Below are 55,952 nucleotides of genomic sequence, written 5' to 3' on the forward strand. Positions count from 1 at the left end.
CTCAACCCCCAGATATCACGGGTGAAGATATCGGCGCGAAACGCCACCGCAGCAATGACGATGAACATCACCAGCGGCACGATCTTGGCCACGGTGGTCACCTGGTTGATGAACGCTGCCTCCTTGATTCCGCGCAGCACCAGAAAGTGCACGGCCCACAGCAGCAACGATGCGCAGGCAATGGCGATCGGCGTGTTGCCCTCGCCGAACACCGGAAAATAAAAGCCCAGGGTGCTGAACAGTAGGACGAAGTAACCGACGTTGCCCAGCCAGGCACTGATCCAGTAGCCCCAGGCGGACGAAAAACCCATGTAGTCGCCGAAGCCGGCCTTGGCGTAGGCATACACCCCCGAGTCGAGCTCCGGCTTGCGATTGGCCAGGGTCTGGAACACGAAGGCCAGGGCCAGCATGCCCACCGCCGTGATTCCCCAGCCGATCAGCACTGCACCCACGTCGGCACGAGCAGCCATGTTCTGCGGCAAGGAGAAAATCCCGCCACCGATCATCGAACCGACCACCAGGGCGATCAACGCCCCCAGGCGCAGTTTTTGTCCAGGTTCGGACATGAAATTCCCCTTTCTGTCTTGTCTTTGTAACCTCAGAGGCACACCCTGAGTTAAATATATGCACAGTCTAGGCGTTTATAGATATTCCGTCTTTAAAACTATAGCCATCATAACTATGGCGTCTATGCCAGACATACTAAATGGTGAGTTTTGTGCACTATTCCCGCCCCCACAAGTAAATAAGAGAAAATCTCGTCAAAAATTTGCGAAAGCTGTGAAACGGGCTAGCTTCATATCTCGCAGGCTGTCTGAGCGAATGCTCTAAACACCATGGAGGTGCCTGTGCACGAGGCTTGTAGCATTGCCATCGGCATACTCCGGGGGAGCTCTTTCAGTCAAGGACAGCAACGGATTGCCCTATTAACTGACCTGAATCAGCTTATGAATACGTCGCTGGATTTACTCTAGCGCCATCTCTTCTCCTGATACGGAGTTATTCGATGTCAGACGCTCCCGGAAAACTACGACTTGGTGCCCTTGTCGCACTTGTAGTCGGCTCTATGATCGGCGGCGGGATCTTTTCGCTGCCACAAAACATGGCTGCCAGTGCTGATGTAGGCGCTGTTCTGATCGGTTGGGGAATCACCGCCATCGGCATGCTGACCCTGGCCTTTGTGTTCCAGACCCTGGCCAACCGAAAGCCGGATCTGGACGGCGGGGTGTACGCCTACGCCAAGGCCGGATTCGGCGATTACATGGGCTTCTCATCGGCCTGGGGGTACTGGATCAGTGCCTGGCTGGGCAACGTCGGTTACTTCGTCCTGCTGTTCAGTACCCTGGGCTACTTCTTCCCGATCTTTGGCGAGGGCAACACCCCGGCAGCCATCATCGGCGCCTCGGTATTGCTCTGGGCCGTGCACTTTCTGGTGCTGCGCGGGATCAAGGAAGCGGCCTTCATCAACCTGGTCACCACCGTGGCCAAGGTCGTGCCACTGGCGCTGTTCATCCTGATCGCCGTGTTCGCCTTCAAGCTGGACATCTTCACCGCTGACATCTGGGGCACCATGAACCCGGACCTGGGCAGCGTGATGAACCAGGTGCGCAACATGATGCTGGTGACCGTCTGGGTATTCATCGGTATCGAGGGCGCGAGCATCTTCTCGGCCCGGGCGGAAAAGCGTTCGGACGTGGGTAAGGCCACCGTCATCGGCTTCATCACCGTGCTGCTGTTCCTGGTCCTGGTCAACGTGCTGTCGCTGGGCATCATGACTCAACCTGAGCTGGCCAAACTGCAGAACCCGTCGATGGCCGCCGTGCTTGAGCACGTCGTCGGTCACTGGGGCGCGGTGCTGATCAGCGTCGGCCTGATCATCTCGCTGCTCGGTGCCCTGCTCTCCTGGGTACTGCTGTGCGCCGAGATCATGTTCGCCGCCGCCAAAGACCACACCATGCCGGAGTTCCTGCGCCGCGAGAACGCCAACCATGTACCGGCCAATGCCCTGTGGCTGACCAACGCCATGGTGCAGATCTTCCTGGTCATCACCCTGTTCTCGGCCAGTACCTACCTGTCACTGATCTACCTCGCCACTTCAATGATCCTGGTGCCTTACCTGTGGTCGGCGGCCTATGCCTTCCTGCTGGCATGGCGTAGCGAGACCTACGAACAAGCCCTGGCCGAACGCAAGAAAGACCTGATCATCGGCGGTATCGCCCTGGTCTATGCGATCTGGCTGCTGTACGCCGGTGGCGTCAAATACCTGCTGCTCTCGGCCCTGCTCTATGCCCCTGGCGTGATCCTGTTCGCCAAGGCCAAGCGCGAGGTCGGCCAACCGATTTTTACCAACGTGGAGAAGCTGCTTTTCGCCGCCGTGGTTATTGGCGCCCTGGTGGCTGCCTATGGCCTCTACGACGGCTTCCTGACTCTGTAACCCCCGTATTCGCAACTTGGAGGAAATAACCATGTCCACGGAAAAAGTTAAGTACGGCGTACATTCCGAAGCCGGCAAACTGCGCAAAGTGATGGTCTGTTCCCCTGGCCTGGCGCACCAGCGCCTGACGCCGAGCAACTGCGACGAGCTGCTGTTCGACGACGTCATCTGGGTCAATCAGGCCAAGCGCGACCACTTCGATTTCGTCACCAAAATGCGTGAACGCGGCATCGAAGTGCTGGAAATGCACAATCTGCTGACCGATATCGTCGCAAACCCTGAAGCGTTGAAATGGATTCTCGACCGCAAGATCACCCCGGATACCGTCGGTATCGGCCTGCAAAACGAAGTGCGCAGCTGGCTCGAAGGTCTTGAACCACGCCATCTGGCCGAGTTCCTGATCGGTGGTGTCGCCGGTGAAGACATGCCAGAAAGCGAAGGCTCCGGCGTCATCAAGATGTACCGCGACTACCTGGGTCACTCCAGCTTCCTGCTCGACCCGCTGCCCAACACCCAGTTCACCCGTGACACCACCTGCTGGATCTACGGCGGCGTGACGCTGAACCCGATGTACTGGCCAGCGCGACGTCAGGAAACCCTGCTGACCACCGCTATCTACAAGTTCCACCCTGAGTTCACCGGTGCCGACTTTGAAGTCTGGTACGGCGACCCGGATGTAGAACACGGCAAAGCCACCCTCGAAGGCGGCGACGTCATGCCAATCGGCAACGGCGTAGTACTGATCGGTATGGGTGAGCGCACTTCGCGCCAGGCCATTGGCCAACTGGCGCAAGCGCTGTTCGCCAAAGGCGCAGTGGAGAAAGTCGTAGTCGCCGGTCTGCCGAAATCCCGTGCCGCGATGCACCTGGACACCGTGTTCAGCTTCTGCGATCGCGACCTGGTCACGGTCTTCCCGGAAGTGGTCAAGGAAATCGTGCCGTTCGTCATTCGTCCAGACAGCAGCAAGCCGTATGGCATGGACGTGCGCCGCGAGAACAAGACCTTCATCGAAGTGGTCGCCGACTCTCTCAACCTGAAGAAACTGCGCGTCGTCGAAACCGGCGGCAACAGCTTCGCCGCCGAACGCGAGCAGTGGGATGACGGCAACAACGTGGTGGCCGTGGAGCCTGGTGTGGTCATCGGTTATGACCGCAACACCTACACCAACACCCTGCTGCGCAAGGCTGGTGTCGAAGTTATCACCATCAGCGCCGGCGAACTGGGCCGTGGTCGCGGCGGCGGTCACTGCATGACCTGCCCAATCGTTCGCGACCCTATCGACTACTAAAACGACCATCAACCCGGCCGCGCTTACAAGGCGCCGGCCGGGCCGATCACCGCATCCAAGGAGAATCATCATGGCGTTCAACATCCACAACCGTAACCTGCTGAGCCTGGAACACCACACCCCTCGCGAGTTGCGCTACCTGCTGGACCTGTCCCGCGACCTGAAACGTGCCAAGTACACCGGCACCGAGCAGCAGCACCTCAAAGGCAACAACATTGCGCTGATTTTCGAGAAAACCTCGACCCGCACCCGTTGCGCTTTTGAAGTAGCCGCCTACGACCAGGGCGCCAACGTCACCTACATCGACCCTAACTCCTCGCAGATCGGCCACAAAGAAAGCATGAAGGACACCGCACGGGTCCTCGGCCGTATGTATGACGCCATCGAGTACCGTGGCTTCAAACAGGAAATCGTCGAAGAACTGGCCAAGTTCGCCGGTGTACCGGTGTTCAACGGCCTGACCGATGAATACCACCCGACCCAGATGATCGCCGACGTACTGACCATGCGTGAGCACGCCGACAAGCCGATCCACGAGATCAGCTACGCCTACCTGGGCGACGCGCGCAACAACATGGGCAACTCGCTGCTGCTGGTCGGCTCCAAGCTCGGTATGGACGTGCGTATCTGCGCGCCGAAAGCGCTGTGGCCACACGACGACCTGGTTGCCCGCTGCAAGGGTTACGCTGAAGAAAGCGGTGCCCGCATCACCCTGACCGAAGACCCTAAAGCAGCGGTCAAGGGCGTTGATTTCATCCACACCGACGTCTGGGTGTCGATGGGCGAACCGGTTGAAGCCTGGGCCGAACGTATCCAGCAACTGCTGCCGTACCAGGTCAACGCCGAGCTGATGAAAGCCACCGGCAACCCACGGACCAAGTTCATGCACTGCCTGCCAGCGTTCCACAACTCCGACACCAAGGTCGGCAAGCAGATCGCTGAACAGTATCCACACCTGAAAAACGGCATCGAAGTCACCGACGACGTGTTCGAATCACCAGCCTGCATCGCCTTCGAGCAAGCGGAAAACCGCATGCACACCATCAAGGCAATCCTGGTTTCGACCCTGGCTGACCTGTAAGGCCTCTGTAGGAGCGGGCTTGCCCCGCGATTCGGTGTAACTGATATACCGCACTCGCGGGACAAGCCCACCCCCACAAGGTGGCTTCTCTCTTTCCTAGAAGGACACTCATCATGCGTATCGTTGTTGCATTGGGCGGTAACGCCCTGCTGCGCCGTGGCGAACCCATGACTGCGGACAATCAGCGCGCCAATATCCGCATCGCCACCGAGCAGATCGCCAAGATCCATCCGGGCAACGAACTGGTCATCGCGCACGGCAATGGCCCGCAAGTCGGCCTGCTGTCGCTGCAGGCGCAATCCTACAAGCCGGACGAAGCCTATCCGCTGGACGTCCTCGGGGCTGAAACCGAAGGCATGATCGGCTACATCATCGAGCAAGAGCTGGGTAACCTGCTGGCCTTCGAAGTGCCGTTCGCCACCCTGCTGACCCAGGTTGAAGTCGATGGCAAAGACCCGGCTTTCCAGAAGCCGAGCAAGCCGATCGGGCCGGTCTACTCCAAAGAAGATGCCGAGCGTCTGGCCGCAGAAAAAGGCTGGGCCATTGCCCCGGACGGAGACAAGTTCCGTCGCGTGGTGGCCAGCCCTCGACCAAAGCGGATTTTCGAAATCCGTCCGATCAAATGGTTGCTGGAAAAAGGCACCGTGGTGATCTGTGCCGGTGGCGGTGGCATTCCGACCATCTACGACCAGAGCGGCAAGGTCCTCAGTGGCGTAGAGGCGGTGATCGACAAGGACCTGTGCTCGTCCCTGCTCGCTCAGCAGCTGGAGGCAGACCTGCTGGTCATTGCCACTGACGTCGACGGCGCTTACATCGACTGGGGCAAACCCACCCAGAAAGCCGTCGCCGAAGCGCATCCTGACGAACTTGAACGCCTCGGTTTCGCCGCCGGCTCCATGGGACCGAAAGTTCAGGCCGCGTGCGAATTTGCCCGTGAAACCGGCAAGGTCGCGGTCATCGGTTCACTGGCCGATATCGAAGGAATCGTCCAAGGCACCAAAGGTACCCGTGTCACTACGGCCAAGCCTGGAATAAGCTACCGTTGATGCAGTTGGGCGGACGTCAGGTCCGCCCTTTTCAACCCCCCAGAGGAGCCCGTCATGGCCCAGTTCGAACCCGGTCATCTACACATTGAGCGCCATGCACTGACAAAGGACGACGTCAGTTACAACCTCCATATCGATTACGAAGTCGCCACGGACCCGAAAAAAGGCAAAGGCATTCAGTTCACGATGCATGGCTCGATTCAAGGCAAAGACTTGAAGGAGCCCTTCTTCCTGCCCAAGGAGGAAGCTTATAACTTCGCCAGCAACGTAACAAAAATCGCTGAGAAGTACGGTATTCCCAAACACCTGAGCAACATCGGCTCCGTGCACAAGCACTACGACCTGATGTTCGAAGATATCCGCACACAGCTGAACATGAAATCCGGCGACCCCATCAAGCCAGAACATTTCGAGTAACCACTCGGACCTCATCGCCGGCAAAGCCGGCTCCTACAGGTTCTGCAGGTACCGCCCTTGTGGGAGCCGGCCTTGCCGGCGATTCGACCGCAAAGCGGTCGCAAGGCATACTTGCCGTCTTCGGCAGCCTTGAATACCTCTCCCCATGCGCATCCACGTCAGCTTCATCGACCGCGTCGGTATCACCCAGGAAGTACTGGCCCTGCTCGGTGCCCGCAACCTCAACCTGGACGCCGTGGAGATGGTCCCGCCCAACGTTTACATCGACGCCCCGACCCTCAGCCCAGCCGTGCTCGAAGAACTGCACGACGCGCTGTTCGAAGTGCGTGGCGTGCAGTCGGTGGACGTGGTCGACATCCTCCCCGGCCAGCGCCGCCACTTGCAGCTCGATGCCCTGCTGGCCGCCATGAGCGACCCGGTTCTGGCCGTGGACAGTGCCGGCCAGGTGCTGCTGGCCAACCCCGCGCTGATCGCCCTGTGCGGCCGTGAGTCGGCCGGGCGTTCGCTAGGCGAGCTGTTCAATGACTCCGCCCTGCTGCAGGCCCTGCTGGACAACAACTTCCATCTGCCGATGCGCGAAATGCAGCTCAACGGCCAGAGCCTGCTGCTCGATGCCACCCCTATCACCAATGCTGGCGGCCTGCTGACCCTCTACCCGCCCAACCGCATGGGCGAACGCCTGTCGGCCCTGCACCACGAGCATGCCGAAAGCTTCGATGCACTTCTCGGTGAGTCCCCGGCGATCCGCACCCTCAAAGTCCGTGCCCTGCGTGTCGCGGCCCTCGACGCGCCACTGCTGGTGCATGGCGAGACAGGCACCGGCAAGGAGCTGGTAGCCCGCGCCTGCCATGCCACCAGCAGCCGCCACTCGGCGCCATTCCTCGCCCTCAACTGCGCCGCGCTGCCCGAGAGCCTGGCCGAGAGCGAACTGTTCGGCTACGCACCCGGCGCGTTCACCGGCGCGCAGCGTGGTGGCAAACCCGGGCTGATGGAACTGGCCAACCAGGGCACGGTGTTTCTCGACGAGATTGGCGAGATGTCACCTTACCTGCAGGCCAAACTGCTGCGTTTTCTCAGTGACGGCAGCTTCCGCCGCGTGGGAGGCGACCGTGAGGTGAAAGTCGATGTGCGCATCATCAGCGCCACCCACCGCGACCTGGAGCGCATGGTCGCCGAAGGCACCTTCCGTGAAGACCTGTTCTACCGCCTCAATGTGCTCAACCTGCAGGTGCCGCCACTGCGTGAGCGTGGCCAGGACATCCTCATGCTCGCACACTATTTCATGCAGCAAGCCTGCACGCAGATCCAGCGCCCGGCCTGCCGCCTGACACCGGCCACCCACTCGGCACTGCTGGCCAACCCCTGGCCGGGCAACGTACGCCAGCTGCAAAACGTGATATTCCGCGCTGCGGCCATCTGTGAAAGCAACCTGGTGGACATCGGCGACCTGGACATCGCCGGAACCTCGGTAGCACGCGGCCAGGATGGTGAGGTGGCGAGCCTGGAACAGGCCGTGGGTGATTTCGAGCGCGAGCTGCTGCAGCGTCTGTATGCCAGCTACCCGTCCACCCGGCAGTTGGCGGTGAGGTTGCAGACATCGCACACCGCCATTGCCCAGCGGTTGCGCAAATATGGCATTCCAGACAAGGCCTGAATTGTTTGACGCACGCCTTTTTACTTACAGGGCGAAATCACAAGGTTATTCAGAATTTTCCTAGCCGTAGAGCGCTGACATTGCCCATAAACTCGCCCATCCCGAAGGCGTCCCCAGGCAATGTTCGCCTCTAATCAGAGCAAAGAGTAACCTGAATGCTTGCACTCGATTTCTACGGCACACTTGTGGCCGCTTCCCTGGTGCTTTTACTGGGGCGCGGGCTTGTTACACGCGTTGGTTTCTTGCGCACTTACAATATTCCCGAACCGGTAGCCGGGGGGCTGCTAGTTGCCCTGCTGCTTCTGGGGCTGCGCGCCATGGAGCTGCAAGTCCAGTTTGATACTTCACTGCAGACGCCCTTGATGCTGGCTTTTTTTGCCACCATCGGTTTGAGTGCCGATATCGCCAGTTTGAAGAAAGGCGGACGCATAGTCGGCATTTTCCTGCTGGCCGTCACCGGACTGCTGCTGGTCCAGAATGCCATGGGTATCGCCCTGGCCAAGGCACTGGGGCTCGATCCCCTGATGGGTTTGCTGTCCGGCTCGATTTCCTTGTCGGGCGGCCACGGCACGGGCGCTGCATGGGGCGCGACCTTCAGTGAGAAATACGGCCTGGCGTCCGCCAGTGAGCTGGCACTGGCCGCGGCCACGTTTGGCCTGGTGCTGGGCGGACTGATTGGCGGGCCTGTTGCCCGCCTGCTCATCAAGCGTGTCCAGACACCCGGCATGGAACAAGAAATGCCCCGCGTGCCCAAAGGCTTTGAACAGCCAAACAAAGAGCGCTTGATTACGCCATCCACAATGATCGAAACGCTCGCGCTGATTGCAGTCAGTCTGATGGCAGGCACCCTCTTGAATAACCTGCTCCACGGCACCGCTTTCGAATTGCCGACATTTGTTTGCGTCTTGTTTGTGGGTGTCCTGCTGCGCAACGGCCTTTCAATATTGGGTGTGTATCAAGTATTCGAACGCGAAGTTTCAGTATTGGGCAATGTCAGCTTGTCGCTATTTCTGGCGATCGCACTGATGTCGCTCAAACTATGGGATCTGGCTGCACTGGCAGTGCCATTCTTCATTCTTCTGGCTGCACAGACAGTCGTCATGGCGCTGTTTGCGATATTCGTGACGTTCCGAATCATGGGCAGCAATTACGATGCGGCAGTATTGGCAGCAGGACATTGCGGGTTCGGTCTTGGTGCAACGCCAACGGCCATCGCCAACATGCAAGCCGTGACACAACGCTTCGGGCCGTCGCAAATAGCCTTCCTGGCGGTACCGATGGTCGGCGCATTCTTCATCGACATCATCAATGTCATCGTGATCAAGTTGTACTTGGCGTTGCCATTCTTCGTTGCCGTTTGAAAGCCTGGGTTCGGCGTTCAGAGCCTTTCGCGAAGAATTCCGCGCAAGGCCCGTAACGAAAACGCTACACCGTAGCGAATTTGTTACACACCCATCCAGGTCCCCATATGCAAGGGGTTGATCCTCCGAATCTTTTCGCCACCTTCCTATCTGTAGCGTTTTCATTCCATCAGATTGAACCAATTTCCATAGAAATCTTTCAAGATACTGATTTGTAAGCTTTTTTTGATACTGGCCGCATTTTTGCTAAGGAAATCTCAACCCAAGAGCGCGGACGCACCGCGCCCAACGCCCTGCTTCCCGAGGATTCCCCATGAGCGAGTTGCGTTTCACCGAAGATCACGAATGGCTGCGCGTCGAAGCCGATGGCAGTGTCACCGTGGGCATCACCGCCTACGCCCAGAACGCCCTCGGCGATGTGGTCTACGTGCAACTGCCGGAGCTGCAGAGCTACGACCAGGGCGCCGAAGCGTCGACCGTTGAATCGGTAAAAGCTGCCAGCGGTGTGTACATGCCGCTGACCGGCGAAGTGGTCGCGGTCAACGACAAACTCGAAGGCAACCCTGAACTGGTCAACGAAGATCCGCTGGGCGAAGGCTGGTTCTTCCGCTTCATCCCGGCCGATGCAGGTGCAGTTGCGCAACTGCTCGACCAGGATGCCTACGACCGCCTGATCAAAGCCAACGCTGACGCCTGAGGACTCACCATGACCATCAACCTCGGCACTGCCAACGAATTCATCGCCCGTCATATCGGCCCGCGCCAGACTGACGAGCAGCAAATGCTTGCCACCCTGGGTTTCGACTCCCTGGAAGCCATGAGCGCCGCCGTCATCCCTGACAGCATCAAGGGCACCAGCGTGCTGGAACTGGGCGAAGGGCAAAGCGAAGCCGACGCCCTGGCGTCGCTCAAGGCCATCGCCGGCAACAACCAGCTGTTCAAGAGCTTCATCGGCCAGGGTTACTACAACTGCCATACCCCGGCGCCGATCCTGCGCAACCTGCTGGAAAACCCGGCCTGGTACACCGCCTACACCCCGTATCAGCCAGAGATTTCCCAGGGCCGCCTGGAAGCACTGCTCAATTTCCAGACCCTGATCAGCGACCTCACCGGTCTGCCGATCGCCAACGCCTCGCTGCTCGACGAAGCCACCGCCGCCGCTGAAGCGATGACCTTCTGCAAACGCCTGAGCAAGAACAAGAGCAGCCACGCCTTCTTCGCCTCCGTGCATTGCCACCCGCAAACCCTCGACGTCCTGCGTACCCGTGCCGAGCCGCTGGGTATCGAAGTGGTGGTCGGTGACGAGCGCGAACTCGATGATGTCAGCGCCTTCTTTGGCGCCCTGCTGCAATACCCGGCCAGCAATGGTGAAGTGTTCGACTACAGCGAACTGGTCGCACGCTTGCATGCTGCCAACGCCCTGGTCGCAGTTGCCGCCGATCTGCTGGCCCTGACCCTGCTGACCCCGCCCGGCGAGTTCGGTGCCGACGTCGCCATCGGTAGCGCCCAGCGCTTCGGTGTACCGCTGGGCTTCGGTGGCCCGCACGCGGCCTACTTCTCCACCCGTGATGCGTTCAAGCGTGACATGCCTGGCCGCCTGGTCGGCGTGTCTATCGACCGCTTCGGCAAGACCGCCCTGCGCCTGGCCATGCAGACCCGCGAGCAACATATCCGTCGCGAGAAAGCCACCAGCAACATCTGCACCGCCCAGGTACTGCTGGCCAACATCGCCAGCATGTACGCTGTCTATCACGGCCCGCAGGGCCTGAAGCAGATCGCCCAGCGCACCCACGCCCTGACCGCGATTCTAGCCGCTGGCCTCAAGCAACTCGGCGTCAGCGTCGAAAACGCAGCGTTCTTCGACACCCTGACCCTGGCCACCGGCGACGCAACCGCCAGCCTGCACGACAAGGCCCGGGCCCAGCGCCTGAACCTGCGTCAGATCGACGCCCAGCGCCTGGGTCTGTCGCTGGATGAAACCAGCACCCAGGCTGACGTCGAAGCGCTGTGGCAGCTGTTTGCCGATGGTAAAGCCGTGCCTGCATTCAGCACCCTGGCTGCCAGCGTTCAGGCCCAGTTGCCTTCCGCCCTGCTGCGCCAGTCGGCGATCCTCGAGCACCCGGTGTTCAACCGCTACCACAGCGAAACCGAGCTGATGCGCTACCTGCGCCGCCTGGCCGACAAAGACCTGGCGCTGGACCGCACCATGATCCCGCTGGGTTCGTGCACCATGAAGCTCAACGCCGCCAGCGAAATGATTCCGGTGACCTGGGCCGAATTCGGCAACCTGCACCCGTTCGCGCCTGCCGCACAGAGCCAGGGCTACCAGCAACTGACCGACGAGCTGGAGGCCATGCTCTGCGCCGCCACCGGCTATGACGCCGTGTCGCTGCAGCCCAATGCCGGTTCCCAGGGCGAATACGCAGGTCTCCTGGCCATCCGCGCCTACCACCAGAGCCGTGGCGACGCTCGTCGCGACATCTGCCTGATCCCGTCCTCGGCCCACGGCACCAACCCGGCCACCGCCCATATGGCCGGTATGCGCGTGGTGGTGACCGCCTGTGACGCCCGTGGCAACGTCGATATCGACGACCTGCGCGCCAAGGCCATCGAGCACCGCGAACACCTCGCGGCGCTGATGATCACCTACCCGTCGACCCATGGCGTGTTCGAAGAAGCCATCGGCGAAATCTGCGCGATCATCCACGATAACGGCGGCCAGGTGTACATCGACGGCGCCAACATGAACGCCATGGTCGGCCTCTGCGCCCCAGGCAAGTTCGGCGGTGACGTCTCGCACCTGAACCTGCACAAGACCTTCTGCATTCCACACGGCGGTGGCGGCCCGGGCGTCGGCCCGATCGGCGTCAAATCGCACCTGGCGCCGTTCCTGCCGGGTCATGCGCACATGGAAAACAAACAGGGCGCGGTCTGTGCCGCACCGTTCGGCAGCGCCAGCATCCTGCCGATCACCTGGATGTACATTCGTATGATGGGTGGCGCCGGTCTCAAGCGTGCCTCGCAGATGGCGATCCTCAACGCCAACTACATCGCCCGCCGCCTGGAAGAGCACTATCCTGTGTTGTACACCGGCAGCAATGGCCTGGTGGCACACGAGTGCATCCTCGACCTGCGCCCGCTCAAGGACAGCAGCGGCATCAGCGTCGACGACGTGGCCAAGCGCCTGATCGACTTCGGTTTCCACGCCCCGACCATGTCGTTCCCGGTGGCCGGTACGTTGATGATCGAACCGACCGAAAGCGAGTCCAAAGAAGAACTGGATCGCTTCTGCGAGGCGATGATCCGCATCCGCGAAGAGATCCGCGCGGTGGAAAACGGCAGCCTGGACAAGGACGACAACCCGCTGAAAAACGCGCCGCATACGGCCGCTGAAATTGCCGGTGAGTGGAGCCATCCATACAGCCGCGAACAGGCGGTGTACCCGCTGGCGACGCTGGTGGAAGGCAAGTACTGGCCGCCGGTCGGTCGTGTCGACAACGTGTTTGGCGACCGTAACCTGGTGTGTGCCTGCCCGTCGATCGAGAGCTATCAGGACGTCTGAGTCCGGCTTGAGGGCCTCATCGCGGGACAAGCCCGCTCCCACAGGATCCCCATATCCACAGTGGGAGCGGGCTTGCCCCGCGAAACCCTTCACCACAACGAGGGTACGACCATGTCACTAAGCGTCTTCGACCTGTTCAAGATCGGCATCGGCCCCTCCAGTTCCCATACCGTAGGCCCCATGCGCGCCGCTGCGCGTTTTGCTGAAGGCCTGCGTCGCGACGGTCTGCTGGCCGCCACGGTCAGCGTCAAGGCCGAGCTTTATGGTTCGCTCGGTGCCACCGGCAAAGGGCATGGCAGCGACAAGGCCGTGCTCCTGGGTCTTGAAGGCGAGCACCCCGATAGCGTCGACACCGAAAGTATTGCCGCCCGCCTGCACACCATCCGCAGCACTGGACGGCTAAAGCTGCTGGGCGAGCACGACATCGGCTTCGTCGAAAAACAGCACCTGGCGATGATTCGCAAGCCCTTGGCCTATCACCCCAACGGCATGATCTTCCGCGCCTTCGACCGCGCAGGTCTGCAGATCCGCAGCCGCGAGTACTACTCGGTGGGCGGTGGCTTTGTCGTCGATGAAGATGCCGCCGGTGCCGACCGTATCGTCGAAGACAGTACGGTGCTGCCCTTCCCGTTCAAGACCGCCAAGGAACTGCTCGGCCATTGCGCCGCGCAGAACCTGTCGATCAGCCAGATCATGCTGGCCAATGAAGCCGCCTGGCGCCCGGAAAGTGAAACCCGCAGCGGCTTGCTGCGGATCTGGCAAGTGATGCAGGACTGCGTCGCTGCCGGTTGCCGCAACGAGGGCATCCTGCCGGGCGGGCTCAAGGTCAGGCGCCGCGCCGCTGCACTCTATCGCCAACTGTGCAGCAATCCGGAGGCGAGTTTGCGTGACGCGCTTTCGGTGCTGGACTGGGTCAACCTCTACGCCCTGGCGGTGAATGAAGAAAACGCCTTTGGCGGACGGGTGGTCACCGCGCCCACCAATGGCGCCGCCGGCATCGTCCCCGCTGTGCTGCACTACTACATGCGCTTCATCCCCGGCGCCAATGAAGACGGCGTGGTGCGTTTTCTGCTGACCGCGGCCGCTATCGGCATTCTTTATAAAGAAAACGCCTCGATCTCCGGCGCCGAAGTCGGCTGCCAGGGCGAGGTGGGCGTGGCGTGTTCGATGGCAGCCGGCGCCCTGTGTGAAGTCATGGGCGGCACCGTGCAGCAGGTCGAAAACGCCGCCGAGATCGGTATGGAACACAACCTGGGCCTGACCTGCGATCCGATCGGCGGACTGGTCCAGGTGCCGTGCATCGAGCGCAACGCCATGGGCTCGGTCAAGGCCATCAATGCGGTGCGCATGGCTCTGCGTGGCGACGGTCAGCACTTCGTCTCCCTCGACAAGGTGATTCGCACCATGCGCCAGACCGGCGCCGACATGAAAAGCAAATACAAGGAGACCGCCCGCGGCGGTCTGGCCGTCAACATCATTGAATGCTGACACCCTCTAAAGCCCCAAGGAGTCATCAATGTCCACCGAAACACTGCTCAAGACCCCGCTGCACGCCCTGCACCTGGAACTGGGGGCGCGCATGGTGCCGTTCGCCGGCTACGACATGCCGGTCCAGTACCCACTGGGGGTGATGAAAGAGCATCTGCACAGCCGCGATCAGGCCGGCCTGTTTGACGTCTCGCACATGGGCCAGATCCGCCTGAGCGGCGCCAACGCCGCCAAGGCCCTGGAAACCCTGGTGCCGGTCGACATCATCGACTTGCCTGTGGGCATGCAGCGCTACGCGATGTTCACCAATGAACAGGGCGGCATCCTTGACGACCTGATGGTCGCCAACCTGGGTAACGATGAACTGTTCCTGGTGGTCAACGCCGCCTGCAAGGACCAGGACCTGGCCCACCTGCGCAAGCACATCGGCGAGCAGTGCCAGATTCAACCGCTGTTCGAAGAGCGCGCCCTGCTGGCCCTGCAAGGCCCTGCAGCGGTCAAGGTGCTGGAGCGTCTGGCGCCTGCCGTGGCGCAGATGACCTTCATGCAGTTCCAGCCGGTGCAACTGCTGGGTGCCAACTGCTATGTGAGCCGCTCGGGCTACACCGGCGAAGACGGTTTCGAGATCTCGGTTCCCGCCGATAAAGCCGAAGAACTCGCTCGCCGCCTGCTGGCCGAACCGGAAGTCGCCGCCATCGGCCTTGGCGCTCGCGACTCGCTGCGCCTGGAAGCCGGCCTGTGCCTGTACGGCCACGACATGAACGCGCAGACCACACCGATCGAAGCCAGCCTGCTCTGGGCCATCTCCAAGGTGCGTCGTGCCGATGGCGAACGTGCCGGTGGCTTCCCGGGTGCCGCAGCGATCTTTGCCCAGCAGCAAAGCGGTGTTGCGCGTAAACGCGTAGGCCTGCTGCCGCAGGAACGCACCCCGGTACGTGAAGGCGCAGAAATCGTCGACGAAGCAGGCACTGTCATCGGTACTGTTTGCAGCGGTGGCTTCGGACCGAGCCTGAATGCACCAGTGGCAATGGGTTACCTGGATGCTGCCCATACTGCACTGGAAACAGCAGTCTGGGCGATTGTTCGCGGCAAGCGTGTTGCAATGAAAGTCAGCAAGATGCCATTCGTTGCACAGCGCTACTACCGCGGCTGAATCGTTAGTTGAAACTTTGTGTCATGAACGCGTTCGGATTTTCGAATTCGAACGCGTTTTATTACTTTCGAAAAGCTTCGCAGCACACCCTGGAATGAGCAGAAAAAAATCGACCGAACGGCTGCTAAAAGGTAGAGCGGGAGCGGCTTTGAGGGCTTGTTTTTGCCGACAGAGTTAGCGTAGAGTCACTGCACTGTGTTTGCATGGGTCGCTATGGTTCGTGACCTGGGCAGTAGCGCTGAGATTTGCTACAACCCGTTCGACGTCTCTTACTTTCCTGCAACCCAGCCCAGTACTCTTTCATTTGGAAGAAGCTGTTACTAATTCTAAGTTTCAAAGGAAATAAGACAATGTCCCAACGTCAGAGCGGTACCGTCAAGTGGTTTAACGACGAGAAAGGTTTTGGTTTCATCACTCCAGAAAGCGGTCCGGATCTGTTCGTACACTTCCGCGCTATTCAGGGCAACGGCTTCAAGAGCCTGAAAGAAGGCCAGAAAGTGACCTTCATCGCCGTGCAAGGCCAGAAAGGCATGCAGGCTGACGAAGTTCAAGCCGAAGGCTGATCTTCATCAACAAAAAAGCCCCTGCTGGCAACAGCAGGGGCTTTTTTGTGCCCGCTCGGTGGAGGCAGGTTTGCCCCGCGATGGGCGCCTGGCAGGCAAACCGTGTCACAGCGCAACGATTTGTCCGCGTAATTTCGTAGAATGACTGATTTGCCCAAGGAGGGCCCGTGTATGCCCAAGCAGTTGTTGCAGCCCCAGGGCGATTTCCCGGTTGTCGGCCTCGGTCGGCGCCTGGCCGCCATGTTCTACGATTTCCTGTTGTGTACCGCGCTGCTGATCGTTACCGCTGGCGTGTACAAGATGATCCAGATGGCGATCATCGGTGAAGCGCGCATGCGTCAGCTGACCGAAGCCGGTGCCCTGGACGGCGACCCGTTGCTGTCGACCATTCTTTTGTTCGCCCTGTTTGGCTTCTTCGCCAAGTTCTGGACCCACGGTGGGCAGACCCTGGGCATGCAGGTGTGGCGCATTCGCGTACAGAATGCCGATGGCAGTGCCATCAGCCTGTGGCAGGCCCTGCTGCGTTTTGTCGTCGCCATCGCCTCGTGGCTGTGTCTGGGCCTGGGTTTTATCTGGTCGCTGTTCGACAAGCGCCAGCGTGCCTGGCATGACATCTACTCCGATACGCAGTTGGTGCAGTTGCCCAAAGCGAAAAAATAAGCGACACAGAAAGACTTTTCACGGAATCCTTGGAAGGTTGTTGTGGCTGTGAGCTTATCCATTTTGTGTGGCGCCGCTGCCGGCCCCTTCCGCCCTTACGGCGGCCTACTTTTTTCTTGGAAAAAGTAGGCAAAACCGCTCGCTCCTGCATACGGCCCTACGCTGCGCTCCGGGTCCCCTCGCTACGGCACCTTCCGGGGCCACGCGGCCTACGACTTGCTTCGCCAAGTCTACGGCTCGCGTTCTTCGGCTACGCCGAAGGTGCTGCGCACCGGCCCCTACAGGCACCTACGCTCGGCCTCCTGAAGTCGCAGTCCGCGGCGCCCGCACTTGCGTGCATGAAGATCAAGATCAAAAGCGAGAGCGAGAGCGAGCCATTACTGGCTTTACGCGGGCTTGTCCCGCGTTGGCATCAGCCTGGCTGCGCCAGAGTTTGATTTCGAAGATGCGTCAGTGCAGGCGCCACCCGTAACTTTGCGACTTCAGAAGGCCGAGTGGAGGTGTCTGGAGGGGGCTGGTGCGCAGCACCCTTCGGCCTTAGCCGAAGTTCGCGAGCCGTAGACTTGGCGAAGCAAGTCGTAGGCCGCGATGCCCCTGGAAGACACCGTAGCGAGGGGACCCGAAGCGCAGCGTAGGGCCGGATGCAGGAGCCAGCGGTTTTGCCTACTTTTTCCAAGAAAAAAGTAGGCCGCCGTAAAGGCGGAAGGGGCCGGCAGCATCGCCACACAAACTGGATAAGCTCGCAGCCTCAACATCCCAATCCCAATCCCAGCCCCGAGATCAAGCTCTCCCGGAACTCCGTGATGAACCCAAAAAAAAGCCGACCCTAAGGTCGGCTTTTTCATGCCCGCAACGTTTAACCCGCGCGCCGCAACATCCACCAGCCAGCCCCGGCACAGATCGCCGCCGGTATCACCACCGCCAGCAATGGCGGGAAGCCGAACACCTGGCTCGATGGCCCGAGCAAGTCCTGGGCGATACGGAACACGAAGCCCACCAGTACGCCGGTAAAGACCCGCTGCCCCAGGGTCACCGAACGCAGCGGACCAAAGATGAACGAGATAGCCATCAGCACCAACGCCGCCGTCACCATCGGCTGCAGGACCTTGGTCCAGAATGCCAGCCAGTAACGGGCGTTGTTCAGCCCCTGGTCAGACAGGTAGTGGATGTACTGCCACAGCCCGCTGATCGACAGGGAATCAGGTGCCAGCACCACGGTATTGAGCAGTTGCGGCGTGACGGTGACGTCCCAGCGCTCTGCAGGCGCCTTGACCACTTCGGTGTGATCGCCACGGAAATACGTGGTGGTCACGTCACTCAGCTGCCAGTGATCTTCCTGGTACTGGGCACGACGGGCAAAGCTGGAGGTAACCAGGTGACGCTCGTTGTCGAAACGATAGCGGGTCACGCCATACAACAGGCCGTTGGGCTGCACCGAGTTGATGTGCACGAACTCTTCACCCTGGCGATGCCACATGCCGCGCTTGGAGCTCTGGGCCTCGCCGCTGCCCTGAGCCAGCGAACGATCGGCCTGGGCCTTGTTCTCGGTCACAGGTGCCAGGTATTCGCCAATCAGGATACCGGCCAGCATCAGCACCAGCATCGGCTTCATCACCGCCCAGACGATGCGCCCAATCGACACCCCGGCAGCGCGCATGATGGTCAGTTCACTGCTGCTGGCAAGACTGCCCAGACCGATCAGGCAGCCGATCAGGGCGGCCATCGGCAACATGTCGTATAGACGCCGCGGTGCGGTCAGCAGCACGAAATTACCGGCATCCCACAGGGTGTAGCTGTCGCTGATATCGCTCATCTCGTCGATGAAAGCAAACAACGACGCCAGGCCCAGAATGATCCCGAGCACGGCAAGAATGGCCAGCAACACGCTCTTGCCGATGTAACGGTCGAGTTTAACCATGGGCCACCTCCGCACGACGCGCGGCACGCTTGAGGCGTAGTGGCTCCCAATACATCAGCCCGAGGCCGATGAGCAGGAACAGGCCGTGAACCCACCATATCCCCAGACCGATCGGCAACTTGCCTTTTTCCAGGGCGCCACGTACAGCGATGAGCATGGTCAGGTACGCCATATACAGAAGAATGGCCGGTAGCAGCTTGAGGAAACGGCCTTGACGGGGATTGACCCGTGACAGCGGCACCGCCAGCAGGGTTACCACGAACACCAGCAACGGCAACGACAGACGCCATTGCAGCTCGGCACGCTCACGGCGGCCATCGCTGCCAATCAGTTCGGAGGTAGGGATAGCCTCACGATCGGTGATTTCCTCACTGACTTCAGGCTTGGGCAACAGCACGCCATAAGTGTCGTACTTGATCGCGCGGTAATCGGCCTGCCCCGGATTGCCGTCATAACGGTAACCGTTCTCCAGAATCAGGTAGCGGTTGCCGTCGGCACCGACTTCCTGACGACCTTTTTCAGCGACCAGCACCGAAGGTGCACGCTCCTTGGTCTTGTCCTGAGAGAAACGTTTCTCGGAAATGAACACACCCGCCAGGTTGCCGCGGTCTTCGGACAATTGCTCGGTGTAGGTCACGCGGGAACCATCGCGCAGGGTCTGGAATCGCCCTGGCACCAGGGTATCGAATTCGGTCAGGGCGTCCTGCTGGTTGATGATCTGCGCTACCTGGGTAACCCCCTGCGGCGCCAGACCCAGGCTCAACCAGGCGACCAGCACGGCCACCAGGGCAGCCGGCGCCATGGTCATGCCCAGCAGGCGCTGCTGGCTCATGCCGGTGGCCGACAGCACGGTCATCTCGCTCTCCAGGTACAGCCGACCGTAAGCCAGCAGGATCCCCAGGAACAGGCCCAGCGGCAGGATCAACTGCAGGAACCCCGGCAGGCGATAGCCCATGATCAGAAACAGCACACCCGGGTCGAGTATGCCCTGGGCCGCCTGGGCCAGGTATTTGATGAAGCGCCCGCTCATGATGATCACCAGCAGCACGGCGCTGACGGCACTCAAGGTCACCAGGACCTCGCGGGACAGATATCGGAAGACGATCAAACCAGACACTCCTGGGTTGTCAGGCTCGGACAGCCAAACAAAGAATCCATAACAGCCAAGATAGTTGCTGACCCGCCAGAGCGAACCCGCACAAAAGTTGGCGCATTATCCTGTGATTGGCCGTGCCTGTCACTGGCGATGCACAATGCTTCATTAACGGGGTTGTCAGGTCGGTCCGAGCAGGCTCAAACTGGCGGCTTTCTCACTGGCACGCGACCACGCGGCCAGCTCGCTTAAAGTGCCTGCACAGACAGCGCACAAAGACAGATCATTCGGGGAACCTGACATGGAACTGGTTGTAAAAAGCGTAGCCGCTGCATCCTTGAAAACCGCCACGCTGGTGCTCGCAGTCGCGGAAGGCCGCAAACTCGGCGCCAGCGCCAAGGCCATCGACGAAGCCTGCGGCGGTGCCATCAGTGCCGTGCTCAAGCGTGGCGACCTCACCGGCAAGCCGGGCCAGACCCTGCTGCTGCAAAGCCTGCCCAACCTCAAGGCCGAGCGCGTGCTGCTGGTCGGCATCGGCAAAGACAGCGAACTGGGCGATCGCAGCTGGCGCAAAGTGGTTGCCAGCGTGCTGGCGGTGCTCAAGGGTCTCAACGGCAGCGACGCGGTACTGGCGCTGGACGATGTCGCCGTCAGCGGCCGCGATGCCTTTTATGGCAAGTCGCGCCTGCTGGCTGAAACCCTGCTCGACGGTGAATACGTCTTCGACCAGTTCAAGAGCAAGAAGGCCGAACCCCGCGCCCTGAAGAAAATCACTCTGCTGGCCGACAAGGCCGGTGCCGCCGACGTCGAGCGCGCGGTCAAGCACGCCAGCGCGATTGCCGCCGGCATGAGCTTTGCCCGTGACCTGGGTAACCTGCCACCCAACGTCTGCCACCCAAGCTACCTGGCCGAGCAGGCCAAGGGTATGGGCAAAGCCTACAAGGGCCTGAAAGTCGAAGTGCTCGACGAGAAAAAGATCAAGGATCTGGGCATGGGCGCGTTCTACGCCGTTGGCCAGGGCAGCGACCAGCCGCCACGCCTGATCGTGCTCAACTACCAGGGCGGCAAGAAGAGCGAGAAACCGTTCGTGCTGGTCGGCAAGGGCATCACTTTCGACACCGGTGGCATCAGCCTCAAACCTGGCGCCGGCATGGATGAAATGAAGTTCGACATGGGTGGTGCAGCCAGTGTCTTCGGTACCCTGCGCGCGGTCCTCGAACTGCAACTGCCGATCAACCTGGTGTGCCTGCTGGCCTGTGCCGAAAACATGCCAAGCGGCGGCGCCACCCGTCCGGGCGATATCGTCACCACCATGAGCGGGCAGACCGTCGAGATCCTCAACACCGACGCTGAAGGCCGTCTGGTGCTGTGCGACACCCTGACCTATGCCGAGCGTTTCAAGCCTCAGGCCGTGGTCGACATCGCCACCCTCACCGGCGCCTGCATTGTCGCCCTGGGCAGCCACACCTCGGGCCTGATGGGCAACAACGACGAGCTGGTCAACCAGTTGCTCGACGCCGGCAAGCGTGCCGACGACCGCGCCTGGCAGCTGCCGCTGTTCGACGAGTACCAGGAACAGCTGGACAGCCCGTTCGCCGACATCGCCAACATTGGCGGCCCGAAGGCCGGCAGCATCACCGCCGGTTGCTTCCTGTCGCGCTTCGCCAAGGCCTACAACTGGGCCCACCTGGATATCGCCGGCACCGCCTGGATCAGTGGCGGCAAGGACAAGGGCGCCACTGGCCGACCAGTGCCGCTGCTGACCCAGTACCTGCTCGACCGCGCCAACGCCTGAATGAGTGCCAGCCGTCTATGTTCCCGGATGTAGACGGCCGGCAGGCTGACCATGAGCAAAGTTGACTTCTATATTCTGCCCAGCGACGCGCCCTCGGCGCGCCTGGATTTCGCCTGCAAGCTCTGCGAAAAGGCTTGGCGCATGGGGCATCAGGTCTACCTGCACTGCAGCGACGCCGTCCAGCGCGATGAGCTGGATGCCCGCCTGTGGGCCTTCAAGGGTGAAGCTTTCGTGCCGCACAATGCTGCCGAAGAACAGCCTCAGGGCAGCGTGGTACTGGGTTTGGGAGACGATCCCGGTAGTCACCAGGACCTGCTGATCAACCTCGACCTCAAGGTTGCGCCGTTCGCCGCCCGCTTTGCCCGCATTGCCGAGATCGTGGTCGAGGAGCCGACGATTCGTCAGGCTGCCCGAGAGAGTTTCCGTTTCTACCGCGAACAGGGCTATGCTCTGCAGGATCACCGCTTACAGCGACTCTGAAGACGATGGATAAACCCACTCCCCTGCCCCAATCCGCACACCTGCTGGACGACCTTGAGTCGATCCGTCAGCTGCTGGGCGACGAATCCCTTGAGCCACCGCTGCTGACCGACACCGTCGAGGAGCAGATTCCGCTGCTGCTTGAAGAGGCTGAGCCTGCGCCTGTGGTTGCCCCAGCGCCTGCGCCCGAACCGCAGCTCGACCCGCAGGCAAAGCGCCAGGAAACCTTGCTGCACCTGGATGCCGAACTGCGCGCTGCCGCTCAGTTGATCATGCAGGACGTGATCAACGACTTTACCCCGCACATCGAAAATGAAATCAAGCGCCGTCTTGATGCCCGCCTTGAGCGTCTGCTCAACCCGTAATCAAGCCCATCGCGGGGTGCGACGATTCGACTTGCCCCGCGATGTTTTTGCCTCCTGCCATCACCTCATGCTACGCCCCGGCACTTATCCCCGTTATACTGCTCGGCTTTCCTGAATATTTGCCATAGGGTCCCGCCGAGCATGGATAAGACCTACCAGCCGCACGCTATTGAAACTTCCTGGTACAACACCTGGGAATCCGAGAATTACTTCGCTCCGCAAGGCGCGGGCGATTCCTACACCATCATGATTCCGCCGCCGAACGTCACCGGCAGCCTGCACATGGGTCATGGTTTCAATAACGCGATCATGGATGCCCTGATCCGTTTCCGCCGCATGCAGGGCCGCAACACCCTGTGGCAGCCGGGAACCGACCACGCTGGTATCGCCACGCAGATGCTGGTCGAGCGTCAGCTCGAGGCCAAAGGCCAGAGCCGCCACGACCTGGGTCGCGAGAAATTCCTGGAAAAAGTCTGGGAATGGAAAGACCAGTCCGGTGGCAACATCAGCCGCCAGATCCGTCGCCTGGGCTCCTCGGTCGACTGGAGCCGCGAACGCTTCACCATGGACGACGGCCTGTCCGAAGCGGTCAAGGAAGCCTTCGTGCGCCTGCACGAAGACGGCCTGATTTACCGCGGCAAGCGCCTGGTCAACTGGGACACCAAGCTGCACACGGCGATCTCCGACCTTGAAGTGGAAAACCACGACGAGAAAGGTCACCTGTGGAACCTGCGCTACCCGCTGGCTGACGGCGCCAAGACCGCCGACGGCAAAGACTACCTGATCGTTGCCACCACCCGTCCGGAAACCATGCTCGGCGACGCCGCCGTGGCCGTGAACCCCGAAGACGAGCGCTACAAGGCGCTGATCGGCAAGTTCGTCGAGCTGCCACTGGTTGGCCGCCGCATCCCGATCATCGGTGACGACTACTGCGACCCTGAATTCGGCACCGGCTGTGTGAAAATCACCCCGGCCCACGACTTCAATGACTACGAAGTCGGCAAGCGTCACAACCTGCCGCTGCTGAACATCTTCGACAAGAACGCCTTCGTACTGCCGGCCGCCCAGGTGTTCAACCTCGACGGCAGCGTCAACGAAAGTGTCGACGCCACCCTGCCTGCCCAGTATGCAGGCCTTGACCGCTTCATGGCGCGCAAGCAGATCGTTGCCGACTTCGACGCCGCCGGCCTGCTGGTCAGCGTCGACGACCACGCCCTGAAAGTGCCGAAAGGCGACCGCTCCGGTACCGTCATCGAGCCGTGGCTGACCGACCAGTGGTACGTTTCGACCAAGCCGCTGGCTGAACCGGCGATCGCCGCTGTCGAAGACGGCCGCATCCAGTTCGTACCCAAGCAGTACGAGAACATGTACTTCTCCTGGATGCGCGACATCCAGGACTGGTGCATCAGCCGCCAGCTGTGGTGGGGCCACCGTATTCCGGCCTGGTACGACGAGTCCGGCAAGGTCTACGTCGGCCGCAGCGAAGAAGAAGTGCGCGCCAAGCACAACCTCGGTGCCGACGTGGTCCTGAACCAGGACAACGACGTCCTCGACACCTGGTTCAGCTCGGGCCTGTGGACCTTCTCGACCCTGGGCTGGCCGCAGCAGACCGAGTTCCTGAAGAAATTCCACTCCACCGACGTGCTGGTCACCGGCTTCGACATCATTTTCTTCTGGGTTGCCCGGATGATCATGCTGACCATGCACCTGGTGAAGAACGAAGACGGCACCCCGCAAGTGCCGTTCAAGACTGTCTACGTCCACGGCCTGGTCCGCGACGGCCAGGGCCAGAAGATGTCCAAGTCCAAGGGCAACGTCCTTGACCCGCTGGACATCGTCGACGGCATCACCCTCGACGAGCTGCTGGAGAAACGCACCAGCGGCATGATGCAGCCAAAACTGGCCGAGAAAATCGCCAAGCAGACCAAGGCCGAGTTCCCCGAAGGCATCGCCAGCTACGGTACCGACGCCCTGCGCTTTACCTTCTGCTCGCTGGCTTCGACCGGTCGCGACATCAAGTTCGACATGGGTCGCGTCGAAGGTTATCGCAACTTCTGCAACAAGATCTGGAACGCCGCCCGCTACGTGCTGGACAAAGGCGAAGACTGCGGCCAGAACGGCGAAGCCTATGAACTGTCGCTGGCTGACCGCTGGATCATCTCGCAGCTGCAACGCACCGAAGCCGAAGTGACCCGCCAGCTGGATCAGTTCCGCTTCGACCTGGCCGCCCAGGCGCTCTACGAGTTCATCTGGAACCAGTACTGCGACTGGTACCTGGAGCTGTCCAAGCCTGTGCTGTGGGACGAAAACGCTCCGGTCGAACGTGCCCGTGGCACCCGCCGCACTCTGGTACGCGTGCTGGAAGTGGCGCTGCGTCTGGCCCATCCGTTCATGCCGTTCATCACCGAAGAAATCTGGCAGCGCCTGGCGCCGCTGGCCGGTGCCGAAGGCAAGACCATCATGCTGCAGCCGTGGCCAGTGGCCAACGAAAGCCGCATCGATGCCGCTGCCGAAGGCGATATCGAATGGCTCAAGGAGCTGATGCTCGGCGTGCGCAACATCCGCGGCGAGATGAACATCGGCCCGGGCAAGCCGCTGCAACTGTTCCTCAAGAACGCCAGCGCCGAAGACCAGCGTCGCCTGCAGGAAAACGAAGCGCTGCTGAAGAAGCTGGCGAAGATCGAATCCTTCACCGTACTGGGCGAGCAGGACGAAGCACCGCTGAGCGCCACCGCGCTGGTGGGTGATTTGCAAGTGCTGGTGCCGATGGCCGGCCTGATCGATAAAGATGCGGAACTGGCGCGCCTGAACAAGGAAATCCAGCGTCTGCAGGGTGAAGTCCAGCGTGTCGGCGGCAAGCTGTCCAATGCCGCCTTCGTCGACAAGGCGCCGCCTGCGGTGATCGACAAGGAACGCGCCAAGCTGGCCGAGGCCGAACAGGCCCTGGCCAACTTCACCGAGCAGCATGCGCGGATTGCCGCGCTGTAACGATCGCTGACTTCAGTGGCGCTATCGCGGGTCAAGCCCGCTCCCACAGCATTGTGTGGGAGCGGGCTTGACCCGCGATGCTTTTCACCGGACCCAAAGATGACCACACCACTCAAACCGACCCTGCACCCGCGCAACCGCCACCAGGGTCGCTACAACTTTCCCGAGCTGATCAAGAGCAGCCCCGAACTGGGCACGTTCATGATCACCAATCCCCACGGCAAGCCGAGCATCGACTTTGCCAACCCCGACGCCGTCCGGGTGTTCAACCGCGCCCTGCTCAAGGCCCAGTACGGCATCCAGCACTGGGACATCCCGGCCGACTACCTGTGCCCGCCGATTCCCGGTCGCGCTGACTACATCCACGTCGTCGCCGACTTGCTCGCCGATGACAACAACGGCGAGATTCCCCGCGGCGCACAAGTGCGTGCCCTGGATATCGGCGTCGGCGCCAACTGCATCTATCCGCTGCTGGGCCACAGCGACTACCGCTGGCGCTTTCTCGGCTCGGACATTGATGCCACGGCCCTGGCCGCTGCCAAAGCCATTGTTCAAGCCAACGGCCTGGATAAAGCCATCAGCCTGCGCCAGCAAGGCAATCGCAAGCACATCCTGCTCGGCCTGCTCAAAGACGACGAGCGTTACGACCTGACCCTGTGCAACCCGCCCTTCCATGCCTCACGGGAAGAGGCCACCCGCGGCAGCCAGCGCAAGTGGCGAGCCTTGGGCAAAGCCGATCCCAAGCGTAAATTGCCGGTATTGAACTTTGGCGGGCAGAACAACGAGCTTTGGTGCGAAGGCGGCGAAATCCGCTTCGTCAGCCAATTGGTGGCAGAAAGCGCCTCGCTACGCCAGCAGGTGCTGTGGTTCACCTCACTGGTGTCCAAAGCCTCCAACCTGCCCGGCATCCAGGCGGCGCTGAAGAAAGCCGGTGCGCAGGACGTACGAATTGTCGAGATGGGCCAAGGGCAGAAACAGAGCCGCATGGTCGCCTGGACCTTCCAGGACGCCAATGCCCGCCAGGCCTGGCGCCAGAGCCGCTGGTCCTCCCCGGTGGGAGCGGGCTTGCCCCGCGATACGATGTAACTGACACGCCGCAATCGCGGGGCAAGCCCGCTCCTACAGAGGCATAAAAAAACCGCGTCCGGGCAACCCGGACGCGGTTTTTCGAAACTGCTTACAATTACTTGTTTACAGCGTCGGTCAGCACTTTGGCTGGAACGAACTTGACGACTTTCTTGGCAGCGATTTCGATGGCAGCGCCAGTCGAAGGGTTGCGGCCGGTACGGGCAGGACGCTCGGTGATTTTCAGTTTGCCAATGCCTGGCAGAGTGATTTCGCTGCCATTTTCCAGTTGATCAGCAACGATCTGACCCAGTTGCTCCAGAGCGTTACGCGCGGTGGTTTTCGGCGCGTCGATAGCTTCGGCGATGTCGGCGATCAGTTGGTCTTTGGTCAGTGCCATGGTGGTGTTCCTTCCCTATCAAATTCAGTGAGTATGCAGAGTGCTACGTCAGTCATCGAGCCAGACCTGCGGGGTAACCGGCGGTCCGGTGTTACAGCCACGTCATTCGCGTATGTAGATACGTAAAACGGCGTTTGGTTCGACGTGACGCGAGCGGTCTGCCAGCAATGCGCCACACACGGGGCGCAAGACCGGGCAAAACTACCACAGGAATGGATAAATATCCGCAGCTGACCGGCTAAATGTGCAGGTTTTTCGGGGCTTTGCGCGAAAAAACGCAAAAAACTGAACAAAAAACGAACAACCGTCATTTCTGCCAACATCTGGCCGCTGAATCACCTCTGGGCTGAGGTACACTTGGCAACTTTGCAACGCGGCCAGCACCGCCCATTTTCAACCGAGAATCCCATGCCGATCCGTCATTGCATCGTCCACCTGATCGACAAGAAACCCGATGGCAGCCCCGCTGTGCTGCACGCACGCGACTCCGAGCTGGCCGAGTCCAGCGCCATCGAAAACCTCCTGGCCGACCTCAACGACAGCTACAACGCCAAACAAGGCAAAGCCTGGGGGTTCTTCCACGCCGAATCCGGCGCCCACCCGTTCAGCGGCTGGCTGAAAGAGTACCTGGAAGACGGCAGCACCTTCACCGCCTTCAGCCGGGTCGCCGTCGAGCACCTGCAAAAACTGATGGAAGAGTCCAACCTGTCGGTCGGTGGTCACGTGCTGTTCGCCCACTACCAGCAAGGCATGACCGACTACCTGGCCATCGCCCTGCTGCATCACAGTGAAGGCGTGGCGGTGAACGCCGAACTCGACGTCACCCCGTCCCGCCACCTGGACCTGGGCCAGTTGCACCTGGCCGCGCGGATCAACCTCTCCGAGTGGCAGAACAACAAAACTTCAAAGCAGTACATTTCGTTCATCAAAGGCAAGAACGGCAAGAAGGTCTCGGAATACTTCCGCGACTTCATCGGCTGCCAGGAAGGCGTCGACGGCCCCGGCGAAACCCGCACCCTGCTCAAAGCCTTCAGCGATTTCGTCGAAAGCGAGGACCTGCCTGAAGAAGCCGCCCGCGAGAAAACCCAGACCCTGGTCGACTACGCCACCAGCCAGACCAAGGCCGGTGAACCAGTAACCCTGGAGGAGCTTTCCGGGCTGATCGACGAGGACCGTCCACGGGCCTTCTACGAACACATCCGCAACAAGGACTACGGCCTGTCGCCGGAGATCCCTGCCGACAAGCGCACCCTGAACCAGTTCCGCCGTTTCACTGGACGCGCTGAAGGACTGTCGATCAGCTTCGAGGCACACCTGCTGGGCTCGAAGATCGAATACGACGAAGAGGCCGGCACGCTGATCATCAAAGGCCTGCCGACGCAGCTGACCGATCAGCTCAAGCGTCGCAAGGACTGAGTCCCTGCCAGGAGGCCACCAGGGCCTCCTTGGCGCTTTTGCGCAGCTTCTTCACCAGGCGCTCCTGGCGCAGCGCCTCGGCCTTGTCCGGCCAGGCCTCGACGTAGACCAGCGCCACTGCCGGACTGGTACTGAAATAGCGCGCGCCCTGGCCCTTCTGGTGGGCGATGAAACGCCGTTGCGGGTTATCACTGATTCCGCAGTACAACGAGCCGTTGGCGGCACGCACCAGGTAGACATACCAGGGTTTCACGGGAGTTTCGACGGCAGCTTCGGACACGGTGCGGACTATTCGACGACAAAGCCCACAGCTTACCCGTTCAGCGACCGGCCTGAAACGCGCGCAGGCCTTTCAATGCCTGCTGGCGAACCTTGCCCTGGACCATCGGTGTCCAACCCAGCAACAGCCCTGTCGTGCCCAACGCCTGCCGCGACCAGCGCCACAGATCGAAGCTGTCGTGATGCTCGCAGATCTTGCCGTCGCGAAAGACAAAGCGCGCCTGGATATCGTTGACCACCGTGCGCCCGGTCTGGCTGAACAGGTAGGTCGCAACCCAGTGCGCTGCGCCGCTACGCTCATCGGCAGACACACTGTCGAAGGTCAGGGAAAAGTCCTTGGCACGGGTGGTGAGCATTCGCCACATGTCGCCGGCATCCTTGCCGCGCAAGGTGCCGAAGGCCGGGTCGCTGAAAACGATATCATCGCTATAGCAGGCAACCATCGCTTCAGCGTCCAGGCGCTGGAAAGCCTCGTAGAAGCGGGTGATCAAAGCACTGTGGGCATCGCTCATGAGGCGGGTCCGTTTCCGATGGAATAGACCCGCACGATAGTCCGCTCATATGGCAAAAAGCTATGGGCATTTACCTGCTGAATACCTATGGCCTCAAACCCGCTCGCTGACCACCTGCACATGCAGGTTGCGTCCGGCCTTCAAGCCAAAACCGATGGCACCGATACCCAGCACCGCAAAAATCCAGCCGACCGCATTCCAGCCTCCGGTCAGGTCGTGCACCAGCCCGACGGCAAACGGCCCCATGGACGCCAGGGTGTAGCCGACGCCCTGGGCCATGCTCGACAGGTTGGCGGCCACATGAGCATCTTTGGAGCGCAACACGATCAAGGTCAGCGCCAGGGCAAAGGTGCCGCCCTGCCCCAGCCCGAGCACGACTGCCCAGCCCCACAGACCATCGAGCGGCGCATACAGGCAGCCGAACAGACCGGCCAGCGCCAGGAGCATGACCACGACAATGGCCAGACGCTGATCCTTGCCACGCGTTGCCAGCCATGGCGCGCTGAGCGAGCTGATCAACTGCACGATCACCGAACCCGACAACACCAGACCCGCTTGGGTCGGGGACAGGCCACGACCGATGAGAATCGACGGCAACCAACCGAAGACAATGTAGGCCAGCGACGACTGCAGCCCCATGTACAGGGTTACCTGCCAGGCCAGTGGATCGCGCAGCAGGCCGCGTACCCGATAAGCCACATGATGTGCTCCGTGCCCCTGGCGCGCTTGCGGCAGCCAGATCAGCGCCGCCAGCAGCGCCGGTATCAACCAGAAGCCCAGGCCCAGCGACCAGCTGTCGCCGAAATGCTCGCTCAACGGTACCGTGGCCCCTGCGGCCATGGCAGCACCCAGACACAGCGCCATGGTGTAAACCCCGGTCAAAGTGCCCGCATGCTTGGGAAAATCGCGCTTTACGATACCCGGCAACAAGACCCCGATCACACCAATGCTGGCGCCAGCCATGATGCTGCCAACGAATACACCAGTGCTGCCGAAGGCGCTACGCACAGCGATGCCGGCCGCCAGGACCAGGAGGATGCCGAGGATCACCCGCTCGCTGCCAAAGCGCCGCGCCAGGATGGGTGCCAAGGGCGCAAACAGTCCCAGGCAAAGCACCGGCAGTGTCGTCAGCAAGCCGGCCTGAGAAGCGGTCAGGCCGAGGCTATCGGAGACCTGACTGAGCAACGGCGCCATGCTCGACAGCGCCGGGCGCAAGTTCAGCGCGACCAGTACCAGACCAAGCAGCAACAACCAAGGGCGCGTGAGCAGCACCGATTGTTGTTGCACCTGTTCGTCGTCGGCTTCGGCGTCGATCAGCAGTTCTTCCAGCTCCGGCCCGTTGGCCGGCTGGGTGTTTCGAGCAGTGTCATGCGCCATGGCAGCCTCGCAAGGTCAGGATTCGTTGATCAGGGTCCGGCTCAGGGCTTTGGCCTTGTCCGAATCGCGTTGTTCGATAGCGTCGAGAATCTGGCCATGCAGGTCGAAAACCATCTGGCAGCGCGGCGCTTGGCTCAGGTTGTGGTGCACGGTAGCGGCCACTACCCCGGAGAAATAGCGGTACAACTCGCTCAATGCCGGGTTGTGCGCGGCATCCACCAGGCGTTGGTGGAAGATCAGGTCACAGCTGACATAACGCTCCAGGTCAGCGTGAAAATGCTCGCTGCTATGGGCCAGCGCTTCACGCAGGCCTTGCAGGTCCTCGTCGGTGCGGCGTAGCGCTGCCAGGCCAATCGCCTCGGCTTCGAGGATGTGCCGCGTTTCCCGTGCCTGTTCAAGATTGCAGCGGGACAGCGCCTGGACTGCCTGCAAGGGGTCGACCGCGGTGCGTAGATAACTGCCATCACCCTGGCGGACTTCGACCAGGCCACTGAAGGCGAGCACGCGCATGGCTTCGCGCACGGTATTACGGCTGATGCCCAGTTCCGTGGCCAGCTCCGGCTCGGTTGGCAAGCGTTGCCCTACCGCCCAGGCGCCGCTGGCGATGCGCTGGCGCAGTTGATCGACAGCCTGTTCGACCAGAGAACGTTTGATTAGCAAGGTCATGTGAGCTTACATCCAATCATCGGATGAATTTAGACGAGAGAGAATACTCCCCAAAATTGTGTAAAAGCAATCGCGGGGCAAGCCCGCTCCCACAGATCGGTGGGAGCGGGCTTGCCCCGCGATGAATACAAGCCGGAATCAGTTCAAAGCATCAACCAATGCCTGATTCATCTCCGGAGTACCAATGGTGATACGCAGGAACTGGGCAATGCGTGGTTGCTTGAAGTGACGCACGATCACCCCTTGCTCACGCAACCTGGCTGCCAGTTCGCCGGCGTCCTGCTGCGGATGCCGGGCGAAGATGAAGTTGGCTGCCGAAGGCAGTACTTCGAAGCCACGCGCAGTAAGCTCGGCCACCAGCTTCTCGCGACTGTCGATGACCTTGCGGCAGGTTTCGTCGAAGTAGGCCCGATCCGCAAACGCCGCAGCCGCACCGACGATGGCCATGCGATCGAGCGGATAGGAGTTGAAGCTGTTCTTGATCCGCTCCAGTGCCTCGATCAGGTCCGGGTGACCCACCGCCAGACCGACCCGCAAGCCCGCCAGCGAGCGCGATTTGGACAAGGTCTGGGTAACCAGCAGGTTGTCATAACGATCCACCAGGCTGATGGCCGTCTGCCCGCCGAAATCAATGTAGGCCTCATCGACCACCACCACCGTCTCCGGGTTGGCCTTGAGCAGTTGCTCGATGGCCTCCAGCGCCAACAGGCAGCCGGTCGGGGCATTGGGGTTGGGGAAGATGATGCCGCCATTGGGCCTGGCGTAGTCCTCGACGCGGATCTGGAACTGCTCGTCCAGCGCTACCGCCTCGTATGGAATGCCATACAGACCGCAATACACCGGGTAGAAGCTGTAGCTGATATCCGGGAACAACAGCGGCGCGCCGTGCTGGAACAGGCCGTGGAAAATGTGCGCGAGCACTTCGTCCGAACCATTGCCGAGGAACACCTGGTTGCCGTTGACCCCGTAATACTCCGCCACTGCCTGCTTGAGCAGGTCACTGTTGGGGTCCGGGTACAGACGCAGATTGTCGTTCAACTCGCCGCGCATGGCCTCCAGCGCCTTGGGCGACGGGCCATAGGGGTTCTCGTTGGTGTTGAGTTTGACCAGCCTGGCCAGTTTCGGTTGCTCACCCGGAACGTAAGGCACCAGGTCCTTGACGAAGGGGCTCCAGAATTTACTCATGCTCAGTTCCCCTTCTTGTCGGCAACAATGCGGTATTCGGCGCTACGGGCGTGGGCGGTCAGCGATTCGCCACGGGCGAGGATCGAGGCGGTGTGGCCCAGTTCCGATGCGCCCTGCTCGGAGCAGAAGATGATCGACGAACGTTTCTGGAAGTCATATACCCCCAGCGGCGAGGAGAAGCGCGCGGTACCGGAGGTTGGCAACACGTGGTTCGGACCTGCGCAGTAGTCGCCCAGGGCTTCGCTGGTGTGGCGACCCATGAAGATCGCGCCGGCGTGACGAATCTGCGGCAGCCAGGCCTGTGGATCAGCCACTGACAGCTCCAGGTGTTCAGGCGCGATACGGTTGGCGACTTCCATGGCCTGCTGCATGTCACGCACCTGGATCAGCGCACCACGAGCATTGATCGAAGTCTTGATGATCTCGGCACGCTCCATGGTCGGCAGCAGCTTGTCGATGCTGGCCGCCACCTTGTCGAGGAACGCTGCATCCGGGCTGACCAGGATCGCCTGGGCATCTTCGTCGTGCTCGGCCTGGGAGAACAGGTCCATGGCGATCCAGTCCGGATCGGTCTGGCCATCACAGACCACGAGGATTTCCGAAGGACCGGCAATCATGTCGATACCGACCTGGCCGAACACGTGGCGCTTGGCCGTGGCGACGTAGATGTTGCCGGGGCCGACCACCTTATCGACCTGCGGCACGCTCTCGGTGCCATAGGCCAGCGCCGCTACCGCCTGGGCGCCACCGATGGTGAACACCCGGTCAACACCGGCGATACAGGCGGCCGCGAGCACCAGCTCGTTGACCTCACCACGCGGGGTCGGCACCACCATGACCACTTCACCGACGCCGGCAACCTTGGCTGGAATCGCGTTCATCAGTACCGACGAAGGGTAGGACGCTTTGCCGCCCGGTACATACAGGCCGGCACGATCCAGCGGGGTGACCTTCTGGCCCAGCACCGTACCGTCAGCCTCGGTGTAGCTCCAGGAGTCCTGTTTCTGCCGCTCGTGGTAACTGCGCACGCGACTGGCAGCCTTTTCCAGGGCTTCGCGCTGGGCTGCGGTGATGCGGGTCAGGGCCAGTTCCAGGCGCTCACGACCAAGGATCAGGTCGTCGATCGACTTGGCTTCAACGCCATCGAAACGCTGGGTGAATTCCACCAGTGCCGCGTCACCGCGCTCTCGCACGGCTTTGATGATGTCGAGCACACGCTGGTTGACCGCATCGTCAGACACACTTTCCCAGCTCAACAGATGATCCAGATGTCGGGCGAAATCCGGGTCAGCGGCATTGAGTCGGGCAATTGCAGTGGACGTGGTCATAGCGAGGGCCTCAATAAATGGCGAATGCTCAGGCGCCCTAAGCTACCAGTCCATCCGCGCGGGCACCCGAGAAAATTGGCTATGACGCGGATAGATGGGCGCGACAGCGAAGGTCGCGCGCAGGAATCAGCCGCGGTGTCGCGATTCGACAGCCTGGCGCAGGGTGTCGATCAGGCTCTGGATGCGCGCATGCTGCATCTTCATCGAAGCCTTGTTGACCACCAGCCGAGAGCTGATGGTGGCAATCAGTTCCTGGGGTTCCAGGCCATTGGCACGCAGGGTGTTGCCGGTGTCGACGACGTCGATGATCTTGTCGGCCAGACCGATCAGCGGCGCCAGCTCCATCGAACCGTACAACTTGATGATATCGACCTGACGGCCCTGTTCGGCGTAGTAACGCTTGGCGACATTGACGAACTTGGTCGCCACGCGCAGACGGCCCTTGGGCTCAGCGGCGCCGATGGCACCGGCGGTCATCAGCTTGCACTGGGCAATCTGCAGGTCCAGCGGCTCGTAAAGGCCCTGGCCGCCGTACTCCATCAGCACGTCCTTGCCCGCCACACCCAGATCGGCGGCGCCATGCTCGACATAGGTCGGCACGTCGGTAGCCCGTACGATCAGCAGACGTACGTCGTCCTGAGTCGTCGGGATGATCAGTTTGCGGCTCTTGTCCGGGTTCTCGGTCGGCACGATACCGGCTTCCGCCAGCAGCGGCAGGGTATCGTCGAGAATCCGACCTTTGGATAGCGCGATGGTCAACATGGGAAACGTCGGTCCTTATGCGGCTACAGCCGGTCGGGCCTGATGTGGCCCGACCGCATTCAATTCGGTGCAGCAATTGGCTGGCGCGTCCCTGCGCCGGTCACAGACTAGCCCGGTACGCGACGGATCTTCGCGCCCAGCATCTGCAGTTTCTCTTCGATGCACTCGTAACCACGGTCGATGTGGTAGATGCGGTCGATCAGGGTGTCGCCTTCGGCCACCAGGGCCGACAGCACCAGGCTCGCCGAAGCCCGCAGGTCGGTGGCCATGACTGGCGCGCCTTTGAGGGTTTTGGTGCCGGTGACGATGGCGGTGTTGCCTTCGACCTGGATATGCGCGCCCATGCGGTGCATTTCGTAAACGTGCATGAAACGGTTTTCGAAGATCGTCTCGATCACCGCACCGGTGCCTTCGGCAATGGCGTTGAGCGAGATGAACTGCGCCTGCATGTCGGTCGGGAAGGCCGGATACGGAGCGGTACGCAGGTTCACGGCTTTTGGCCGCTTGCCATGCATGTCCAGTTCGATCCAGTCTTCACCGGTGGTGACTTCGGCACCCGCTTCCTTGAGCTTTTCAAGGACGGCTTCGAGGATGGTCGGATCGGTATCCTTGACCTTGACCCGGCCACCGGTGACGGCAGCAGCGACCAGGTAGGTACCGGTTTCGATACGGTCCGGCATGACCCGGTAGGTCGCAGAACCCAGACGCTCGACGCCATCGATGGTGATGGTGTCGGTGCCAGCGCCCTGGACCTTGGCACCCATGGCGTTGAGGAAGTTGGCCAGATCGACCACTTCCGGCTCACGCGCGGCGTTCTGCAGCACGCTGCGGCCCTTGGCCAGGGCAGCGGCCATCATGATGTTCTCGGTACCGGTCACACTGACGGTGTCGAAGAAGAAGTGCGCACCGCGCAGGCCGCCTTCAGGCGCCTTGGCTTTGATGTAGCCACCTTCGACTTCGATTTTTGCGCCCATGGCTTCCAGGCCACGGATGTGCAGGTCGACCGGACGCGAACCAATGGCGCAACCGCCAGGCAGTGCCACTTCGGCTTCGCCAAAGCGGGCAACCATGGGGCCCAGTACCAGGATCGAGGCGCGCATGGTTTTCACCAGCTCGTACGGCGCAACCAGGGTCTTGATGGTACGTGGATCGATCTCTACCGCGAGCTTCTCGTCGATCACAGGCTCAATGCCCATGCGGCCGAACAGCTCGATCATGGTGGTGATGTCGTGCAGGTGCGGCAGGTTGCCGACCGTGACCGGACCATCGCAAAGCAGGGTAGCGGCAAGAATCGGCAGGGCCGCGTTCTTGGCACCGGAAATGCGGATTTCGCCATCAAGACGAACGCCGCCAGTAATAATCAGTTTGTCCATTTGTGTCTCGCCGCCAATTTAGGCTCAGTTGCGCTCAGCCCAGGCTGCGCTGCTGAAAAATTTCATGGTTACCGCATGGATGCTGCCATCGGTGATCCACGGGTTAAGGTGAGCATAGATCTGCTGTTGACGCTTGACCGGGCTCAGGGCCGCCAATTCGTCACTGATCACGTTCAACTGGAAGTTGCAGCCTTCGCCTTCAACTTCGACCCGGGTTCCCGGCAACTTTTCTTCAAGGAAGTTCTTAACTTCTACGGCCTGCATGCTCAACCTCAATCGGCGCCCTGTGCGCGCGGGTCGGCCATCATACAAAAAAGCCCCTCGCCTGCGAACCCCGTAAACGGAGACTCTGACAGAGGGGCCAGTCGCTGGCTGGCGGTCATTGCCCGACCAGCACCTCGTCGAGGTCATAAACCTCGGCGATTTCACGCATATCCTGAGGCATTGCGCGAACCTCGACAGCCTTGCCGGCCGCCTTGCCATCGCGCATGAATGCCAGCAACAGGGACAAGCCGACGCTGCTGGATTTCTCCACCTGCGAGCAATCGAGCACCAGGGCGCCGGCCTTGCACGCCGTGATCAAGGCTTTACCTTCCTTGCGCAAGGCGGGCCCGCTGCGGTAGTCCAGCACCCCGACCAGGCGCAACACGCCTGGCTCGTTCATGGTCACGGCGCTATCACTCATTGCTCTTGCTTCTCGGCAGTTTCCTTGGCCTTGGCCACTTCGCCGGCCCAACCATTGATGGTCTTGTCCAGGTCGTTGCCATTGCGGTTCATGGCGTCAGCGAACTGGTCACGGAACAGCTTGCCGATGTTGATGCCGTTGACAATGACGTTACGTACTTTCCATTCGCCGTTCAGCTTGGTCATGGTGTACTGCACCGGATAGATGGCGCCGTTGTTGCCCTTGACCGTCATGTCGACGCTGGCGCGGTCATCACCGTCCTTTTTCTCTGCGCCGACGGTGATGCCCTGGTTGTTGTACTCAAGCAAGGCGTTGCCATAGAACTGCATCAGGCTGCGCTTGAAGTTGTCCTGGAAGCGCTGCATCTGCTCCGGGGTCGCATTGCGCGAGTACTTGACGGTCATGATGCTTCTGGAGATGCCATCAGCATCGACCACCGGCCCCAGATTGGCGTTCAAGGCATCGTAGAACGCACTCGGGTTGGCCTTGTATTGCTCTTTGTTGGCCTTCAGGTCGGCCAGCAACTGGGTGGTTGTCCCCTGAATCACCTCTTTGGGGGACTGAGCAGCTGCGCCAGCCATCAACGGCAGCGCAGCCAGCAGTACCAGCAAGCCGCGTCGCAGGATAGAAATCATGGAAACTCCTTATTTAGCTTCTTTGCCAACGGTATTGAGCAGGAACTTGCCAATCAGATCTTCCAGCACCAGCGCCGACTGGGTGTCGTGAATGGTTGCACCATCCTTGAGCACCGCCTCTTCTCCGCCCACGCTGATACCGATGTACTTCTCACCGAGCAACCCAGCGGTGAGGATAGATGCAGTGGAGTCGGTAGGCAGGTTGTCTACGCGTTTTTCCAGCTGCAGCGTCACTCGACCAGTGTAGGTGTCACGGTCCAGATCGATGGCCGTGACCTTGCCGATGGTCACACCGGCCATGGTCACTTTAGCTCTGACCGTCAAACCGGCGATATTGTCGAAGTATGCGTAAATTTTATAGGTATCGCTGCTCGGGCTCGCCGACAGGCCGCTGACACGCAGGGCCAGCAGGATCAGCGCCAGGATCCCGGCCAGGAGGAACAGGCCGACACCGATTTCCAGGGTGCGGTTTTGCATCAGAAATCTCCAAACATCAAGGCGGTCAGAATAAAGTCCAGACCCAGGACTGCCAATGAGGCATAGACCACGGTCTTGGTGGTGGCACGGCTGATCCCCTCTGAAGTGGGCTCGCAGTCATAGCCTTGGAATACGGCAATCCAGGTAACAACAAAAGCAAAAACCAGGCTCTTGATCACGCCATTGAGCACATCGTCGGTGAACGACACACTGTTCTGCATGTTTGCCCAGAACGAGCCTTCATAGACGCCCAGCCAGTCCACCGCCACCCAGGACCCACCCCAGATGCCCACCACGCTGAAAATCAGCGCCAGCATCGGCAACGAGATGAAACCGGCCCACAAACGCGGGGCAACGATGTATTTGAGCGGATCGACACCGATCATTTCCAGGCTGGAAAGCTGCTCAGTGGACTTCATGTTGCCGATTTCGGCGGTCAGCGCCGAGCCTGCACGCCCGGCAAACAGCAATGCAGTAACCACCGGCCCCAACTCACGCAGCAAGGTCAAGGCAACCATCTGCCCGACTGCCTGTTCCGAGCCGTATTTGGTCAGGATGCTGAAACCCTGCAGGGCCAGCACCATGCCGATGAACACACCGGAAACGACAATGATCGCCAGCGACAGCACGCCGACCGAATATAGCTGCTTGACCAGCAGTTGAAAGCCGCCGCCGGTACCGCTGCGCCCGACCAGCGAGTGCAGCAGGAACAGAAACGAGCGACCGAGCACGGCCAGCACGTCGATGGCCGAACGGCCAAAACGACGAATACGTTCGAGCAAGGATTTTCTGCGCATCAACGCTTCCCCAGAAGATCGGCGCGGTAATCCGGCGCAGGAAAGTGAAAGGGTACCGGTCCGTCCGGGTCGCCTTTCATGAATTGACGAATGCGCGGATTGTCGGAGCCCATCAGCTCGTCCGGCGTGCCCTGGCCGAGTACCTGGCCATCACCGACCACATAGATGTAGTCGGCAATACTGGCGGTTTCAGCCAGGTCGTGGGAAACCACGATGCTGGTGATGCCCAGGGCATCGTTGAGCAGGCGGATCAGCCGCACCAGAACGCCCATGGCGATCGGGTCCTGACCGACGAAGGGCTCGTCGTACATGAGGATCTGTGGGTCCAGGGCAATGGCCCGTGCCAGAGCCACACGACGCTTCATGCCCCCGGACAGCTCGTCAGGCATCAGTTCGATGGCACCGCGCAGGCCAACGGCCTGCAGTTTCATCAGAACAATGTCACGGATCATTTCGTCGGACAGCTGGGTATGCACCCGCAGCGGGAATGCCACGTTCTCGAACACGTCGAGATCGGTGAACAGTGCGCCACTCTGGAACAACACCCCCATCTGCTTGCGCGCATCGAACAGATCGCTGCGCGACAGCGTCGGCAGATTCTGCCCGGCGACCCAAACCTCGCCGCTGGCCGGACGCAGCTGTGCGCCCATCAGACGCAACAGTGTGGTCTTGCCGCACCCGGAAGGCCCCATGATGCCGGTGACCTTGCCGCGGGGAATGCGTATATCGACATTATTGAAGATGCTGCGCGAACCGCGCTTGAAGGACACACCCTTCAACTCGACCGCGTAGGCGTTATCAACGCTCATCTAGACTCCTTGCGATGCAGCCATCTCACTCAGACGCGCGCCCCCTTCATGGAGGCACGCACGCCCTGAGCGGGCCGAACAGGCGGCGAACTATATCACCGCTGATAGCGGCGCCCCAAGGCCGTAGCAGTGCTTGTTCAGCCAGGGTTAAGGTTGGCGAGCGACTGTATGACAATCACAAGGTGAGGGTTTTGCGCATTACCGCTATAATCGCCGCCTTTTCATCAGGCAATCCGATTTTCGACATGAGCCAATCCAGCGACCTGATCCAATCCGCGCAACGCACCATCCGTTTCGAACTCGAGGCGGTTGAGGGCTTGCTAGCCCACATCGACGCCGATTTCGTCAAGGCGTGCGAGCTGATCCTGGCCAGCAAGGGCCGCGTGGTGGTGGTCGGCATGGGCAAGTCCGGGCATATCGGCAACAAAATCGCCGCGACCCTGGCCAGCACCGGCACGCCGGCCTTCTTCGTTCATCCAGCCGAAGCCAGCCATGGCGACATGGGCATGATCACCCGCGACGACGTCATCCTCGCCCTGTCCAACTCCGGTTCGACCGCCGAGATCGTTACCCTGCTGCCGTTGATCAAGCGCCTGGGTATCCAGCTGATCAGCCTGACCGGCAACCCGGACTCGCCGCTGGCCAAAGCCGCCGAAGTCAACCTCGATGCCCGCGTTGCCCAAGAAGCCTGCCCACTGAACCTGGCACCGACCTCCTCGACTACCGCCGCACTGGTCCTGGGCGACGCCCTGGCCATTGCCTTGCTCGAAGCTCGCGGCTTTACCGCTGAAGATTTCGCTTTCTCGCACCCTGGTGGCGCCCTCGGTCGCCGCCTGCTGTTGAAAGTCGAGAACGTCATGCACGCAGGTGAGGAGCTGCCGCAGGTGCAACGCGGAACCCTGCTCAAGGACGCACTCCTTGAAATGTCTCGCAAAGGTTTGGGCATGACCGTGGTGCTTGAAGCCGACGGGCGGTTGGCCGGGATCTTCACCGACGGCGACTTGCGCCGCAGCCTGGATCGCAACATTGATGTACACACCACCCTGATCGAAGAGGTCATGACCGCTCACGGCAAGACCGCCCGCGCCGAAATGCTCGCCGCCGAAGCCCTGAAAATCATGGAAGACCACAAGATCAGCGCCCTGGTGGTGATCGACAAGGACGAGCGCCCGGTTGGCGCCCTGAACATGCACGACCTGTTGCGTGCGGGAGTGATGTAAATGAGCCAGGACCTGCTCCAGCGCGGCAAGGCGATCAAGCTTGCGGTATTCGATGTTGACGGCGTACTGACCGACGGCCGCTTGTACTTCCTCGAAGATGGCAGCGAATTCAAGACCTTCAACACCCTCGACGGCCATGGCATCAAGATGCTCATGGCCTCGGGCGTGACCACGGCGATCATCAGCGGGCGCAAGACCCCGGTGGTCGAGCGCCGGGCCAAGAACCTCGGCATCCCGCACCTGTATCAGGGGCGCGAAGATAAATTGGTGGTATTGGACGAACTTCTTGGCCAACTCAACCTAAGCTATGAACAAGTTGCCTATCTGGGTGACGACCTGCCTGACCTGCCGGTGATCCGTCGCGTCGGCCTGGGCATGGCGGTGGCCAATGCCGCAGCCTTTGTCCGCGAGCACGCCCACGGGGTCACCAAGGCCCGTGGCGGTGAAGGCGCAGCCCGCGAATTCTGCGAGTTGATCCTGCAAGCCCAGGGCAATCTCGACGCGGCCAATGCCCATTACCTGTAGAGCGCCACATGTTCAGTAAAAAATTCCGCACCGCTGCGCTGTACAGTGTGATTGCCGCCTTGCTGGCGGCAGTCGGCTACTGGAACATCGGCCCCGAGAGCTTTCTCGACAAGCCGGTGGTCAGCGTCGACAACAACGCTATCGACTATTACGCCACCAATGCCCACAGCGTACAGTTCCTGCCAGACGGCAAGATGCAGTACGAGATGACCGCCAACAAGGTCGAACACCTCAAGGTCAGCGAAGTGACCCTGCTGACCAAGCCGGACCTGCAGCTGTACCGTGGCACCACCTACCCCTGGCACGTGCAGAGCGAAAAGGGCGAGGTCAATCCGGATGGCTCGGAAGTGGAATTGATTGACTCGGTACGGGTTGCCCGCACCGATGAAAAGAACCGCACCATGATCATTACCACCAGCCGCATGACGGTATTCCCGCAGAAGCAATATGCGCAAACCGCACAAGCCGTTAAAATCGACGGCGCCGGTGGCGTCACTACGGGCAATGGAATGAAAGCGTATTTGAAAGACGGCAGGATGGACCTGCTGTCCAACGTAAGAGGACAGTATGAGGCTCGTTAAAACCCTCCCCTTTTTGCTCAGCCTGAGCGCAGCACTGGGAAGCGCGAGCGCCTGGGCCCTGCCGACCGACCGTGACCAGCCTATCCGCATTCAGGCCGACAACGCGCATCTGGATGACAAGAAAGGGGTCGCCACCTACACCGGCGACGTCATCATCACCCAAGGTTCGATGATGATCAAAGGCAACACCGTGACCATCACCCGCGCCGACTCCGGCGACATCGATGTGGTGACCTCGGTGGGCAACCTGGCCTACTTCGAGCAGCAACAGAGCGCTGCCAAGCCGGACAAGATGCAAGGCTACGCCGTGACCATCCAGTACCAGGCGCAAAAAGACCTGGTGGTGCTGACTGACCGCGCCAAAGTGGTCAACGAAGGCAATACCACCGAAGGCGAGAAGATCGTCTACAACACCAAGTCCCAGGTAGCGACTGCCGGTCGTGGCGGCAATGTGACCTCACCGCGCCAGCGTATCGACATGGTGATCCAGCCTAAGAAGAAGGCCGAGTAAATGGCGACCCTCAAAGCCCAGCACCTGGCCAAGAGCTACAAGAGCCGACAAGTGGTCCGCGACGTCAGCCTGTCGATCGACAGCGGCCAGATCGTCGGCCTGCTCGGCCCTAACGGCGCCGGCAAGACCACCTGCTTCTACATGATCGTCGGCCTGGTCCAGGCCGATCAGGGCCGTGTCCTGATCGACGATCTGGATGTCAGCCACCAGCCGATGCACGGCCGCGCCCGTGCCGGTATTGGTTACCTGCCCCAGGAAGCCTCGATCTTTCGCAAGCTTTCGGTTGCCGACAACATCATGGCGATCCTCGAGACCCGCAAGGACCTCGACACCGCCGGACGCCGCAAGGAACTGGAAAGCCTGCTGCAGGAGTTTCACATCAGCCACATTCGCGACAACCTCGGCATGAGCCTGTCCGGCGGCGAACGGCGCCGCGTGGAGATCGCTCGCGCCCTGGCCACTGCACCGAAGTTCATCCTGCTCGACGAACCCTTTGCCGGTGTCGACCCGATTTCGGTCGGCGACATCAAGCAGATCATCCATCACCTCAAGGCCAAGGGCATCGGTGTACTGATCACCGACCACAACGTCCGTGAAACCCTGGATATCTGCGAAACCGCTTACATCGTCAACGATGGCCAACTGATTGCCGAAGGCGATGCAGAGACCATCCTGGCCAACGATCTGGTCAAAGAGGTGTACTTGGGCCACGAGTTCCGCTTGTAAGTTCGAGGCGACAAAGCGCTTGCCAGGGGCAACTGTACCGGTGAAATCCGGCTTAATTGTTACAGCACCCTAGGCAAACGCTCCAATTTCAGGCATATAATTTGCTTAAAGTTGGCGCTTCGGTGCCCTTGTAGTGGATGGCGCATGTGCGCCGGCGAAAAAGGTGTTAAGCCCCTGCCATGAAACCATCGCTCGTCCTAAGAATGGGCCAGCAACTGACGATGACACCGCAGTTGCAACAGGCCATCCGTCTGCTCCAGCTTTCTACCCTGGACCTCCAGCAGGAAATCCAGGAAGCGCTGGAATCGAACCCGATGCTCGAACGCCAGGAAGAAGGCGACGACTTCGACAACAGCGACCCGATGGCGGATAACGCCGAAAGCAAGCCGGTCGCCGAAGTCCAGGACACCAGTTTCCAGGAAACCACGCCAACCGTGGACAGCCTGGAAGACGGCGAATGGAACGAGCGCATCCCCAACGAGCTACCGGTCGATACGGCCTGGGAAGACATCTACCAGACCAGCGCCAGCAGCCTGCCCAGCAACGACGATGACGAGTGGGACTTCACCACCCGCACTTCGGCTGGCGAAAGCCTGCAAAGCCACCTGCTCTGGCAGTTGAACCTGGCGCCGATGTCCGACACCGACCGGCTGATCGCGGTCACCCTGATCGACTGCATCAACAACCAGGGCTACCTCGACGAAACCCTCGAAGAAGTCTGCGAGTCCTTTGACCCGGAGCTGGATATCGAGCTCGACGAAGTCGAAGCCGTGCTGCACCGCATCCAGCAATTCGAACCGGCCGGCATCGGCGCCCGCAACCTCAGCGAGTGCCTGCTGCTGCAGCTGCGTCAACTGCCCGCCAGCACCCCCTGGATGGCCGAAGCCCAGCGCCTGGTCCGCGATTACATCGACCTGCTTGGCAGCCGTGACTACAGCCAGCTGATGCGGCGGATGAAACTCAAGGAAGACGAACTGCGCCAGGTCATCGAACTGGTCCAGAGCCTCAACCCGCGCCCCGGCTCGCAGATCGAATCCAGCGAAGCCGAATACGTGGTCCCTGACGTGATCGTGCGCAAGGACAACGAACGCTGGCTGGTCGAGCTCAACCAGGAAGCCGTGCCGCGCCTGCGGGTCAATCCGCAATACGCCGGATTCGTCCGCCGTGCCGACACCAGCGCCGACAACACCTTCATGCGCAACCAGTTGCAGGAAGCCCGCTGGTTCATCAAGAGCCTGCAGAGCCGCAACGAAACCCTGATGAAGGTTGCCACCCAGATCGTCGAGCACCAACGTGGTTTCCTCGATCACGGCGACGAAGCAATGAAGCCGCTGGTATTGCACGACATCGCCGAAGCGGTGGGCATGCACGAGTCGACCATTTCCCGGGTCACCACCCAGAAATACATGCATACGCCGCGTGGGATTTACGAGCTGAAGTATTTTTTCTCCAGCCACGTCAGCACCTCCGAAGGCGGTGAATGCTCGTCCACAGCGATTCGCGCGATCATCAAAAAACTGGTTGCAGCGGAAAATCAGAAAAAGCCATTGAGTGACAGCAAGATCGCTGGTTTACTGGAGGCACAAGGTATCCAGGTAGCCCGTCGCACCGTCGCCAAGTACCGCGAGTCCCTCGGCATTGCACCGTCGAGTGAGCGTAAGCGACTGATGTAGCCCCTGAGATAGCCATAGCAGTTCAGTGGCAGGCGCAATACCTGCCTCTTATGCACGGGCAACAAAGGAGAAGCTGTATGCAAGTCAATATCAGTGGACAGCATGTAGAAGTCACCCAGCCGCTGCGCGAGTACGTCGAACAGAAACTGAAACGGCTGGAAGGGCACTTCGACAAGATTACCAATGTGACGGTAATCATGAAGGTCGAGAAGCTGCAGCAGAAAATTGAAGCGACGCTGTTTATTCCCGGCGGCGAAGTGGTTGCAAATGCCGAACACACAGACATGTATGCAGCGATCGATGCCTTGACCGACAAGCTCGACCGCCAACTGAAAAAACACAAGGAAAAACAGCAAAGCCTGCTGCAAGGTGCAGCGGCCCGCTGATCCCCCTCATCCATGATCCGACTTGAAACCATCCTGACCCCCGGCCGTTCCCTGGTGAACGCGCCGGGAGGCAGTAAAAAGCGTGCACTCCAGGAAATCGCCACCCTGATCGACCGGGAAGTTCCGGACCTGGAGATGCAAGACGTTTTTGAAGCCCTGTTTGCCCGGGAGAAACTCGGGTCGACCGGTTTTGGTAATGGCATTGCCATTCCACACTGCCGCCTGAAAGGCTGCTCATCCCCCATCAGCGCCCTGATACACCTGGATGCACCGATTGACTATGACGCCATCGATGGCGCCCCGGTCGATTTGCTGTTTGTCCTGCTGGTTCCCGAAGCGGCCACTGATGCGCACCTTGAGCTGTTGCGCCAAATTGCCAGCATGCTCGACCGTAAGGAAGTGCGTGACAGGTTGCGTGCCGCCGGTAGCAGTGAAGCCTTGTACCAGGTCGTACTGGACGTACAGAACGAGTCCTGAACATGCGCCTGATTATCGTCAGTGGCCGATCCGGCTCCGGCAAGAGCACCGCCCTCGCAGTCCTGGAGGACAACGGCTACTACTGCATCGATAACCTGCCTGCCGGACTGCTACCGCAGCTGGCGGAAAATGCCCTGATCAACACCGAGCTGATGCAGCCCAAAGTGGCGGTATCCATCGATGCGCGCAACCTGCCCAGCCATCTGACACGTTTCCCCGAGCTGCTCGAAGATGCCCGGAGCAAGCATATCCAGTGTGATGTGCTGTACCTGGACGCCGACGAAGAGACCCTGCTCAAGCGTTTCTCGGAAACCCGCAGGCGTCACCCGCTGACCAACGCCAATCGCTCGCTGGCCGAAGCAATCAAGGTCGAAACCGAGCTGCTGGGGCCAATCGCCGACCTCGCCGACCTGAAGATCGACACCACCAAACTGAACCTCTACCAGTTGCGGGATTCGATCAAGCTGCGCCTGCTTAACCAGCCAGAACCCGGTACCGCGTTCCTGGTCGAATCCTTCGGCTTCAAGCGTGGCATGCCGGTGGACGCCGACCTGGTGTTCGACGTGCGCTGCCTGCCCAACCCTTACTGGAAGCCGGAGCTACGTGAACACTCCGGCCTGGAACAGCCGGTCATCGATTACCTGGCAGCCCAGCCGGACGTCGAAGAAATGTTCCAGGACATCTCCAGCTACCTGCTCAAATGGTTGCCGCGCTTTGCCGCCAGCAACCGCGCTTACGTCACCATTGCCATTGGCTGTACCGGTGGACACCACCGTTCGGTTTACCTTACCGAACGCCTGGGCCAGTTGCTGCAGCAATCCCTGAAGAATGTCCAGGTTCGCCACCGCGACCTCTAGCCCACAGGACCACCGCCGCGATGCCCGCTCGTGAAATCACCATCATCAACAAGCTGGGGCTACACGCCCGGGCTGCGGCAAAGTTTGTCGGCGTGGCCGGACGCTTCCCCTGCACCGTGCGCGTAGGCCGCGCGCCAGACAAACTGATCGACGGCAAAAGCATCATGGCCGTAATGATGCTGGCAGCGGGCAAAGGTACCCAGGTACACCTGCATACTGAAGGCGAGCAACAGGACGAAGCCCTGGAAGCGTTGATCGAGCTGATCAACAACTACTTTGACGAGGGCGAGTAACCGCCCTCCGTTTCCTGCTCAAGACAACGCCGTATCCATCACCATCATCAGGCAGAAGCCGACGCACAAACCCAGGCTGGCCAAGCGATGATGACCGTTGCTGCGTGATTCAGGAATGATCTCCTGAGTCACCACCAGCAACATCGCCCCGGCCGCGCAAGCCAGGCCCAACGGCAACAACAACTCCGCCACCGTCACCAGCCAGGCGCAAATCACTGCCGCCACCGGCTCGACCAGACCAGACGCCGCACCGATGGCAAAGGCCTTGAATCGCGCCATCCCGGCCCCGGCCAGCACCAGCGCAATGACCAGGCCTTCGGGCACATCCTGCAGGGCGATGCCCATGGCCAGACTGTCGGCATCCGCCATTCCACCACCAGCCGACACACCGATGGCCATGCCTTCCGGGATGTTGTGGGCGATGATGGCGATGACAAACACCCAGATCCGTGCAGCAATCACCGGCTGCTGGGCCGTGCCGACCAAGGCCTCCGGCGAAGCGCCAGACACTTTGAGATCGACCAGGTAGAGGCAGAAAGCGCCGAACAGCAAGCCGAAACTAACCAGCCCTCCGGCACCCCATTTGCCCAGGCCAATAGCCTGGGCAGCATCGAGCCCGGGAATGATCAGGGAAAACGCTGTTGCCGCCAGCATCACCCCTGCCCCAAAACCCAGCAACGTATCGGCCAAGGCTACCGGCATGCTGCGGATCACCAGCACCGGCACTGCACCCAGCGCGGTCCCCAATGCACACAGGGCACCCCCTTCGAGCGCACGCATCATGCGCGGCTCAAGGTCCAGCCAGGCCAACCCCTGCGCTACCAGCAAAGCGCAGCCGACCAGCAGCAACAGGGTACCCAGCGCCAGGCGAAACAAACGCACGCTGCTGATGGACATCACATCCGTACGCATACCGGGACGACTCACACCAGGGCGGCTACATAACGGCGTTCTACCTCGGACCAGTCGATCACGTTGTAGAAGGCATTGATGTATTCAGGACGACGGTTCTGGTACAGCAGGTAGTACGCATGTTCCCAGACATCCAGCCCCAGAATCGGCGTGTTGCCGTGCATCAGCGGGCTGTCCTGATTACCACTGCTCTCCACCACCAGCTTTTTCTCCGGCGTCACGCTGAGCCAGGCCCAACCGCTGCCGAAACGGGTCAGCGCCGCCTTGGTGAAGCCATCCTTGAAGGCGTCGAAGCCACCCAATTGCTGATCGATAGCCTTGGCAACCGTACCCTGGGGCTGACCACCGCCCTGGGGCGACATGACCGTCCAGAACAGCGAGTGGTTGGCATGCCCGCCACCCTGGTTGATCACTGCCGCCTGCAGGCTCGATGGCAACTGCTTGACCGCGGCCACCAGTTGTTCGACCGGCCATTCGGCCCATTCGCTGCCTTCGACGGCAGCATTGAGGTTGTTGATGTAGGTCTGATGGTGCTTGCTGTGGTGAATCTGCATGGTCTGGGTATCGATGTGCGGTTCCAGCGCATCGTAGGCGTAAGTCAATGCAGGCAAGGTATAAGGCATTCTCAATGGATCCCGTATTGATGAGCAGAAGACCCGGCCCTTTCCTGACCGGCAAGTACCGCCGGTTGCGGGCCATGGCTGTGGAGCAGGCGCTCGGTTCGTGGGTACTGGCCGTACTCACTGATGAAATTGAGCAACTCGGTGTAGGTCTTGCCGCTGTGACGCAGCGCCGCTTCGCGTAGCGCTGGCGTCAGACGTTGATCCTGCATGGCCTGCAACAGCCGCTGATGGATAGCGCAGAGGTACTCCGCGCTCTCCTGAGGCTGATTCAAACGCAGGTGCAGGTCGGCCAGGTTGTGGTGAGCAATCACGCACACGGCCACCGCTTCGTCGGCGTCATGCCAGCGCTCGAACAACACCTGGGCCAGGGCCAGGGCCTGCAGATACAACTCGCGGGCATCGACCAGCTCACCTTGGTCGAACAGGCGATTGGCAATTTCGGTGGTGCGTTTCCAGTGCTGCATGACAAACCTCCAGGGCGCTATCAGATCCCGCCGGCAGTAAGCTTTTCCGGGTCGAGCAGCACTTCCAGCTGGCTGCGCGGCAAGTCGGTGTGCTCCAGGGCTACATCAATGATCGGCCGCCCTTGTTTGTAGGCGGTTTTGGCAATCTCGGCGGCCTTCTGGTAGCCAATGATCGGGTTCAGCGCCGTTACCAGGATCGGGTTACGCGCCAGCGCTTCCTTGAGCTTGGCTTCGTTGACCTTGAAACTGGCGATCGCCTTGTCGGCCAGCAAGCGGCTGACATTGGCCATCAGCTCGATGCTGCTCAGCAGGTTCTGAGCGATGATCGGCAACATCACGTTGAGTTCGAAATTGCCCGACTGACCGGCCACGGCGATAGTCGCGTCGTTACCGATGACCTGCGCGGCGACCATGGCAGTGGCTTCCGGAATTACCGGGTTGACCTTGCCCGGCATGATCGAAGAACCCGGCTGCAGGCCTTCCAGCTCGATCTCACCAAGGCCCGCCAGCGGTCCGGAGTTCATCCAGCGCAGGTCGTTGGCGATCTTCATCAAGGCCACGGCGGTAGTCTTGAGTTGACCCGACACGGCAACGGCAGTGTCCTGGGAACCGATCAGGGCGAACAGGTTCTGCCCAGGGGTGAATGGCACCTTGGTGAGTTCAGACAGCTGCTGGCTGAACCGCCCGGCGAATTCGGGATGGGCATTGATTCCTGTCCCTACGGCTGTACCGCCTTGGGCCAGCGACTGCAAAGCCGGCAAGGTCGACTCAATGTGCGCGATGGCAGCCGAGATCTGCGCCGCCCAACCGCCGAGCACCTGGCTCATGCGCACCGGCATGGCGTCCATCAGGTGGGTGCGGCCTGTCTTGATGAAGGGATGCACCTCGATTGCCTTGCGCTCAATCACCTGCACCAGGTGCTTGAGCGCCGGCAGCAGTTGCTCATGCAAGGCCAGGGCGGCACTGACATGAATAGTGGTCGGAATGATGTCGTTACTGCTTTGCCCGCAGTTGACGTGATCGTTCGGGTTGACCGTATCGCCGAAAATGCGGCTTGCCAGGGTGGCAATCACTTCGTTGGCGTTCATGTTCGAGCTGGTGCCGGAGCCGGTCTGGAAGATGTCCACCGGGAAGTGCTGAATGAAATCGCCAGCCAGCAGTTGCTCGACCGCTTTGACAATGGCCGTGCCCTGCCCCTCGTCCAGTTGCTTGAGTTCGATGTTGGCCTTGGCCGCTGCAGCCTTGGCCAGCAGCAGTGCACGAATGAACTGGGTCGGCATGCGCTGCTGGCTGATCGGGAAGTTGTTCACCGCGCGCTGGGTTTGAGCGCCATACAGGGCCTCGGCCGGCACCTGCAGTTCACCCATGCTGTCACGCTCGATACGGGTATTACTCATCATCAAGTCCTTACATCAGTTCAGCGAAAGAAATCGAAGGCAGTAGCGTGCAGTTCGCCAGTTGCAGGGCGAGAGGCTGCCAACGCTGGCCGTGCTCGCCACCGTCGAGCTTGCGCAGCTGCAACAGCGGCTTCCAGGCCTGATCCAGGCACAGGCAGCGCCAATGCCAGGGCAGCATGCGGTCGCAAGCGGTATCCAGGAGCAGGCGGAATGAGGTCAGGGCGACGGTCCAGGCCGAAGTTTCAGTGCAGCACACCAGATACCGGCCTTCGGCCAGGTAGTGGTCGATCAAGCGTGGTTCGTCCGGCTCCATCGCACAACGGATACGGCGGCTGAGCCAGCGCCAGTTTTCGAGGTAGGGCAATTCGTGAAGGACGGGTTTCATGAACATCATCGCCTAGATAATGATATTCATTATTAAGTGATAATTAGAATCAATTCAAGGAGGCGAAAGTAGAAAAACAAAAAAGCCCGGCGCATGGCCGGGCTTCAGGGGGAACACTCTCTCGGTAGGAGCGGGCTTGCCCCGCGATACAGTGTGACTGACTAGGCGATATCGCGGGGCAAGCCCGCTCCTACAGCAATCAGCTACCCGCCACAGTCATCCGCTCGATCAATACCGAGCCGGTGTGAATGTTGCTACGAGTCTCAAGATCATTACCGATCGCGACAATCTGCTGGAACATGTCCTTCATATTGCCGGCGATGGTCACTTCCTGAACAGCGAACTGAATCTCGCCATTCTCGACCCAATACCCGGCGGCGCCACGGGAGTAGTCGCCGGTCACCATGTTCAAGCCATGCCCCATCAACTCGGTGACCAACAATCCACGTCCCATACGCCGGATCAGCGCAGCCTGATCCTCAACCCCGTGGGTAACGTACAGGTTATGCACGCCACCGGCATTGGCGGTGCTCGGCAGGCCAAGTTTGCGTCCGGAATAAGTACCCAGTACGTAGGAGACCAACTCGCCTTTTTCGACGAACGGTTTTGCGTAGGTGGCCAGACCATCGCCATCGAAGGCCGCACTGCCCAGCGCGCGCATCAGGTGTGGACGCTCATCCAGGGTCAGCCAGCTGGGGAACAGGCGCTGACCCATGGTGCCCTCAAGGAACGATGACTTGCGGTACAGGTTGCCGCCGGAGATCGCCGACAGGAAACTGCCGAACAGCCCCCCGGCCAGCTCTGCCGAGAACAGCACCGGCACCTCGCAGGTCGGCACCGGTCGCGCGCCCAGGCGACTGGCGGCCCGTTGCGCGGCGCGCTGGCCGATGCTGCGAGGATCGGCCAGCAACTCGCCCTGGCGATTGACGTCATACCAGTAGTCACGCTGCATCTGCCCGTCGGCTTCGGCGATCATCACGCAGCTCAGGCTGTGACGGGTCGACGCATAGCCACCGATAAAACCGTTGCTGTTGCCATACACGCGGCAGCCCTGATGGGTATTGAGCGTGGTGCCGTCAGCGTTCTTGATCCGCGCATCGGCATCAAAGGCTGCCGCTTCGCAAGCCAGCGCCTTTTCGATCGCCTGTTCCGGGGTGATGTCCCAGGCGTGATACAGATCGAAGTCAGGCAGATCACGGGCCATCAACGCCGGATCGGCAAGCCCTGCGCAATCATCCTCGGAAGTGTGCTTGGCAATCGCCAGTGCTGCGGCGACGGTCTCGCGAATGGCCTCGCTGCCGCTGGCCGAGGTGCTGGCCGAACCTTTGCGCTGGCCAACGTACAGGGTGATACCAAAACCCTGGTCGCGGTTGAACTCCACGGTTTCCACTTCGCGCTGGCGTACCGAGGTCGACAAGCCCTGCTCCAGCGAAACCGCTACTTCACAGGCGCTGGCCCCTTGGCGTTTGGCTTCGGCGATGATCTGCTCAACCTGCTCCTGCAACGCCGGCAGGGCCTGTGGACCTACGCTCTGGACTGCATTCATGGTTTTCTCCACTCAAATTCTGCGTTCGGCACGGGTCAATCTACGACCGGGCCGGACAAGCGGCCCCCGACTGGTTATCATGGCGGCGATTCTCAGCGGACTGCCCCCATGGTTGATTCTTACGACACCGCCTTCGACGGCGAAAAAAGCAAAACCCAGATCAAGCGCGAAATGCAGGCGCTGGTCGATATGGGCGAGCGCCTCACATTGCTCAAGCCCGACATCCTGGCCAAACTGCCCTTGACCGACGAATTGCGCGCGGCCCTGGAAGAGCACAAGCGCCACACGGCGAACGAGGCCAAAAGGCGTCACAAGTCGTTCATCGGCAAGCTGATGCGTGACCAGGACATCGACGCGATCACTGCCCTTCTTGACCAGCTCGACGCCTCTTCGCGCCAGTACAACGAGCGCTTCCACGGCCTCGAACGCTGGCGCGACCGGCTGATCGACGGCACCGACGAAGTCCTGGAAAAATTCGTCCAGGAATACCCGGAAGCCGACCGCCAGCAGCTACGCTCGCTGATCCGCCAGGCCCAGCACGAGTTGAAAACCAACAAGCCGCCTAGCGCCAGCCGCAAGATCTTCAAGTACATTCGCACCCTCGACGAGGTTCAACGCGGCCTGCGTTGAGCCCCGCGACCGGGCAGGCGCCCTGCCCGCCCGGTTTCAACTTCATGCGCCCGTGCCACCCACGGTGATCGCATCGATCTTCAAGGTCGGCTGGCCGACGCCAACCGGCACCGACTGACCATCCTTGCCACAGGTGCCCACACCACTGTCCAGGGACAGGTCGTTACCGACCATCGATACCCGGCTCATGGCTTCCGGACCGTTGCCGATCAGCGTCGCGCCTTTGACCGGTGCAGTGATTTTGCCGTCTTCGATCAGATAGGCTTCGCTGGTGGAGAAGACAAACTTGCCGCTGGTGATATCCACCTGGCCGCCGCCCAGATTGGCGCAGTAGAGGCCGCGCTTGACCGACTTGATGATTTCTTCCGGATCGCTTTCCCCGGCACGCATATAGGTGTTGGTCATGCGTGGCATTGGCAGGTGCGCGTAAGACTCGCGGCGCCCGTTACCGGTGACCGCCATGCCCATCAACCGGGCGTTGAGCTTGTCCTGCATGTAGCCCTTGAGAATGCCGTTCTCGATCAGCGTGGTGCACTCGGTGGGTGTGCCTTCGTCATCCACGCTCAACGAGCCGCGGCGACCCTCCAGGGTGCCATCATCGACGATGGTGCACAGGCTCGAGGCAACCTTTTCGCCCATGTGGCCGCTGTAGGCCGAGCTGCCCTTGCGGTTGAAGTCACCTTCCAGGCCATGGCCGACTGCCTCATGCAGCAACACCCCGGACCAACCAGAACCGAGGACCACCGGCAAGGTGCCGGCCGGGGCCGGAATCGCTTCCAGATTGACCAAAGCCTGACGCAGGGCCTCACGGGCAAAGCCCATGACCCGCTCGTCGGTGAAATAGCGATAGTCGGTACGCCCGCCACCGCCATGGCCACCGCGCTCACGCCGACCGTTCTGCTCGACGATCACACTGACGTTGAAACGCACCAGCGGACGCACATCCGCGGCCAGGCTGCCGTCGGCTGCGGCGATCAGGATCCGCTCCCAGACCCCGGCCATGCTCACGGTAACCTGCTGAATTCGCGGGTCAAGCTTGCGCGTGGCGGCATCGACACGTTTGAGCAGCTCGACCTTCTCGGCACGGCTGAGCACTTCCAGCGGGTTGTCGTTGCCATACAGCTGAACGACATCCTGACTTTTGAACGCCTGCACACTGCCGTTCTGCCCAGCGCGGGAGATCGAGCGGGCGGCACGCGCAGCTGAAGTCAGAGCCTCCAGGTTAATGGCGTTGCTGTAGGCGAAACCGGTTTTCTCACCGGACTGGGCACGTACGCCCACGCCCTGGTCGAGGTTGAAACTGCCTTCTTTGACGATCCCGTCTTCAAGCGCCCAGGATTCGGAAATCTGCCCCTGGAAATACAGGTCGGCGGCATCGATGCCCGGCCCGGCCAACTCACCCAGCACTGACTGCAGGCTGTCGAGGGTCAGCCCGCCCGGCGCCAGCAGATGCTCGCTGACAGTGGATAACATCTCGCTCATAGTCACTCCGAGGTGTGCGCAGGCCGCAAAGCGTCCTGCGAGAAAAAGCGCCGGTGCAAGGCCACCGGCATCCGCGCCCGGATGGACGCCTGTTCGCTGCTGTCGCGTTCGCCCAGCAGCACGGCCTCGCCGCTGGCCTGTTCGGCGATAATCCGCCCCCAGGGATCGACGATCGCCGCATGACCGTATGTTTCCCGTGGCCCCGGGTGGGTACCGCCCTGCGCGGCGGCCAAGACATAACACTGGGTTTCAATCGCCCGCGCGCGGATCAGCACTTCCCAATGCGCCGCGCCGGTTACGGCGGTGAACGCTGCCGGAGCACTGATCAGTTCGGCCCCGGCAGCGCGCAAGGCGCTGTACAGTTCAGGGAAGCGCAAGTCATAGCATACGCTCAAGCCCAGACGTCCGACCGGGGTATCGGCAACCACCACCCGGCTGCCATGGGCATAGTCATCAGACTCCCGATAGCGGCCACGGTTGTCGGCGACATCGACATCGAACAGGTGCAGCTTGTCGTAGCGCGCTACGGTTTCGCCATGCTCATCGATCAACAACGAACAGGCATGGGACTTGGCGTCCGGCTGCCCGGCCGGCGGTAAAGGCAAGGTGCCAGCCACCACCCATAACCTGAGGTCGCGTGCTGCCTGTTTCAACCACGGCAGTATCAGCCCCTCGCCCAGCGCCTCGGCGCGACCGATGGCGGCGCTGTCGCGGCGGCCCATGGCGGCGAAGTTTTCCGGCAACACCGCCAGGCGCGCACCGCCGGCAGCCGCCTGCTCAAGCAAACGCCGAGCCTGCTCCAGGTTGGCCGGGATATCGCTCTGGCTGACCATCTGGATCACTGCTGACTTCATTGGCGCTCCCGAGGCTATTTGTCGAACGGTTTGATAAAGCTGATTTTAGGCTCTTTCCACGGGCCTTCGACGCGATAGTGCACGCTGGCATAACGCGCCACGCGATCACCCAGCAGACGATCAACCAGGAACAACGCACCACCGACCGCCGGTGCTCCGACAATCAAGGCGGCCAGCGGCAGGTTGTTGGTCACCGGCAAGGTCACCTGCAGTTTCGCGTCAACCCGGTCACGCACCATGTCCAGGGTGCCATCAAGCTCGAAATTGCTCGAAGGACCGGTCACGGTGATCGGCTCGCGGGTTACGTAAACGCCTTCACTGGCCACCAGCAGACCTTTGACCCGGTCATAACTCAGGCCCTTGTCGAACAGGTCGGAGAAGTCCAGGCGCAAACGCCGGCCAATCGAGTTGAAGTTGAGCAGGCCAAACACCCGCAGGGCCTGGGCGCCGCCCTCGACTTCAACAAATTGGCCTTTACGCAGGGCGGCATCGAGGCTGCCGGAGAGCCGACCAAGGCTGACCCAGGCCGGCGATCCCGGCCAGCGCGCATCGACATCCATGCGAAAATCGCGGCTGGTGACGGTCGGGGCAAAATTCCACGCTTTGAGCACGTCGGCCAGGTTCTTGCCCTCGATACGCCCCTTGTACCAACTGCCGCTCGCGCCCGGAGCGCCTTCCCAACCGCCATTGCCGTCGATCTGCAGGCCTTTGAGGCTGAGGTCCAGGTCATTCAGGGCGATACCCTTGGCGGTCGAACGCACCTTGACCGCTGCACTGCCGAGCAAGTCATCGCCGCGGTACAACTTGTCGATACTCAGGTCGATGGACGGAATCTTGCGCGGATCGATCTTGGCCATCGGATCAGGCGCGTTGGGCACCGTCACCTCAGCCGGATCTTGCGGCGGCAGGTGAAGGGTCTGCAGGTTCACCACCAGCGGCGTGCCCTTGGCGTCAGGCAGGCGCGCGTTGCCGATGACTTCCTTGCTGTCCAGGCGCAACGCCCAGTTATTCGGATTGCGCTGCAGACGCACTACTGCCTGGTTCAGGTCAAGGCCGGCACCCTTGAGCCGGGCGATGCTCAAGTCGACACCGCGCAATAGCTGGCGGGCACTGCCGCCCGGGTCATTGCCGGCCAGACTGTCCATTTGCTGCTGCCACGGTGCGAGGTCAAGCTCAGCCAGTTTGCCGCGTACCTGCACACCCTGAGCGCTGGGCAATTGCGCGCTGCCACCGCCAAGCACCAGTTCGCCACGACCCTGGTCGAGTTTGTCCATGGGCGCGGCATAGAGCATGTTGGC

General features: G+C 60.9%; 57 protein-coding genes (2 of these 57 cut by a window edge). 30 read left to right on the forward strand and 27 right to left on the reverse strand.

Annotated features, from left to right (window positions below):
• Positions 1–566, reverse strand: the beginning of a protein-coding gene (gene arcD, locus ACVI9W_RS07445; protein ID WP_461529639.1) for an arginine-ornithine antiporter. It extends 862 nt beyond the left edge of the window; only the first 566 of its 1,428 coding nucleotides appear in the window; its start codon is at positions 564–566; the stop codon falls past the left edge of the window.
• Between the two features lie 440 nt (positions 567–1,006).
• Here arcD (ACVI9W_RS07445) and arcD (ACVI9W_RS07450) point away from each other — a divergent pair, with 440 nt between their 5' ends.
• From arcD (ACVI9W_RS07450) to ACVI9W_RS07510, 13 genes are all read left to right on the forward strand, one after another.
• Positions 1,007–2,434, forward strand: coding sequence for an arginine-ornithine antiporter (gene arcD, locus ACVI9W_RS07450; RefSeq protein ID WP_157193934.1), 1,428 nt, complete (start codon positions 1,007–1,009; stop codon positions 2,432–2,434).
• Between the two features lie 31 nt (positions 2,435–2,465).
• Entirely contained in the window at positions 2,466–3,722 is a 1,257-nt protein-coding gene (gene arcA / locus ACVI9W_RS07455) for an arginine deiminase (RefSeq protein ID WP_157193936.1), read from the forward strand.
• 70 nt (positions 3,723–3,792) lie between these two features.
• Positions 3,793–4,803, forward strand: a complete 1,011-nt coding sequence (locus tag ACVI9W_RS07460) for an ornithine carbamoyltransferase (protein ID WP_038614310.1) — start codon at positions 3,793–3,795, stop codon at positions 4,801–4,803.
• A gap of 113 nt (positions 4,804–4,916) precedes the next feature.
• The gene (gene arcC / locus ACVI9W_RS07465; protein ID WP_422417312.1) at positions 4,917–5,849 is read left to right on the forward strand and encodes a carbamate kinase; all 933 of its coding nucleotides are present in this window, start codon (positions 4,917–4,919) and stop codon (positions 5,847–5,849) included.
• A 54-nt stretch (positions 5,850–5,903) separates the two neighbouring features.
• The gene (locus ACVI9W_RS07470) at positions 5,904–6,266 is read left to right on the forward strand and encodes a DUF5064 family protein (protein WP_038614314.1); all 363 of its coding nucleotides are present in this window, start codon (positions 5,904–5,906) and stop codon (positions 6,264–6,266) included.
• A 145-nt stretch (positions 6,267–6,411) separates the two neighbouring features.
• Positions 6,412–7,920 (forward strand): sigma-54-dependent transcriptional regulator, encoded by a 1,509-nt coding sequence (locus tag ACVI9W_RS07475; RefSeq protein ID WP_461529640.1) that lies wholly within the window; start codon positions 6,412–6,414, stop codon positions 7,918–7,920.
• A gap of 155 nt (positions 7,921–8,075) precedes the next feature.
• Entirely contained in the window at positions 8,076–9,281 is a 1,206-nt protein-coding gene (gltS, locus tag ACVI9W_RS07480) for a sodium/glutamate symporter (RefSeq protein WP_461529641.1), read from the forward strand.
• A gap of 313 nt (positions 9,282–9,594) precedes the next feature.
• Complete coding sequence (gcvH, locus tag ACVI9W_RS07485; RefSeq protein ID WP_461529642.1) at positions 9,595–9,978, forward strand: glycine cleavage system protein GcvH; 384 nt, start codon at positions 9,595–9,597, stop codon at positions 9,976–9,978.
• Positions 9,979–9,987: 9 nt separating this feature from the next.
• A complete protein-coding gene (gene gcvP / locus ACVI9W_RS07490; protein ID WP_461529643.1) occupies positions 9,988–12,843 on the forward strand; it encodes an aminomethyl-transferring glycine dehydrogenase in 2,856 nt (951 codons plus the stop codon).
• 111 nt (positions 12,844–12,954) lie between these two features.
• Positions 12,955–14,331 (forward strand): L-serine ammonia-lyase, encoded by a 1,377-nt coding sequence (locus ACVI9W_RS07495; protein WP_461529644.1) that lies wholly within the window; start codon positions 12,955–12,957, stop codon positions 14,329–14,331.
• Positions 14,332–14,359: 28 nt separating this feature from the next.
• Entirely contained in the window at positions 14,360–15,484 is a 1,125-nt protein-coding gene (gcvT, locus tag ACVI9W_RS07500; RefSeq protein ID WP_461529645.1) for a glycine cleavage system aminomethyltransferase GcvT, read from the forward strand.
• Between the two features lie 350 nt (positions 15,485–15,834).
• Entirely contained in the window at positions 15,835–16,047 is a 213-nt protein-coding gene (locus ACVI9W_RS07505) for a cold-shock protein (protein ID WP_007931076.1), read from the forward strand.
• Positions 16,048–16,218: 171 nt separating this feature from the next.
• A complete protein-coding gene (locus ACVI9W_RS07510) occupies positions 16,219–16,707 on the forward strand; it encodes an RDD family protein (protein ID WP_038614331.1) in 489 nt (162 codons plus the stop codon).
• Between the two features lie 856 nt (positions 16,708–17,563).
• On the opposite strand, the gene lptG is transcribed toward ACVI9W_RS07510, so the two are convergent.
• Both lptG and lptF read right to left on the reverse strand, forming a co-directional pair.
• The gene (gene lptG / locus ACVI9W_RS07515) at positions 17,564–18,625 is read right to left on the reverse strand and encodes an LPS export ABC transporter permease LptG (protein WP_461529646.1); all 1,062 of its coding nucleotides are present in this window, start codon (positions 18,623–18,625) and stop codon (positions 17,564–17,566) included.
• Positions 18,618–19,733, reverse strand: a complete 1,116-nt coding sequence (gene lptF, locus ACVI9W_RS07520) for an LPS export ABC transporter permease LptF (RefSeq protein WP_461529647.1) — start codon at positions 19,731–19,733, stop codon at positions 18,618–18,620. Before lptF ends, lptG begins: the two co-directional genes overlap by 8 nt.
• A 286-nt stretch (positions 19,734–20,019) precedes the next feature.
• On the opposite strand from lptF, the gene ACVI9W_RS07525 reads away from it, so the two are divergent.
• The 5 genes from ACVI9W_RS07525 to rlmF all read left to right on the forward strand — a co-directional run bounded on the left by ACVI9W_RS07525 (position 20,020) and on the right by rlmF (position 26,432).
• Complete coding sequence (locus ACVI9W_RS07525) at positions 20,020–21,513, forward strand: leucyl aminopeptidase (RefSeq protein WP_461529648.1); 1,494 nt, start codon at positions 20,020–20,022, stop codon at positions 21,511–21,513.
• A 51-nt stretch (positions 21,514–21,564) separates the two neighbouring features.
• Complete coding sequence (locus ACVI9W_RS07530; protein ID WP_461529649.1) at positions 21,565–21,993, forward strand: DNA polymerase III subunit chi; 429 nt, start codon at positions 21,565–21,567, stop codon at positions 21,991–21,993.
• A 5-nt stretch (positions 21,994–21,998) separates the two neighbouring features.
• On the forward strand, positions 21,999–22,358 hold the full coding sequence (locus ACVI9W_RS07535) for a DNA polymerase III subunit chi (protein WP_461529650.1): 360 nt from the start codon (positions 21,999–22,001) through the stop codon (positions 22,356–22,358).
• A gap of 141 nt (positions 22,359–22,499) precedes the next feature.
• Positions 22,500–25,346: a valine--tRNA ligase gene (locus tag ACVI9W_RS07540; protein WP_461529651.1), complete on the forward strand. Its 2,847-nt coding sequence runs from the start codon at positions 22,500–22,502 to the stop codon at positions 25,344–25,346.
• A 99-nt stretch (positions 25,347–25,445) separates the two neighbouring features.
• On the forward strand, positions 25,446–26,432 hold the full coding sequence (gene rlmF, locus ACVI9W_RS07545; RefSeq protein ID WP_461529652.1) for a 23S rRNA (adenine(1618)-N(6))-methyltransferase RlmF: 987 nt from the start codon (positions 25,446–25,448) through the stop codon (positions 26,430–26,432).
• A 97-nt stretch (positions 26,433–26,529) separates the two neighbouring features.
• On the opposite strand, the gene ACVI9W_RS07550 is transcribed toward rlmF, so the two are convergent.
• Complete coding sequence (locus ACVI9W_RS07550) at positions 26,530–26,811, reverse strand: HU family DNA-binding protein (RefSeq protein ID WP_009398256.1); 282 nt, start codon at positions 26,809–26,811, stop codon at positions 26,530–26,532.
• Between the two features lie 408 nt (positions 26,812–27,219).
• Here ACVI9W_RS07550 and yejK point away from each other — a divergent pair, with 408 nt between their 5' ends.
• Positions 27,220–28,227, forward strand: a complete 1,008-nt coding sequence (yejK, locus tag ACVI9W_RS07555) for a nucleoid-associated protein YejK (protein WP_038614347.1) — start codon at positions 27,220–27,222, stop codon at positions 28,225–28,227.
• Here yejK and ACVI9W_RS07560 read toward each other — a convergent pair.
• The 14 genes from ACVI9W_RS07560 to ACVI9W_RS07625 all read right to left on the reverse strand — a co-directional run bounded on the left by ACVI9W_RS07560 (position 28,208) and on the right by ACVI9W_RS07625 (position 39,112).
• Complete coding sequence (locus tag ACVI9W_RS07560) at positions 28,208–28,480, reverse strand: GIY-YIG nuclease family protein (RefSeq protein WP_232478209.1); 273 nt, start codon at positions 28,478–28,480, stop codon at positions 28,208–28,210. The genes yejK and ACVI9W_RS07560 overlap by 20 nt on opposite strands.
• 67 nt (positions 28,481–28,547) lie before the next feature.
• Positions 28,548–29,018, reverse strand: a complete 471-nt coding sequence (locus ACVI9W_RS07565; protein ID WP_461529653.1) for a nuclear transport factor 2 family protein — start codon at positions 29,016–29,018, stop codon at positions 28,548–28,550.
• A 93-nt stretch (positions 29,019–29,111) separates the two neighbouring features.
• Positions 29,112–30,395 carry a CynX/NimT family MFS transporter gene (locus ACVI9W_RS07570; protein WP_461529654.1) on the reverse strand — a complete coding sequence of 428 codons (1,284 nt, stop codon included), beginning with the start codon at positions 30,393–30,395 and terminating at the stop codon, positions 29,112–29,114.
• Positions 30,396–30,410: 15 nt separating this feature from the next.
• Positions 30,411–31,061, reverse strand: coding sequence for a FadR/GntR family transcriptional regulator (locus ACVI9W_RS07575; RefSeq protein WP_461529655.1), 651 nt, complete (start codon positions 31,059–31,061; stop codon positions 30,411–30,413).
• 138 nt (positions 31,062–31,199) lie between these two features.
• Positions 31,200–32,246 (reverse strand): histidinol-phosphate transaminase, encoded by a 1,047-nt coding sequence (gene hisC, locus ACVI9W_RS07580; RefSeq protein WP_038614357.1) that lies wholly within the window; start codon positions 32,244–32,246, stop codon positions 31,200–31,202.
• Positions 32,247–32,248: 2 nt separating this feature from the next.
• Entirely contained in the window at positions 32,249–33,574 is a 1,326-nt protein-coding gene (gene hisD, locus ACVI9W_RS07585; protein ID WP_038614359.1) for a histidinol dehydrogenase, read from the reverse strand.
• A gap of 126 nt (positions 33,575–33,700) precedes the next feature.
• Positions 33,701–34,336 carry an ATP phosphoribosyltransferase gene (hisG, locus tag ACVI9W_RS07590; protein WP_028942845.1) on the reverse strand — a complete coding sequence of 212 codons (636 nt, stop codon included), beginning with the start codon at positions 34,334–34,336 and terminating at the stop codon, positions 33,701–33,703.
• Positions 34,337–34,443: 107 nt separating this feature from the next.
• A complete protein-coding gene (gene murA, locus ACVI9W_RS07595; RefSeq protein WP_157193967.1) occupies positions 34,444–35,709 on the reverse strand; it encodes a UDP-N-acetylglucosamine 1-carboxyvinyltransferase in 1,266 nt (421 codons plus the stop codon).
• A gap of 24 nt (positions 35,710–35,733) precedes the next feature.
• On the reverse strand, positions 35,734–35,973 hold the full coding sequence (locus ACVI9W_RS07600; RefSeq protein WP_028942843.1) for a BolA family protein: 240 nt from the start codon (positions 35,971–35,973) through the stop codon (positions 35,734–35,736).
• 115 nt (positions 35,974–36,088) lie between these two features.
• Complete coding sequence (locus ACVI9W_RS07605; protein ID WP_461529656.1) at positions 36,089–36,394, reverse strand: STAS domain-containing protein; 306 nt, start codon at positions 36,392–36,394, stop codon at positions 36,089–36,091.
• Positions 36,391–37,029 carry an MlaC/ttg2D family ABC transporter substrate-binding protein gene (locus ACVI9W_RS07610; RefSeq protein WP_461529657.1) on the reverse strand — a complete coding sequence of 213 codons (639 nt, stop codon included), beginning with the start codon at positions 37,027–37,029 and terminating at the stop codon, positions 36,391–36,393. Before ACVI9W_RS07610 ends, ACVI9W_RS07605 begins: the two co-directional genes overlap by 4 nt.
• A 9-nt stretch (positions 37,030–37,038) precedes the next feature.
• Positions 37,039–37,506: an outer membrane lipid asymmetry maintenance protein MlaD gene (mlaD, locus tag ACVI9W_RS07615; protein WP_157193971.1), complete on the reverse strand. Its 468-nt coding sequence runs from the start codon at positions 37,504–37,506 to the stop codon at positions 37,039–37,041.
• Positions 37,506–38,303 (reverse strand): lipid asymmetry maintenance ABC transporter permease subunit MlaE, encoded by a 798-nt coding sequence (gene mlaE, locus ACVI9W_RS07620; protein ID WP_461529658.1) that lies wholly within the window; start codon positions 38,301–38,303, stop codon positions 37,506–37,508. Before mlaE ends, mlaD begins: the two co-directional genes overlap by 1 nt.
• On the reverse strand, positions 38,303–39,112 hold the full coding sequence (locus ACVI9W_RS07625) for an ATP-binding cassette domain-containing protein (protein WP_038614373.1): 810 nt from the start codon (positions 39,110–39,112) through the stop codon (positions 38,303–38,305). The genes mlaE and ACVI9W_RS07625 overlap by 1 nt, the downstream gene beginning before the upstream one ends.
• Positions 39,113–39,357: 245 nt before the next feature.
• On the opposite strand from ACVI9W_RS07625, the gene ACVI9W_RS07630 reads away from it, so the two are divergent.
• The 10 genes from ACVI9W_RS07630 (at position 39,358) to ACVI9W_RS07675 (ending at position 46,361) form a co-directional block, all read left to right on the forward strand.
• Positions 39,358–40,332 (forward strand): KpsF/GutQ family sugar-phosphate isomerase, encoded by a 975-nt coding sequence (locus ACVI9W_RS07630; RefSeq protein WP_038616920.1) that lies wholly within the window; start codon positions 39,358–39,360, stop codon positions 40,330–40,332.
• Positions 40,333–40,857 (forward strand): KdsC family phosphatase, encoded by a 525-nt coding sequence (locus ACVI9W_RS07635; protein ID WP_461529659.1) that lies wholly within the window; start codon positions 40,333–40,335, stop codon positions 40,855–40,857. It begins immediately after the preceding gene.
• A gap of 8 nt (positions 40,858–40,865) precedes the next feature.
• The gene (gene lptC / locus ACVI9W_RS07640) at positions 40,866–41,438 is read left to right on the forward strand and encodes an LPS export ABC transporter periplasmic protein LptC (RefSeq protein WP_461529660.1); all 573 of its coding nucleotides are present in this window, start codon (positions 40,866–40,868) and stop codon (positions 41,436–41,438) included.
• Positions 41,425–41,949, forward strand: coding sequence for a lipopolysaccharide transport periplasmic protein LptA (lptA, locus tag ACVI9W_RS07645; protein WP_191832280.1), 525 nt, complete (start codon positions 41,425–41,427; stop codon positions 41,947–41,949). The genes lptC and lptA overlap by 14 nt, the downstream gene beginning before the upstream one ends.
• Positions 41,950–42,675, forward strand: coding sequence for an LPS export ABC transporter ATP-binding protein (lptB, locus tag ACVI9W_RS07650; protein ID WP_038614382.1), 726 nt, complete (start codon positions 41,950–41,952; stop codon positions 42,673–42,675).
• A gap of 179 nt (positions 42,676–42,854) precedes the next feature.
• Positions 42,855–44,348, forward strand: coding sequence for an RNA polymerase factor sigma-54 (locus tag ACVI9W_RS07655; protein ID WP_157193977.1), 1,494 nt, complete (start codon positions 42,855–42,857; stop codon positions 44,346–44,348).
• A 77-nt stretch (positions 44,349–44,425) separates the two neighbouring features.
• Positions 44,426–44,734, forward strand: coding sequence for a ribosome hibernation-promoting factor, HPF/YfiA family (hpf, locus tag ACVI9W_RS07660; RefSeq protein ID WP_028942831.1), 309 nt, complete (start codon positions 44,426–44,428; stop codon positions 44,732–44,734).
• A gap of 12 nt (positions 44,735–44,746) precedes the next feature.
• Positions 44,747–45,211: a PTS IIA-like nitrogen regulatory protein PtsN gene (gene ptsN / locus ACVI9W_RS07665; protein ID WP_157193978.1), complete on the forward strand. Its 465-nt coding sequence runs from the start codon at positions 44,747–44,749 to the stop codon at positions 45,209–45,211.
• A 2-nt stretch (positions 45,212–45,213) separates the two neighbouring features.
• Positions 45,214–46,068 (forward strand): RNase adapter RapZ, encoded by an 855-nt coding sequence (gene rapZ / locus ACVI9W_RS07670; RefSeq protein ID WP_342623174.1) that lies wholly within the window; start codon positions 45,214–45,216, stop codon positions 46,066–46,068.
• A gap of 20 nt (positions 46,069–46,088) precedes the next feature.
• Positions 46,089–46,361: an HPr family phosphocarrier protein gene (locus ACVI9W_RS07675; protein ID WP_038614394.1), complete on the forward strand. Its 273-nt coding sequence runs from the start codon at positions 46,089–46,091 to the stop codon at positions 46,359–46,361.
• A gap of 18 nt (positions 46,362–46,379) precedes the next feature.
• Here the strand turns inward: ACVI9W_RS07675 and ACVI9W_RS07680 are convergent, their stop codons facing one another.
• From ACVI9W_RS07680 to pmbA, 6 genes are all read right to left on the reverse strand, one after another.
• Positions 46,380–47,273 carry a ZIP family metal transporter gene (locus ACVI9W_RS07680; RefSeq protein WP_038614397.1) on the reverse strand — a complete coding sequence of 298 codons (894 nt, stop codon included), beginning with the start codon at positions 47,271–47,273 and terminating at the stop codon, positions 46,380–46,382.
• Between the two features lie 11 nt (positions 47,274–47,284).
• On the reverse strand, positions 47,285–47,896 hold the full coding sequence (locus ACVI9W_RS07685) for a superoxide dismutase (protein ID WP_461529661.1): 612 nt from the start codon (positions 47,894–47,896) through the stop codon (positions 47,285–47,287).
• Positions 47,897–47,898: 2 nt separating this feature from the next.
• On the reverse strand, positions 47,899–48,360 hold the full coding sequence (locus tag ACVI9W_RS07690; RefSeq protein ID WP_038614401.1) for a hypothetical protein: 462 nt from the start codon (positions 48,358–48,360) through the stop codon (positions 47,899–47,901).
• A gap of 20 nt (positions 48,361–48,380) precedes the next feature.
• The gene (gene fumC / locus ACVI9W_RS07695) at positions 48,381–49,757 is read right to left on the reverse strand and encodes a class II fumarate hydratase FumC (RefSeq protein WP_461529662.1); all 1,377 of its coding nucleotides are present in this window, start codon (positions 49,755–49,757) and stop codon (positions 48,381–48,383) included.
• 10 nt (positions 49,758–49,767) lie between these two features.
• Entirely contained in the window at positions 49,768–50,151 is a 384-nt protein-coding gene (locus ACVI9W_RS07700; protein WP_461529663.1) for a FagA protein, read from the reverse strand.
• 190 nt (positions 50,152–50,341) lie between these two features.
• Positions 50,342–51,688 (reverse strand): metalloprotease PmbA, encoded by a 1,347-nt coding sequence (gene pmbA / locus ACVI9W_RS07705; protein ID WP_038614409.1) that lies wholly within the window; start codon positions 51,686–51,688, stop codon positions 50,342–50,344.
• A 108-nt stretch (positions 51,689–51,796) separates the two neighbouring features.
• Here pmbA and yjgA point away from each other — a divergent pair, with 108 nt between their 5' ends.
• On the forward strand, positions 51,797–52,318 hold the full coding sequence (gene yjgA / locus ACVI9W_RS07710) for a ribosome biogenesis factor YjgA (RefSeq protein WP_157193989.1): 522 nt from the start codon (positions 51,797–51,799) through the stop codon (positions 52,316–52,318).
• A gap of 42 nt (positions 52,319–52,360) precedes the next feature.
• Here yjgA and tldD read toward each other — a convergent pair whose 3' ends face one another.
• The 3 genes in view from tldD to ACVI9W_RS07725 are tightly spaced (at most 14 nt apart) and all read right to left on the reverse strand, a layout consistent with a single transcriptional unit that may run on beyond the window.
• Positions 52,361–53,800 (reverse strand): metalloprotease TldD, encoded by a 1,440-nt coding sequence (gene tldD, locus ACVI9W_RS07715; RefSeq protein WP_461529664.1) that lies wholly within the window; start codon positions 53,798–53,800, stop codon positions 52,361–52,363.
• A gap of 2 nt (positions 53,801–53,802) precedes the next feature.
• Positions 53,803–54,654 (reverse strand): carbon-nitrogen hydrolase family protein, encoded by an 852-nt coding sequence (locus ACVI9W_RS07720; RefSeq protein WP_461529665.1) that lies wholly within the window; start codon positions 54,652–54,654, stop codon positions 53,803–53,805.
• Between the two features lie 14 nt (positions 54,655–54,668).
• On the reverse strand, positions 54,669–55,952 hold the 3' end of the coding sequence (locus ACVI9W_RS07725; RefSeq protein ID WP_461529666.1) for a YhdP family protein. Its footprint extends 2,526 nt past the window's final position; only the last 1,284 of its 3,810 coding nucleotides appear in the window; its start codon lies off the right edge, out of view; its stop codon occupies positions 54,669–54,671.

The organism is Pseudomonas sp. 210_17 TE3656 (assembly GCF_054821965.1).

What these genes read in the sequence shown, in the direction of transcription:
- ACVI9W_RS07470 (WP_038614314.1), top strand. Translation starts at nt 5,904, where the DNA reads ATGGCCCAGTTCGAACCCGGTCATCTACACATTGAGCGCCATGCACTG.
- gcvP (WP_461529643.1), top strand. Translation starts at nt 9,988, where the DNA reads ATGACCATCAACCTCGGCACTGCCAACGAATTCATCGCCCGTCATATC.
- ACVI9W_RS07605 (WP_461529656.1), bottom strand. Translation starts at nt 36,394, where the DNA reads ATGAGTGATAGCGCCGTGACCATGAACGAGCCAGGCGTGTTGCGCCTG.
- arcC (WP_422417312.1), top strand. Translation starts at nt 4,917, where the DNA reads ATGCGTATCGTTGTTGCATTGGGCGGTAACGCCCTGCTGCGCCGTGGC.
- fumC (WP_461529662.1), bottom strand. Translation starts at nt 49,757, where the DNA reads ATGAGTAATACCCGTATCGAGCGTGACAGCATGGGTGAACTGCAGGTG.
- ACVI9W_RS07675 (WP_038614394.1), top strand. Translation starts at nt 46,089, where the DNA reads ATGCCCGCTCGTGAAATCACCATCATCAACAAGCTGGGGCTACACGCC.
- hisD (WP_038614359.1), bottom strand. Translation starts at nt 33,574, where the DNA reads ATGACCACGTCCACTGCAATTGCCCGACTCAATGCCGCTGACCCGGAT.
- hisG (WP_028942845.1), bottom strand. Translation starts at nt 34,336, where the DNA reads ATGTTGACCATCGCGCTATCCAAAGGTCGGATTCTCGACGATACCCTG.
- mlaD (WP_157193971.1), bottom strand. Translation starts at nt 37,506, where the DNA reads ATGCAAAACCGCACCCTGGAAATCGGTGTCGGCCTGTTCCTCCTGGCC.
- ACVI9W_RS07655 (WP_157193977.1), top strand. Translation starts at nt 42,855, where the DNA reads ATGAAACCATCGCTCGTCCTAAGAATGGGCCAGCAACTGACGATGACA.
- ACVI9W_RS07495 (WP_461529644.1), top strand. Translation starts at nt 12,955, where the DNA reads ATGTCACTAAGCGTCTTCGACCTGTTCAAGATCGGCATCGGCCCCTCC.
- tldD (WP_461529664.1), bottom strand. Translation starts at nt 53,800, where the DNA reads ATGAGCGAGATGTTATCCACTGTCAGCGAGCATCTGCTGGCGCCGGGC.
- ACVI9W_RS07540 (WP_461529651.1), top strand. Translation starts at nt 22,500, where the DNA reads ATGGATAAGACCTACCAGCCGCACGCTATTGAAACTTCCTGGTACAAC.
- ACVI9W_RS07680 (WP_038614397.1), bottom strand. Translation starts at nt 47,273, where the DNA reads ATGCGTACGGATGTGATGTCCATCAGCAGCGTGCGTTTGTTTCGCCTG.
- lptG (WP_461529646.1), bottom strand. Translation starts at nt 18,625, where the DNA reads ATGGTTAAACTCGACCGTTACATCGGCAAGAGCGTGTTGCTGGCCATT.
- ACVI9W_RS07475 (WP_461529640.1), top strand. Translation starts at nt 6,412, where the DNA reads ATGCGCATCCACGTCAGCTTCATCGACCGCGTCGGTATCACCCAGGAA.
- yjgA (WP_157193989.1), top strand. Translation starts at nt 51,797, where the DNA reads ATGGTTGATTCTTACGACACCGCCTTCGACGGCGAAAAAAGCAAAACC.
- lptA (WP_191832280.1), top strand. Translation starts at nt 41,425, where the DNA reads ATGAGGCTCGTTAAAACCCTCCCCTTTTTGCTCAGCCTGAGCGCAGCA.
- mlaE (WP_461529658.1), bottom strand. Translation starts at nt 38,303, where the DNA reads ATGCGCAGAAAATCCTTGCTCGAACGTATTCGTCGTTTTGGCCGTTCG.
- hpf (WP_028942831.1), top strand. Translation starts at nt 44,426, where the DNA reads ATGCAAGTCAATATCAGTGGACAGCATGTAGAAGTCACCCAGCCGCTG.
- ACVI9W_RS07525 (WP_461529648.1), top strand. Translation starts at nt 20,020, where the DNA reads ATGGAACTGGTTGTAAAAAGCGTAGCCGCTGCATCCTTGAAAACCGCC.
- lptC (WP_461529660.1), top strand. Translation starts at nt 40,866, where the DNA reads ATGTTCAGTAAAAAATTCCGCACCGCTGCGCTGTACAGTGTGATTGCC.
- murA (WP_157193967.1), bottom strand. Translation starts at nt 35,709, where the DNA reads ATGGACAAACTGATTATTACTGGCGGCGTTCGTCTTGATGGCGAAATC.
- ACVI9W_RS07610 (WP_461529657.1), bottom strand. Translation starts at nt 37,029, where the DNA reads ATGATTTCTATCCTGCGACGCGGCTTGCTGGTACTGCTGGCTGCGCTG.
- pmbA (WP_038614409.1), bottom strand. Translation starts at nt 51,688, where the DNA reads ATGAATGCAGTCCAGAGCGTAGGTCCACAGGCCCTGCCGGCGTTGCAG.
- ACVI9W_RS07550 (WP_009398256.1), bottom strand. Translation starts at nt 26,811, where the DNA reads ATGGCACTGACCAAAGACCAACTGATCGCCGACATCGCCGAAGCTATC.
- arcA (WP_157193936.1), top strand. Translation starts at nt 2,466, where the DNA reads ATGTCCACGGAAAAAGTTAAGTACGGCGTACATTCCGAAGCCGGCAAA.
- ptsN (WP_157193978.1), top strand. Translation starts at nt 44,747, where the DNA reads ATGATCCGACTTGAAACCATCCTGACCCCCGGCCGTTCCCTGGTGAAC.
- ACVI9W_RS07530 (WP_461529649.1), top strand. Translation starts at nt 21,565, where the DNA reads ATGAGCAAAGTTGACTTCTATATTCTGCCCAGCGACGCGCCCTCGGCG.
- rlmF (WP_461529652.1), top strand. Translation starts at nt 25,446, where the DNA reads ATGACCACACCACTCAAACCGACCCTGCACCCGCGCAACCGCCACCAG.
- gcvT (WP_461529645.1), top strand. Translation starts at nt 14,360, where the DNA reads ATGTCCACCGAAACACTGCTCAAGACCCCGCTGCACGCCCTGCACCTG.
- ACVI9W_RS07625 (WP_038614373.1), bottom strand. Translation starts at nt 39,112, where the DNA reads ATGAGCGTTGATAACGCCTACGCGGTCGAGTTGAAGGGTGTGTCCTTC.
- ACVI9W_RS07505 (WP_007931076.1), top strand. Translation starts at nt 15,835, where the DNA reads ATGTCCCAACGTCAGAGCGGTACCGTCAAGTGGTTTAACGACGAGAAA.
- rapZ (WP_342623174.1), top strand. Translation starts at nt 45,214, where the DNA reads ATGCGCCTGATTATCGTCAGTGGCCGATCCGGCTCCGGCAAGAGCACC.
- gcvH (WP_461529642.1), top strand. Translation starts at nt 9,595, where the DNA reads ATGAGCGAGTTGCGTTTCACCGAAGATCACGAATGGCTGCGCGTCGAA.
- ACVI9W_RS07685 (WP_461529661.1), bottom strand. Translation starts at nt 47,896, where the DNA reads ATGCCTTATACCTTGCCTGCATTGACTTACGCCTACGATGCGCTGGAA.
- ACVI9W_RS07510 (WP_038614331.1), top strand. Translation starts at nt 16,219, where the DNA reads ATGCCCAAGCAGTTGTTGCAGCCCCAGGGCGATTTCCCGGTTGTCGGC.
- ACVI9W_RS07570 (WP_461529654.1), bottom strand. Translation starts at nt 30,395, where the DNA reads ATGGCGCATGACACTGCTCGAAACACCCAGCCGGCCAACGGGCCGGAG.
- ACVI9W_RS07460 (WP_038614310.1), top strand. Translation starts at nt 3,793, where the DNA reads ATGGCGTTCAACATCCACAACCGTAACCTGCTGAGCCTGGAACACCAC.
- hisC (WP_038614357.1), bottom strand. Translation starts at nt 32,246, where the DNA reads ATGAGTAAATTCTGGAGCCCCTTCGTCAAGGACCTGGTGCCTTACGTT.
- yejK (WP_038614347.1), top strand. Translation starts at nt 27,220, where the DNA reads ATGCCGATCCGTCATTGCATCGTCCACCTGATCGACAAGAAACCCGAT.
- arcD (WP_157193934.1), top strand. Translation starts at nt 1,007, where the DNA reads ATGTCAGACGCTCCCGGAAAACTACGACTTGGTGCCCTTGTCGCACTT.
- ACVI9W_RS07600 (WP_028942843.1), bottom strand. Translation starts at nt 35,973, where the DNA reads ATGCAGGCCGTAGAAGTTAAGAACTTCCTTGAAGAAAAGTTGCCGGGA.
- gltS (WP_461529641.1), top strand. Translation starts at nt 8,076, where the DNA reads ATGCTTGCACTCGATTTCTACGGCACACTTGTGGCCGCTTCCCTGGTG.
- ACVI9W_RS07575 (WP_461529655.1), bottom strand. Translation starts at nt 31,061, where the DNA reads ATGACCTTGCTAATCAAACGTTCTCTGGTCGAACAGGCTGTCGATCAA.
- ACVI9W_RS07535 (WP_461529650.1), top strand. Translation starts at nt 21,999, where the DNA reads ATGGATAAACCCACTCCCCTGCCCCAATCCGCACACCTGCTGGACGAC.
- ACVI9W_RS07635 (WP_461529659.1), top strand. Translation starts at nt 40,333, where the DNA reads ATGAGCCAGGACCTGCTCCAGCGCGGCAAGGCGATCAAGCTTGCGGTA.
- ACVI9W_RS07700 (WP_461529663.1), bottom strand. Translation starts at nt 50,151, where the DNA reads ATGATGTTCATGAAACCCGTCCTTCACGAATTGCCCTACCTCGAAAAC.
- ACVI9W_RS07565 (WP_461529653.1), bottom strand. Translation starts at nt 29,018, where the DNA reads ATGAGCGATGCCCACAGTGCTTTGATCACCCGCTTCTACGAGGCTTTC.
- lptB (WP_038614382.1), top strand. Translation starts at nt 41,950, where the DNA reads ATGGCGACCCTCAAAGCCCAGCACCTGGCCAAGAGCTACAAGAGCCGA.
- ACVI9W_RS07720 (WP_461529665.1), bottom strand. Translation starts at nt 54,654, where the DNA reads ATGAAGTCAGCAGTGATCCAGATGGTCAGCCAGAGCGATATCCCGGCC.
- ACVI9W_RS07690 (WP_038614401.1), bottom strand. Translation starts at nt 48,360, where the DNA reads ATGCAGCACTGGAAACGCACCACCGAAATTGCCAATCGCCTGTTCGAC.
- ACVI9W_RS07630 (WP_038616920.1), top strand. Translation starts at nt 39,358, where the DNA reads ATGAGCCAATCCAGCGACCTGATCCAATCCGCGCAACGCACCATCCGT.